The sequence below is a fragment of the Psychromonas sp. SP041 genome, from assembly GCF_000470315.2.
In the GTDB taxonomy this organism is placed as follows: domain Bacteria; phylum Pseudomonadota; class Gammaproteobacteria; order Enterobacterales; family Psychromonadaceae; genus Psychromonas.
In genome coordinates this window covers 1-57671 of the sequence record NZ_CBRF02000014.1, presented here as the reverse complement: position 1 = coordinate 57671, position 57671 = coordinate 1, and the positions used below count along the sequence as shown (strand labels likewise).

Annotated in this window: 46 protein-coding genes and 1 pseudogene; 20 read left to right on the top strand and 27 right to left on the bottom strand. The window is 36.4% G+C overall.

All coding sequences use genetic code 11. The annotated features are described in order from the left end of the window. Window positions 1-870: 870 nt before the first annotated feature. Together SP041_RS09645 and SP041_RS09640 are read right to left on the bottom strand one after the other, a co-directional pair. Window positions 871-1218 (bottom strand): NirD/YgiW/YdeI family stress tolerance protein, encoded by a 348-nt coding sequence (locus SP041_RS09645; protein ID WP_025564653.1) that lies wholly within the window; start codon window positions 1216-1218, stop codon window positions 871-873. 191 nt (window positions 1219-1409) lie between these two features. Further along, entirely contained in the window at window positions 1410-1886 is a 477-nt protein-coding gene (locus SP041_RS09640; RefSeq protein ID WP_025564652.1) for an NYN domain-containing protein, read from the bottom strand. Between the two features lie 166 nt (window positions 1887-2052). Here SP041_RS09640 and SP041_RS09635 point away from each other — a divergent pair, with 166 nt between their 5' ends. Together SP041_RS09635 and SP041_RS09630 are read left to right on the top strand one after the other, a co-directional pair. Beyond that, window positions 2053-2439, top strand: a complete 387-nt coding sequence (locus SP041_RS09635; protein ID WP_025564651.1) for a SirB2 family protein — start codon at window positions 2053-2055, stop codon at window positions 2437-2439. Window positions 2440-2493: 54 nt separating this feature from the next. After that, window positions 2494-2724: pseudogene (locus SP041_RS09630) on the top strand (SelT/SelW/SelH family protein); the annotation flags it as partial. Between the two features lie 51 nt (window positions 2725-2775). On the opposite strand, the gene SP041_RS09625 reads toward SP041_RS09630, so the two are convergent. The 5 genes from SP041_RS09625 to SP041_RS09605 form a co-directional block, all read right to left on the bottom strand. Further along, the gene (locus tag SP041_RS09625) at window positions 2776-3561 is read right to left on the bottom strand and encodes a siderophore-interacting protein (RefSeq protein ID WP_025564650.1); all 786 of its coding nucleotides are present in this window, start codon (window positions 3559-3561) and stop codon (window positions 2776-2778) included. 167 nt (window positions 3562-3728) lie between these two features. Continuing rightward, the gene (locus SP041_RS09620; protein WP_025564649.1) at window positions 3729-4565 is read right to left on the bottom strand and encodes an energy-coupling factor transporter transmembrane component T; all 837 of its coding nucleotides are present in this window, start codon (window positions 4563-4565) and stop codon (window positions 3729-3731) included. Beyond that, window positions 4562-6262: an ABC transporter ATP-binding protein gene (locus SP041_RS09615; protein WP_025564648.1), complete on the bottom strand. Its 1701-nt coding sequence runs from the start codon at window positions 6260-6262 to the stop codon at window positions 4562-4564. Before SP041_RS09615 ends, SP041_RS09620 begins: the two co-directional genes overlap by 4 nt. A 6-nt stretch (window positions 6263-6268) precedes the next feature. After that, on the bottom strand, window positions 6269-6817 hold the full coding sequence (locus SP041_RS09610; RefSeq protein ID WP_025564647.1) for an ECF-type riboflavin transporter substrate-binding protein: 549 nt from the start codon (window positions 6815-6817) through the stop codon (window positions 6269-6271). 763 nt (window positions 6818-7580) lie between these two features. Beyond that, window positions 7581-8867, bottom strand: coding sequence for a DEAD/DEAH box helicase (locus SP041_RS09605; protein ID WP_025565325.1), 1287 nt, complete (start codon window positions 8865-8867; stop codon window positions 7581-7583). Window positions 8868-9078: 211 nt separating this feature from the next. Between SP041_RS09605 and SP041_RS09600 the strand changes: the two genes are divergently transcribed. Continuing rightward, the gene (locus SP041_RS09600; RefSeq protein WP_025565324.1) at window positions 9079-10671 is read left to right on the top strand and encodes an ABC-F family ATPase; all 1593 of its coding nucleotides are present in this window, start codon (window positions 9079-9081) and stop codon (window positions 10669-10671) included. 172 nt (window positions 10672-10843) lie between these two features. Here the strand turns inward: SP041_RS09600 and SP041_RS21055 are convergent, their stop codons facing one another. From SP041_RS21055 to cobT, 10 genes are all read right to left on the bottom strand, one after another. Beyond that, a complete protein-coding gene (locus tag SP041_RS21055) occupies window positions 10844-11044 on the bottom strand; it encodes a hypothetical protein (protein ID WP_025565323.1) in 201 nt (66 codons plus the stop codon). 453 nt (window positions 11045-11497) lie between these two features. Then, entirely contained in the window at window positions 11498-12688 is a 1191-nt protein-coding gene (gene chrA, locus SP041_RS09590; RefSeq protein WP_025565321.1) for a chromate efflux transporter, read from the bottom strand. 1038 nt (window positions 12689-13726) lie between these two features. After that, window positions 13727-14863: a hypothetical protein gene (locus tag SP041_RS09585; RefSeq protein WP_025563443.1), complete on the bottom strand. Its 1137-nt coding sequence runs from the start codon at window positions 14861-14863 to the stop codon at window positions 13727-13729. Between the two features lie 246 nt (window positions 14864-15109). After that, window positions 15110-16336 carry a type II secretion system F family protein gene (locus SP041_RS09580; RefSeq protein WP_025563444.1) on the bottom strand — a complete coding sequence of 409 codons (1227 nt, stop codon included), beginning with the start codon at window positions 16334-16336 and terminating at the stop codon, window positions 15110-15112. Window positions 16337-16569: 233 nt separating this feature from the next. Then, window positions 16570-18255: a type IV-A pilus assembly ATPase PilB gene (gene pilB / locus SP041_RS09575; RefSeq protein ID WP_025563445.1), complete on the bottom strand. Its 1686-nt coding sequence runs from the start codon at window positions 18253-18255 to the stop codon at window positions 16570-16572. A 6-nt stretch (window positions 18256-18261) separates the two neighbouring features. Beyond that, on the bottom strand, window positions 18262-18675 hold the full coding sequence (locus SP041_RS09570) for a prepilin-type N-terminal cleavage/methylation domain-containing protein (RefSeq protein ID WP_025563446.1): 414 nt from the start codon (window positions 18673-18675) through the stop codon (window positions 18262-18264). 696 nt (window positions 18676-19371) lie between these two features. Further along, complete coding sequence (gene nhaD, locus SP041_RS09565; protein ID WP_240791445.1) at window positions 19372-20787, bottom strand: sodium:proton antiporter NhaD; 1416 nt, start codon at window positions 20785-20787, stop codon at window positions 19372-19374. A gap of 465 nt (window positions 20788-21252) precedes the next feature. Next, the gene (locus SP041_RS09560) at window positions 21253-22053 is read right to left on the bottom strand and encodes a histidine phosphatase family protein (RefSeq protein WP_025563447.1); all 801 of its coding nucleotides are present in this window, start codon (window positions 22051-22053) and stop codon (window positions 21253-21255) included. Between the two features lie 65 nt (window positions 22054-22118). Beyond that, entirely contained in the window at window positions 22119-22958 is an 840-nt protein-coding gene (locus SP041_RS09555; RefSeq protein ID WP_025563448.1) for an adenosylcobinamide-GDP ribazoletransferase, read from the bottom strand. A 104-nt stretch (window positions 22959-23062) separates the two neighbouring features. Beyond that, on the bottom strand, window positions 23063-24115 hold the full coding sequence (cobT, locus tag SP041_RS09550) for a nicotinate-nucleotide--dimethylbenzimidazole phosphoribosyltransferase (protein ID WP_240791444.1): 1053 nt from the start codon (window positions 24113-24115) through the stop codon (window positions 23063-23065). A gap of 657 nt (window positions 24116-24772) precedes the next feature. Between cobT and srmB the strand changes: the two genes are divergently transcribed. Beyond that, window positions 24773-26134: an ATP-dependent RNA helicase SrmB gene (gene srmB, locus SP041_RS09545; RefSeq protein WP_025563450.1), complete on the top strand. Its 1362-nt coding sequence runs from the start codon at window positions 24773-24775 to the stop codon at window positions 26132-26134. A gap of 172 nt (window positions 26135-26306) precedes the next feature. Continuing rightward, on the top strand, window positions 26307-27863 hold the full coding sequence (locus SP041_RS09540) for a hypothetical protein (protein ID WP_025563451.1): 1557 nt from the start codon (window positions 26307-26309) through the stop codon (window positions 27861-27863). Between the two features lie 657 nt (window positions 27864-28520). Here SP041_RS09540 and dacB read toward each other — a convergent pair. Further along, window positions 28521-29972 (bottom strand): D-alanyl-D-alanine carboxypeptidase/D-alanyl-D-alanine-endopeptidase, encoded by a 1452-nt coding sequence (gene dacB / locus SP041_RS09535; protein ID WP_137297665.1) that lies wholly within the window; start codon window positions 29970-29972, stop codon window positions 28521-28523. Between the two features lie 161 nt (window positions 29973-30133). Between dacB and pyrB the strand changes: the two genes are divergently transcribed. The 3 genes from pyrB (at window position 30134) to rraA (ending at window position 32157) form a co-directional block, all read left to right on the top strand. Beyond that, window positions 30134-31069, top strand: coding sequence for an aspartate carbamoyltransferase (gene pyrB, locus SP041_RS09530; protein ID WP_025563453.1), 936 nt, complete (start codon window positions 30134-30136; stop codon window positions 31067-31069). Window positions 31070-31078: 9 nt separating this feature from the next. Then, window positions 31079-31534 (top strand): aspartate carbamoyltransferase regulatory subunit, encoded by a 456-nt coding sequence (gene pyrI / locus SP041_RS09525; protein ID WP_025563454.1) that lies wholly within the window; start codon window positions 31079-31081, stop codon window positions 31532-31534. A gap of 107 nt (window positions 31535-31641) precedes the next feature. Continuing rightward, window positions 31642-32157, top strand: coding sequence for a ribonuclease E activity regulator RraA (rraA, locus tag SP041_RS09520; RefSeq protein ID WP_025563455.1), 516 nt, complete (start codon window positions 31642-31644; stop codon window positions 32155-32157). Window positions 32158-32434: 277 nt separating this feature from the next. Here the strand turns inward: rraA and SP041_RS09515 are convergent, their stop codons facing one another. Continuing rightward, window positions 32435-32668, bottom strand: a complete 234-nt coding sequence (locus SP041_RS09515; RefSeq protein WP_025563456.1) for a cell division protein ZapB — start codon at window positions 32666-32668, stop codon at window positions 32435-32437. Window positions 32669-32842: 174 nt separating this feature from the next. Here SP041_RS09515 and SP041_RS09510 point away from each other — a divergent pair, with 174 nt between their 5' ends. Continuing rightward, window positions 32843-33064: a DUF1653 domain-containing protein gene (locus tag SP041_RS09510; protein WP_025563457.1), complete on the top strand. Its 222-nt coding sequence runs from the start codon at window positions 32843-32845 to the stop codon at window positions 33062-33064. 90 nt (window positions 33065-33154) lie between these two features. Here the strand turns inward: SP041_RS09510 and cysE are convergent, their stop codons facing one another. Together cysE and SP041_RS09500 are read right to left on the bottom strand one after the other, a co-directional pair. Continuing rightward, window positions 33155-33934, bottom strand: coding sequence for a serine O-acetyltransferase (cysE, locus tag SP041_RS09505; protein ID WP_025563458.1), 780 nt, complete (start codon window positions 33932-33934; stop codon window positions 33155-33157). A 51-nt stretch (window positions 33935-33985) separates the two neighbouring features. Then, window positions 33986-34906, bottom strand: coding sequence for a cation diffusion facilitator family transporter (locus SP041_RS09500; protein ID WP_025563459.1), 921 nt, complete (start codon window positions 34904-34906; stop codon window positions 33986-33988). A gap of 481 nt (window positions 34907-35387) precedes the next feature. Between SP041_RS09500 and SP041_RS09495 the strand changes: the two genes are divergently transcribed. From SP041_RS09495 to SP041_RS09485, 3 genes are all read left to right on the top strand, one after another. After that, complete coding sequence (locus tag SP041_RS09495; RefSeq protein ID WP_025563460.1) at window positions 35388-36095, top strand: response regulator; 708 nt, start codon at window positions 35388-35390, stop codon at window positions 36093-36095. A 355-nt stretch (window positions 36096-36450) separates the two neighbouring features. Beyond that, complete coding sequence (gene trmL / locus SP041_RS09490; RefSeq protein ID WP_025563461.1) at window positions 36451-36915, top strand: tRNA (uridine(34)/cytosine(34)/5-carboxymethylaminomethyluridine(34)-2'-O)-methyltransferase TrmL; 465 nt, start codon at window positions 36451-36453, stop codon at window positions 36913-36915. 148 nt (window positions 36916-37063) lie between these two features. After that, window positions 37064-37255 (top strand): DUF3185 family protein, encoded by a 192-nt coding sequence (locus SP041_RS09485; protein WP_025563462.1) that lies wholly within the window; start codon window positions 37064-37066, stop codon window positions 37253-37255. 123 nt (window positions 37256-37378) lie between these two features. Here SP041_RS09485 and recJ read toward each other — a convergent pair whose 3' ends face one another. From recJ to xerD, 3 genes are all read right to left on the bottom strand, one after another. After that, the gene (recJ, locus tag SP041_RS09480; protein ID WP_025563463.1) at window positions 37379-39109 is read right to left on the bottom strand and encodes a single-stranded-DNA-specific exonuclease RecJ; all 1731 of its coding nucleotides are present in this window, start codon (window positions 39107-39109) and stop codon (window positions 37379-37381) included. A 69-nt stretch (window positions 39110-39178) separates the two neighbouring features. After that, the gene (dsbC, locus tag SP041_RS09475) at window positions 39179-39931 is read right to left on the bottom strand and encodes a bifunctional protein-disulfide isomerase/oxidoreductase DsbC (protein ID WP_051368472.1); all 753 of its coding nucleotides are present in this window, start codon (window positions 39929-39931) and stop codon (window positions 39179-39181) included. A gap of 494 nt (window positions 39932-40425) precedes the next feature. Further along, on the bottom strand, window positions 40426-41322 hold the full coding sequence (gene xerD / locus SP041_RS09470) for a site-specific tyrosine recombinase XerD (RefSeq protein ID WP_025565095.1): 897 nt from the start codon (window positions 41320-41322) through the stop codon (window positions 40426-40428). Window positions 41323-41379: 57 nt separating this feature from the next. Between xerD and fldB the strand changes: the two genes are divergently transcribed. The 4 genes from fldB to rlmA all read left to right on the top strand — a co-directional run bounded on the left by fldB (window position 41380) and on the right by rlmA (window position 46774). After that, entirely contained in the window at window positions 41380-41898 is a 519-nt protein-coding gene (gene fldB / locus SP041_RS09465; protein ID WP_025565094.1) for a flavodoxin FldB, read from the top strand. A 649-nt stretch (window positions 41899-42547) separates the two neighbouring features. Next, window positions 42548-44833 carry a formate C-acetyltransferase gene (gene pflB, locus SP041_RS09460; RefSeq protein WP_025565093.1) on the top strand — a complete coding sequence of 762 codons (2286 nt, stop codon included), beginning with the start codon at window positions 42548-42550 and terminating at the stop codon, window positions 44831-44833. 224 nt (window positions 44834-45057) lie between these two features. After that, window positions 45058-45798 (top strand): pyruvate formate lyase 1-activating protein, encoded by a 741-nt coding sequence (gene pflA, locus SP041_RS09455; protein WP_025565092.1) that lies wholly within the window; start codon window positions 45058-45060, stop codon window positions 45796-45798. Between the two features lie 160 nt (window positions 45799-45958). Further along, entirely contained in the window at window positions 45959-46774 is an 816-nt protein-coding gene (gene rlmA / locus SP041_RS09450; protein WP_025565091.1) for a 23S rRNA (guanine(745)-N(1))-methyltransferase, read from the top strand. Between the two features lie 38 nt (window positions 46775-46812). Here the strand turns inward: rlmA and yfbV are convergent, their stop codons facing one another. Next, window positions 46813-47262, bottom strand: a complete 450-nt coding sequence (gene yfbV, locus SP041_RS09445; protein WP_025565090.1) for a terminus macrodomain insulation protein YfbV — start codon at window positions 47260-47262, stop codon at window positions 46813-46815. Window positions 47263-47614: 352 nt separating this feature from the next. Here yfbV and SP041_RS09440 point away from each other — a divergent pair, with 352 nt between their 5' ends. From SP041_RS09440 to SP041_RS09430, 3 genes are all read left to right on the top strand, one after another. Beyond that, window positions 47615-48814, top strand: coding sequence for an acetate kinase (locus SP041_RS09440; protein ID WP_025565089.1), 1200 nt, complete (start codon window positions 47615-47617; stop codon window positions 48812-48814). Between the two features lie 60 nt (window positions 48815-48874). Further along, window positions 48875-51040, top strand: a complete 2166-nt coding sequence (gene pta / locus SP041_RS09435; RefSeq protein ID WP_025565088.1) for a phosphate acetyltransferase — start codon at window positions 48875-48877, stop codon at window positions 51038-51040. A 229-nt stretch (window positions 51041-51269) separates the two neighbouring features. Continuing rightward, entirely contained in the window at window positions 51270-51860 is a 591-nt protein-coding gene (locus SP041_RS09430) for a hypothetical protein (RefSeq protein WP_025565087.1), read from the top strand. A 358-nt stretch (window positions 51861-52218) separates the two neighbouring features. Here the strand turns inward: SP041_RS09430 and SP041_RS09425 are convergent, their stop codons facing one another. Both SP041_RS09425 and SP041_RS09420 read right to left on the bottom strand, forming a co-directional pair. Beyond that, window positions 52219-53157 (bottom strand): class I SAM-dependent methyltransferase, encoded by a 939-nt coding sequence (locus SP041_RS09425; protein ID WP_037049564.1) that lies wholly within the window; start codon window positions 53155-53157, stop codon window positions 52219-52221. Between the two features lies 1 nt (window position 53158). Further along, window positions 53159-54343, bottom strand: coding sequence for an AI-2E family transporter (locus SP041_RS09420; protein ID WP_025565085.1), 1185 nt, complete (start codon window positions 54341-54343; stop codon window positions 53159-53161). Window positions 54344-54729: 386 nt separating this feature from the next. Here SP041_RS09420 and adhE point away from each other — a divergent pair, with 386 nt between their 5' ends. Continuing rightward, window positions 54730-57405 (top strand): bifunctional acetaldehyde-CoA/alcohol dehydrogenase, encoded by a 2676-nt coding sequence (gene adhE / locus SP041_RS09415; RefSeq protein ID WP_025565084.1) that lies wholly within the window; start codon window positions 54730-54732, stop codon window positions 57403-57405. The last annotated feature ends 266 nt before the right edge of the window (window positions 57406-57671 follow it).

The following is a 57671-nucleotide window of genomic DNA, read 5'->3' as shown; positions in this document are numbered from 1 at the left end:
TAAATTCTTTAATCAACAGAATAAAACACTTTATATTCATAAATAAGCATATTTTCATTAATTGAAAGTAGTAATTAACTATAAAATGAAACAGTTTTTCTAATTCTTTTCAGATAACCTTTTATTTTTAAAATGACACAAGCAAGCTAATATCAATCATTGTTCAGCTTTGCTGACTACTCCAGCTTATTCTTCTAAATTTGACAAACCAAAGAGCTACTTATGTTAATTTATGCTCTAAGTTTAACTCTTGGGTGCGATGTTTAGATTACAGATTTAATATGTATCCGTTGCCATTCAGAGCGCAACATTCAGCAAATGATGAAGAGAAAAAATGCTAGGCATATAGTGAAAGATCTAACAGGTTAAATCGACATTTTCTAACAACAAAGGTGTTTACTTCGTTGCTTGCCCTGTGGGTCGTTAGCTTGAAAATCCACTCCACGTTGCCACTTTCGATAAGGGCTCGCGATCGTTATCATGTTGTTTCATGTTGCGCCTTGATTTGGAGCCCAAACTAACGATAACAAGGCACTTTGAACGGTCATCGGTATAACAGTGAATCCAAAATAACAATATAATAATGTGCTCTGAATAACTAAAAATGCCGCTTTAATAAAGCGGCATTTTTCTTTTAAACTTATTAAAGCTTATAGCAATCACACTAATTAATTGATCTATTTTATTGGTTAAAATGATTTATTTTTTCATTGTAAATTTAGTAAAGGGAACTATTAAGAATTAATATTTTTTAGTTAATTCTCCAACAGACGATTAACGAAGTTAATCTTAGAAAGGCCTCAATTTACGCCTTAAACTAAATCATTTTTTCTGCGCAAAATTTAGATCACTTATTTAATGTAATCGGTATTATTTAAGAAGCTCTAAATGTTCAACATCAATCTTAGTTTCCGACCAATCACTATCCACTTCACCGGTAATACGGATTTTGTCTTCAGGTGTCACGGTAATATGACGGAAATCTTTACCCTCTATTTCAACCATTACTTCGCCGGTTTCATCTCTGAATAAATAGTGTTCTGAAGACGTTTGTTTAATTAACTTACCTTGTAACGCAACTTTACTATCATCAGCTAATTCAATAGCTTCTTTAACGCTCAAGGTTTGTATTGAGGTAGCGCCTGGACCAACAAATGCTGCAAAAGCGCTAAGAGAAAATAAACTAGTGAATAGAACTACGATTAAACCTTTAAACATAAATATCCTCATTCTTTAAAAGAAATAAAAAGTGAAAGTAGTCTTTAATCTCATTGACTTTATTAACTAATAAGTATTACTAAAACAATAGCTTAAACATAAAGTGACCGTTGATTAAAGCGCTCATTATTTATGACTAATGGAATTAATGATCGTTCAAGTTTAATTTAAAGGTTGAAGTTCGAACCAGCTCAATTTAATAACAGTTCTCTTTCAATAGGGTTAAATACGCTACAAGCATCTATTAATGCTTTTGCCGTTAACTTAGGCACACCGTAAGCTTCTGTGGTAACATGATAAACGTCTTTTACTTTATCCAATAAAATAGCAAAATCACCATCACCCGTTAGTAAAATAATCGTATCGACTGAAGGTGCAACTTCCATCACATCAATCGTAATACCCACATCCCAATCGCCCTTTGCTGTACCATCACTACGTTGAATAAAAGGTTTAAGTTTTACATCAAACCCAACGTATTTTAAAACCTCTTGAAACTTTTGTTGTTGGTTATCACCGCGATCAATTGCATAAGCATAAGCACAAACGATCTCACCTTGAGCTTCTATTTTTTGCCATAACTTACGGTAGTTAAATTGTTTCCCATAAGCCTGACGCGTGGTGTAATAAATGTTTTGAACGTCAGCAAAAATAGCAATTTTTTTCATTGAAGATGACCTAGGTTCGATAAGTTAATGAATAGAATATGAGGCTTTTCAATCTTTTCAGCAAGCTTATTGTTTGATTAAATAAAAAGACGAGACCGTTAATTGAAATTAACATTCTTGAATAAAACACGTAAAGTACATTACCCTCTTATTTTGGATAATTTTCATGGAAAATTTTTACCTACCCATTAAACACCTACACATCACATTAGTCACTTTTAGTGTGTTATTTTTTATTATTCGTGCTGCTTTAATGTTTATCCATAAACCAATCCACCAACAAAAATGGGCTAAAATGTTAGCAAGGATTGTTGATACCTTCTTATTAATCTCAGCTATTATGCTCTGCTTTATCATTCATCAATCACCACTAGTTGATAACTGGTTAACTGAAAAAGTATTCTGCCTTATAGCCTATATTATTTTGGCTTACATTACCCTTTATCGCGCGTCGACTTTACCAACACAATTATTAAGTACCATTTTCGCTATAGGCTGGGTATTAATTGCAGTGAAAATAGCAATACTGAAACAAACCATTTTATTAGGCTAAGAGGATACTCATATGAATAAAATAGACATTAAATATTGTTAAAAATGTCGTTGGTCATTACGCGCTAGCTGGATGGTTCAAGAGATACTAAGTACTTTTGAAGAGGAAGTTGATGAACTCTCATTATTACGGGGAACAGGCGGTATTTTTGAAATTACAGCGAATAGCCAACTTATTTGGTCACGTAAAGAAATGAGGGGATTTCCTGAAATAGCCGAACTTAAAAAATTGGTGAGAGATATTGTCGCACCAGATAGAAACGTAGGCTGTATCGATAAAAAGTAGCAGTAATAACATCTATTGCGTTATTACTGCCTAAAAAGTGGTTAATAAAAGTTAGTTCGCCTCGGCATCTTCTCTTTTAATCACTTTATGCCCATCTTCGGTTACACCTGATTTCCAATAACTACTGATATAGATATTGTCTTTCTCAACTTCTTTTTCATTACGGAAATAACCACGTAATGCACGCATATCGTCAAATTCACAAGCAACCCAAACCGACACTTTCCCCGGTAACCAAGGTAATACTTGCACTTGTTCAATAAGTGATTCACTCTCTAACAACCACATAACCTGAATATTTTCAGGCGCATCAATTGATCGAATATCATCACGTTCAATGACTTTGATTACCGCATACCCTTTGGCGTCTTTAGGTAAATTACGAATTTTTGCAGATAGCGCAGGTAACGCCGTCATATCTGCCACCGCAAAGAACCAATCGGCATCGCTATTAATATCAAGAATAAGCCCAGGGCCACCAACATAAATATTATCGCCAACCAGCGCATTCATCGCCCAACGCGCAGCAAACCCACAGCCAGAGTCGGACGTTTCATGGCGAACAAAATCCACATCAATCGTACATTCGCTTCGAGAAAATTCAGCAATGGTATAAGTACGCATAACAGGTCGTTCACCTTCTGCAAGCATACTTGGATCCGTGCTTCCCTGTGCACTAAAAAGCAGCTTTATATAACTTCCTTCACAGTGTTCAGGGAAGTCTTTAAACTCATCAGCATGAAGCGTCACTCGTTGCATATTGGCTGATATTTTTTCTGTTTTAATAACAGTCGCTTTTTTAGGTTGAGGTTTAGCCTTAGGTTGGGATTTTGACATTTTTTTACTTAATACCATTTCAACACTCGATAATAGTTTTCATTTAGATTTAAACTTAGATTATCATTATAAAGAAAAGTTTGGCAACCCAATAAGATCTTATTTTACAGCTAAATAGAGACAGCTATTAGATGGATTGAATTGCTTCACTTATAAGATAAGGTGTATTAGAAAGGATACCAAAACAACTGCGTTTCAAAGAGTCGTTTAAAAATAGCTAATGAGACGCAAACCAAAATACTGAACAAACACAGCCAATCCTTTGTGGCTAAAGGCTTCAAACTATACCAAGTACGTGATTTATGGCGACCAAAACCACGTAATATCATCGCATTTGATATCTCTTCCGTTCTATCCAAACTAGTAAAAATTAATGGCCCTAAAATATTGGTTAGATTTTTTAAACGAGAAAATAAAGACGCTTTCTTAGAGAGTTCAATACCACGTGCTTGCTGGGCATGCATAATATTAACGTAATCTTTTTTAATTTCCGGTAAATAACGTAATGTTAAGCTCACCGCATACGCTATTTTATAAGGGACACCTAAACGGTTAAGGCTCGCCGAAAATTCAGTAGGATGTGTCGTAAATACAAACACTAAAGCAATCGGAAACATGCTGAAATATTTTAAGGTGATCGTCACTAAATAAAAAAGTGTTTCTTGGGTAATAGAGTAAAAGCCAAGCGGTAATAACACCGTCTCAGTTCCCATGAACTCCGTCCCCTGTTGAGGGGCTAATAAAAACATGAACAACGCATTGAGTGACAACACACTCGCAGTAGCAATCAACAATGCTCGATAAGCTTTAATCGGCACTTTAGTCATGTTAAGCAGTAATAAACCTAAACAAACTAACGCAATAATAAGACGTAAATCAAAGGTAGTTAGTACCACTGTTACCCAAGCCATAAAAAGAACAAACTTAGTGATTCCATTTAATTTATGAAGCACTGACCCTGTATCAATATAACTTATCCCAAATGATATTTTTTCTGCTTTCACGCAATGTTTCTCGCTTGTTCTGTTTGAATGAAATACTGCATAAAAGCACTGGTATTATTAATGTCTAAACTTACTGCTAACTCATATAAGCTGGTTGTAGTCAGGTTGGCTTTTGCTAATAAATCAGGTTGACTGAACACCTCTGTCATCGGCGCATCTGCAATTAATTTACTGTCTGATAACACAATAGAACGTGTTGTATATTCTAAAACCAAATGCATATCATGAGAAATAATCACCACTGTAATGCCTAAATTAGCATTCAGTTCTTTAATGAAATTCAACATAGCAGTATAGCTGCGATAGTCCTGCCCTGCCGTGGGTTCATCTAAAATCAATAATTCAGGCTCTAACACCAGAATAGAAGCGATAGTGACACGTTTTTTCTGTCCGTAACTTAATGCATCAATGGGCCAATTACGGTATTTTTTTAGTCCACAAAGGGTTAGCACATGTATTACTTTTTCATGAATAATCTTTTCATCGATACCTCGATTACGCAGACCAAAAGCCACTTCATCAAATATCATATGATGTGAAATCATGTGATTGGGGTTTTGCATCACCACACCAACACGTTGGCTACGCTCGAAAATACTCAACTTAGCAAGGTCTTGACCATTAAGTAATATATTACCTACATCAGGCTCAACAACCCCCATAATGAGCTTGGTTAAGGTCGACTTACCTGAACCATTTTTACCTAAGATTGAAACAAACTCACCTTTGTTAACCGAAAAACTAACATCATCAACGGCATTAACTTCTCCGTTATAAGAGTAAGTTAATCCAGATAACGTTAATAACGTCGTTTTTTTTGCCGGTTGAGCGTCTATATGCGAAGCATTAAACCAGCCCAGGACATTCTTTTCATACTGCTCTAAAAATAATGAGTTCAGACTAGCGGGTTTATCAGAAGACTTAACAACACAACCTGCAGACTTTAATGCGGATAAATAAAGTGGTTCACGTATTCCATGAGTTTTAAGTAGTGAAGAAGCTAATAGTTCATCAGGTGCCATATCAGCAACAATTTCACCTTCAGCCATTAAAATAATGCGGTCAACATCACGATGTAAAACATCTTCTAAACGATGCTCAATGATAATAATAGTTTTACCTGCATCACGATGTAACTGGTCGATAATCTCAATCGTTTTTTTACTGGTTTTAGGATCGAGTGCTGCCAAGGGTTCATCAAAAAGTAAAATATCAACATCGTCGACTAGAATCCCAGCTAATGAAACACGTTGCTTTTGTCCGCCAGAGAGTTCCTGTGGAGATCTATCTAACATCGACTCTAGTTCAACCATCTGTGCAGTTGATTTTACGACGGGATACATTTCGGCTGTTGGCGTACATTGATTTTCCAATGCAAAGGCAATATCTTCACCTACCGTCAACCCAACAAATTGACTGTCAGTATCCTGTAATACGGTGCCAACTAATTCCGTATAATGTTGCATTTCGAAAAGACTAGTATCTTTACCTGCGACAGTAAGCAGGCCTGAACACTGTCCATTTATCGCATGCGGAATAAGGCCATTCAAACAACGACCTATAGTTGACTTACCACTACCGCTTGCACCGATAATGACAATTTTTTCACCTTTTTCTATTTTCAGGTTAATATTTTTAAGCGTTGGTTTGTCCAACGATTTATATTGAAAAGAAAAATCTGAAAATTCAATCTGCATTACTGATTATTCCTCGCTTAGATGGCTACTTTGTTGATTGCGCTTAGCTGCAGATTTCAAAATAAAGTAACCCACCACAGCGATTAACAGAGTATTACCCGAAGCCACGAATATGAGCTGCGTAAAGACTTTAGCAAAGGGTTCTGCATATAAAATCGTGTCTAAGAACGCAGAACAACCATAACCAACGACATTACCAACAAGCGCAAGCACAACAAACAGCGCAAAATCTTTCATATCAAATAGACCAGATTGAATTCTTTGGTTAGTTAACTTTGGGAATAAACCAATCACCAAACCAACAATCCCTGAGCCCAAAACCCAAGTAAACCAAACGCCCCAACCTGCAAATAGGTCAGTCACCCAGTGACCAATAAAACCGACTAAAAAGCCTACAAGCGGACCAAATAAAACAGAGAATAGCGCAAGAATGGCCATCGCAGGTTTTAACGTCGTATTAGCAAATACAGGTATACCAAACATAGGTAGCCCACCAATGCCGTAAAGGGCAGCCCCAACAGCAATTACAACAACAGTTTTAGTGGATAATTTCATGTATACCTCATTAATTAAGTTAATCGCCGCTGATTATACGGGTAATGAAAAACAATAAGAAGTCTAAGGGTCTGGATGTCTAGAAATAAAAACGGTTAATCACTCTGTATTAAAAGGATCTTTAAACAGGTTTGAGGTTGGTTCATCTGCGCTCGTCGAATCATTTAATCTATCAAAAACAAAAAGCTCTTATTATCACTCCAGTAATCCTCTACTGAACAAATAATAAGGGCTTAAATTACGCTAAATTTTTGCGTAACTAAAAATCCAATCTTCTAACTGCCTACATAGAAAAAGTCTTAGACAGCCACTCATTGAAACCAACAATATCAATAAGTTAATAAAAACGATAATCAATGTGGCTGCAACAAATCCCTCCGTCTCGTTTTTCTGAATCAATAAGTGCCTTTAGCAAGGTTAGGCATGGATGCCGTTGCTAGCGAACTTCGCGACATGGACGTCGCGTATGAGCGGTGCGTTAAGAAGGTAGTTATTTATTCAGATTAAAAAACTAATCGGAGGTCAGTCTTTTTGCTTACTTTTTCTTCTGACAAGAAAAAGTAAAGTCGCCGACAGGGCGAAAATACTGCAAATAACAATCAAAATGATACGACGAGCGCAGACGAGCCAATATAAAAGCAACCAACGAAACTTCCACAGCAGATACAAAAAAGCCCCTATTATCACTCCAGTAATCATCTACTGAACAAATAATAAGGGCTTAAATTACGCTAAATTTTTGCGTAACTAAAAATCCAATCTTCTAACCGCCTACAAAATTATTTCTTGGGCCGTTTTGTTTCTTAGCACTGCCCGTTCTTGCGCCAGAACGAACACCGTCTTTATGAGGTACTTTTGGTAATTTTGGTTTTTTAACTTGTTTCTCGTGTGTACCTAATACAGAAGGCTGTAATGGTTCACCTGGTTCAAAACCTGCAAATATTTTGCGTGGAATAACCTTTTTAATAAGACGTTCAATATCTTTTAATAATTTGAACTCTTCTTGGCAAACTAATGATACCGCTAAACCTTCATTACCAGCACGGCCAGTACGGCCGATACGATGTACATAGTCTTCACTTACATTAGGTAAGTCAAAGTTAACTACGTTAGGCAATTGGTCAATATCAATACCACGAGCAGCAATATCAGTGGCTACTAATACTTGGATTTGGCTATCTTTAAATTGTGCTAATGCTTTAGTACGAGCGCCTTGGCTTTTATTACCATGGATAGCTGCACTACGAATACCACGCGCATCTAAATTTTTAACCAGACGGTTTGCACCGTGTTTAGTTTTTACAAACACTAAAACTTGACGCCATTTGTTATCAAGAATTAACTGACTCAATAACGCGGTCTTTTTAGTTTTATCTACTTCATATAAAGCCTGTTCGATTTTTTCAACCGTTGTATTACGCGGGCTTACTGAAATCTCAACAGGGTTATTAACTAAGCCTTTTGCTAATGAACGAATTTCATCAGAAAAAGTCGCTGAGAATAATAAGTTTTGACGCTTAGCGGGTAACGCTTTAAGGATCTTTTTAATATCATGAATAAAGCCCATATCTAACATACGGTCAGCTTCATCTAAAATTAACACTTCTAATTGTTGAAAACGTACTGCATTTTGCTGATATAAGTCTAATAAACGACCCGGCGTTGCCACTAAAATATCTATACCGCCACGTAACATTTGCATTTGCGGGTTAATTTTTACACCGCCGTATACCACCATGCTGCGTAATGGCATGTTTTGGCCATATTTTTGTACGCTTGCTTGCACTTGAGCCGCTAGCTCACGTGTTGGCGTTAGTATTAGTGCGCGAACTTGATTCGGCTTAGCACGTTCACCTTTTTCTAGCATTGCTAATAATGGCAATGTAAACCCAGCAGTTTTCCCTGTACCTGTTTGTGCAGCAGCCATGACATCTTTACCTGCTAATACAGCAGGAATAGCTTGCTCTTGGATTGGGGAAGGCGTTTCGTAGCCAGCATTTTTCACTGCTTCTACTAACGATGCGGGTAAACCTAGGGAATCAAAACTCATATTAAATCTCATTAAAGTACGGCACTTGCCATTAGACGCGTAGCTTACCTTAAGCGTCGCGATCAAGCTATGTGTTAGTTTTATTGCGACACAACTTTCCTTTATAAAAATGATGCATGAATTTCATACAATTCAAAGGTGATTAACCTCACGGTATCTGTATAATACCCATCTTTAAAAAAGCAATACTCAAACAATTTAGGAATAAGCCGTGTTAAGTACAAATAACATCACCATGCAATTTGGTGCGAAACCACTTTTTGAAAACATCTCTGTTAAATTTGGTACTGGGAACCGTTACGGTTTAATCGGTGCAAATGGTTGTGGTAAGTCAACTTTCATGAAAATCTTAACGGGTGATCTAGAGCCTAGCGCAGGTAATGTAACCAGAGATCCTAACGAACGTATTGCTAAACTACACCAAGACCAGTTTGCTTTTGAAGAACACACAGTACTCGATACGGTATTGATGGGCCACAAAGAGATGTGGGAAGTCATGAACGAGCGTAATCGTATTTACTCATTACCTGAAATGACTGAAGCTGAAGGAATGCATGTTGGCGATTTAGAAAATCAATTCGCTGAAATGGATGGTTACACTGCCGATTCACGTGCAGGGGAAATATTACTAAGCGTTGGTATTCCACTTGATCAACATTACGGCCCAATGTCAGACATCGCACCAGGTTGGAAACTACGTGTATTACTAGCACAAGTACTTTTCTCTAATCCAGATATCATGTTACTCGATGAGCCAACCAATAACTTGGACATCGATACTATTCGTTGGTTAGAAACTGAATTAAAAGCACGCCAATGTACTATGGTAATCATTTCGCATGACCGTCATTTCTTAAATTCAGTCTGTTCGCACATGGCAGATATCGATTATGGCGAGCTGCGTCTTTTCCCTGGTAACTACGACGAGTACATGACCGCGGCAACACAAACTCGCGAACGTTTGTTATCTGAAAATGCGAAGAAAAAAGCACAACTATCTGAGTTACAAGACTTTGTAAGCCGTTTCTCTGCAAACGCATCAAAAGCTAAGCAAGCAACATCACGTGCGAAACAGATGGATAAGATTGAACTCGCAGAAGTTAAAGCATCTAGCCGTGTTAATCCTTACATCGTATTCAAGCAAGAGAAGAAACTGTTCCGTAATGCACTAGAAACGATTGATATGACAAAAAGCTTTGAAAATACATTATTCAAAGACTTAAACCTGATGGTTGAAGTGGGCGAACGCGTCGCTATCATCGGTCAAAATGGCGTAGGTAAAACAACCTTATTACGCACATTAATGGGTGAAATTGAATTATCTTCTGGTCAATACAAATGGTCTGAAAATGCACATTTAGGGTATTACGCACAGGATCATTCATCTGATTTTGAAAAAGATCAAAACCTAATGGATTGGATGGGCCAATGGATGCACGAAGGTGATGACGAACAAGCCGTTCGTGGTACGTTAGGGCGTTTATTATTTGGTGCAAATGACATTACTAAGTCTGTAAAAATCATCTCTGGTGGTGAGCAAGGACGTATGCTGTTTGGTAAGTTGATGATGAATAAACCAAACATCTTATTAATGGATGAACCAACCAATCACTTGGATATGGAATCAATTGAATCATTAAACTTAGCCTTAGAAAACTACGAAGGCACGTTGTTATTCGTCAGTCATGACCGTGAATTTGTATCTTCACTAGCAACACGCATCATCGAAATCAAAAAAGATAAAGTAGTTGATTTCCACGGTACTTATGAAGAATACCTAAAATCTCAAGGCGTTGCTGAATAAGCTAATCGCTGAATAAACGAATAGTTTAATAACCGACCAAAACATCGCTCTATGAATTAAAAAATTAGAGCGATGTTTTATTTTTAACACTTACCTTCAAAAGAATAATACACAAAACCCTTCGGTCTAAAGCTAACATCCCAACATGTCATCGCCTTTTGCTATTGATGATCTAATCAAGAATAAAAACCAACACACAACCCCCTACAGGCTGAAGCCAGCGCCCGAGGTCAAAGGCTCGAGCATTATTAATGTTTAATTGTTTTGATTTTGGTTTTTGGTTTGGCTTTAGTTTGATTTTGGTTTGATTTTGGTTTGATTTTGGTTTGGGTTTGGGTTTGGGTTTGGGTTTGGGTTTGGGTTTGGGGCGCATGCTTCAGCTTGCCGGGGTTTTGGTGTTAAGGTTAAATTTTATGTTATTAATTCTCTAATCCAAAACAAAGAACTACACACAACCGCTGCAGGCTGAAGCCAGCGCCCCGAGGTCAAAATATTTTTATTATTGGCTTTCTAGCTAAAAATAAAAATCAACACATAAAACCCTGCAGGCTAAAGCCAGCGCCCCAAGGTCAGTAATCTTCTTATTATTAACTCTAATCCAAAATAAAAATCAACACACAAAACCCTGCAGGCTAAGCCAGCGCCCCGAGTTCAGTAACCTTTTTATTATTAACTCTAATCCAAAATAAAAATCAACACACAAAACCCCTGCAGGCTAAAGCCAGCGCCCCAAGCTCCAAAGGTCAAAGGTCAAAGGTCAAAGGTCAAAAACCTCATTATTCGATGATATAGATTAAGAGGTTTAGTTTTTCAAACTAGCTACGAGTTATACCCATATCAACTTTAATAAAACACCAATAACAGCAAACAAAATGACAAGCCACATAATCGGTAATCTTTGACGTTTTAATAAGTAGATACCGATTAATACCACCGCCATATCAATACTATTAAAAATAGCACTAACAAACACCGGTTGGTAAAGAGCACTCATTAATAACCCGACCACAGCAGCATTAACACCATTCATCGCAGCGGCTAAACTTGGTATTTTTGAAAGTCTTTGCCAATTTTTTAAGCAGCTTAATAACAATAAAAAACCTGGTAAAAATACTGCAATGGTAGCGATCAATGCACCTACAATAGGCTCGCTAGGTAAAATTAAATAGCCAATGTAAGTGGCTAAACTAAACATAGGACCAGGTACTGCTTGAGCAATAGCATAACCCGTTAAAAACTGATCAGCGGTAACTTGTCCTTCCACAATATTCTGTAAAAGCGGTAATACCACATGCCCTCCTCCAAACACTAAACTACCTGCTTGAAAGAAATCAGAAAATACAGAAAAACTAGCTGATATTGCGGGATAGAAAAAGTTCAACAAAGGCAATACAAACAATAACAACAAAAATAAGACTAATGGCTTGTAGTTAATCAACGTACAAACATTACAAATTAGACAATGCTTTTTCTTTTTAGTCGTATCCTCTTTATTTTCTTTTAAGAAAAACACACCTATCACTGCAGCAAAAATTAGGACTAAAATTTGTTCGATAACACCAGGGGAAATAAGTAATGTGCAAGCGGTTATTAAACATAAAAGAATACGGGGAGTATCTTTGCAGAAATTTTTATACATTAATAAAATGGCATCAAAAACGATCACTACCGCTAATAATTTAAGTCCATGTATTACTGATTGAAAAATATCATTACTCGCCAACTCACCAGCGCTAATCACCAGCAACAACATGATGGTGACAGATGGAATGGTAAAGCCTAAGAATGCGCTAAAAGCCCCTTTTAAGCCTAATCTGTGATAACCAATAGCAAAACCTACTTGGCTAGATCCCGGTCCTGGTAAAAATTGACTTAATGCAACGTATTCAGCATATTGTCGTTCACTTAACCACGCTAAACGTTGTACAAAGGTTTCTCTAAAGTAACCAATATGCGCAGCGGGCCCACCAAAACTAATACAGCCTAATACGAAGAAGGTTTTGAAGATTTCCCACATAAAATATTCCAATCCAAACACAAATAATGATTAAGCAACAATGCCGCTTCCACTAATATTAATTAAGAGAAACAATTCAAAGTACAAAGCGACATTTATAATGAGTAAAACAGAGTAAAATACAGAAAGATTGTGACAGTGAGATGACACTCCAAAGTGTCAAACGCCCTCACGATGAACGAAGTTAGAATGCTTAAGTTTGTTGGAACACATGGCGTGCTAGTGCCATGAGCATAAGAGTTCTATGAGTCGCTTTTTAGTTTGTTGGTGTTGAGATTAACTTTTAACCTATTGATTCTCTAGTCCAAAACAAAGATCAACACACAAAATCCTGCAGGCTAAAGCCAGCGCCCCAAGGTCAAAAGTTCGATCATTATTAATGTTTAATTGTTTTGGTTTTATTTTGGTTTGGTTTAGCTTGGGGGCGCATGCTTCAGCTTGCAGATCTTTTTTGTGTTGAAGTTAATTTTTATGTTATTGACTCGTAAATCCAAAATGAAGAGCAACACATAAAACTCTGCAGGCTAAAGCCAGCGCACCGAGGTTAACAACTCTTTGATATTGATTCTCTAGTCCAAAACAAAGATCAACACACAAAATCCTGCAGGCTAAAGCCAGCGACCCAAGGTCAAAAGTTCGAGCATTATTAATGTTTAATTGTTTTGGTTTTTGGTTTGGTTTGGGGGCGTATGGCGAATTAGGTGAAGCCTAGTGTTATGAGCGGAGGAGCTCTGCGAGTCCTTTTTTTAGCTTGCAGGGGTGTTGGTGTTGAGGTTAAATTTTATACTATTGATTCTCTAATCCAAAAACAAAAAACAAAATCAACACACAAAATCCTGCAGGCTAAAGCCAGCGCCCCAAGGTCAGTAACCTTCTTATTATTGACTCTAATCCAAAACAAAAAATAACAAAAAATCTCTGCAGGCTAAAGCCAGCGACCCGAGGTCAAGGCATGGAGAGTTTCTATTTTTGACCAATTAATAGTACAAAGATTAATAGATGGTAGTTTCCATCATTTATTAGTTATCAAGAGACTACTTATAGAGAAGGTAATGATAGATGCAGATACTGTAGATCATTGCTCCACAATTGTAAGAACTTTCGTGATTTATCTTTATTAGTTAAACACTTAGCAAATAAAATAATATTTGCACCGGCTAAGTCATGGTTTTTATTAATTGAATACTTATCTAAAAAGTCTTGTCGAAAAAGCTTGATGGGAATTGCGACGTTCTTAGCATCGGCGACATTCAACCATAATAGTTCTTTATCTGCATTATTAATGGCTCCCCAATACATTCTAGGGGACAAATTTTCTAACACTTCAGCATCAGAGAAATTTACAAATAAATTCTTCGCTCGCCATTTATGTTTCTCGCTAGTGTGAACCCACACATTAGAAGACGCTAAGGAACTGTTATTTAATAAGCTCTTTAGTAGTTTAGGTAAGGTTTGTTTAATCGACTTATTTGAGTTTTCACTTATTAGAGCTGTTGATTTAGAATCAGTTAATCCGTTATTATTTTCTGTTTTATCTTTATTAACCGTGTTTTTTTGAGACTCAATAACATGAGTATTTTTAGCTCTTATATTTTTATTTACAGCTGAAAAATCAATAAAAAAACCTTCATCTGAATTTTCTACAGACTTAGTTATTTCAATAACACTTTGTTTAATATTTTGTTTAAGGTTTTCTTCAACTATTTTATTATCTTTAACTTCTATTCGTTGCTTAATACTTTCATCAATAAGGGCTTCACCATTAGGTTCGCTCGTGACTGAAACTTCTTCATTCAAATCATTGTTCAAATCACTACTCAAATCAACTGAAGCTTTCTTAGTGACTTTACTTAATTCGGAGCAATTAGGAAGGTGATGACGAGAGCCAAAACAAGCTTGCTTGCCATCTTTAGAAGCTCTTCTGAAATAAGCAATTTGTAAACATTCAGGGCAAAATAATGAATGTCGATACTGTGCAATTTGTTGTGCTGTAAAATGCTTAAACTCAAAAATGGAGAAGGTTATTTGCTGATGCTCTCTAGTCGTAGTATTTAACTTAGGGGATATACTGCTCTTAATATCAGACTTTATGATTGAGGGGAGTTTCTGTAATTTTGATTTAATATCAAGAGTAGGAATAGAGTCATCATCAGGAATATAAATAGCATCTAACATAACTTACACCTCTATATAACCGAACTGTCCCATGACAATAAATAAAGTATACAGTGTCTAACCTTTAGTTTTTAGTTTTTAAATTTAACTTAAGCAATAAAAAAGCGATAACATTATTATGCTATCGCTTTCATTTTATCTATAAAATAATTTATCACATTAGCTTTATAACCCTGTTCTTACTTATACTCTTATTGCTTATGCTGTCATTGCTTATAAAGAGCAGCGTTATAATAAATGAATATATTAACCAATAACACTACCAAGTTCGAATATAGGTAAATACATAGCCACAATCAGACCACCAACTACAACACCTAGCACTACCATTATCATTGGCTCTAATAAGCTGGTTAATGCATCAACGGCATCATCAACTTGGCTTTCATATATATCGGCGACTTTACTTAACATGCCATCTAAATCACCAGACTCTTCACCAATCATTACCATTTGTGACACCATATCAGGAAAAGCACCTGTTGTTTTCATCGCAACATTAATTTGCATCCCACTAATGACTTCTGTACGCATATTGTTAACAGCACTTCTATAGACATAGTTACCCGATGCTCCAGCAGCAGAAAGCAAGGCATCAACTAATGGAATACCTGCTGAAGAAGTTGTAGAGAGTGTACGAGCAAAACGAGCAACAGCCGCTTTATCTAAAATAGTGCTAATAACAGGAATTTTAAGAATAAATTTATCAGTGTTATCCCTGACTTTTTCACTCCCTCGATGCGCTCTTTTAAATAAAAATACAGCAACCATCGCTCCGCCGATTATCATATACCAATACAATTGAACGATATCAGAAATCCCTAAAACAAATAATGTAAACGCAGGTAACTCGGCACCAAATCCAGTGAATATATCTTGGAATTGTGGGATAACAAATAATAGTAATAACAAAGTTACAAGAAATGCTACCGTAACGACTGCTGCAGGGTAAAACATTGCTTTTTTTATTTTTGATTTTAGCGCTTCTGATTTTTCTTTGTAAGTTGCAATACGATCATAAATAGTATCTAACGCACCTGATTGTTCACCCGCTTCCACTAAGTCACAATATAAGGTATCAAATTGTCTTGGATAAGAACGTAGCGTTTGAGAAAGCGGTGTTCCCGTTGACACTTCATTAGCAATTGACGTCATTAATTTTCGAAGAGAGGGTTTTTCATTACTTTTAGCAATTAATTCAAGACTTTGTACTAAAGCAACCCCCGCACTTAACATAGTCGCTATTTGGCGAGAAACAACGGCAATATCCATTGGTTGTACTTTGTCACCAAATGAAAATAATGACTTTGGTTTCTTTTTAGTCCGCGTAACACTCACACCTTGCTTACGTAACTCTGCCTTTATCTCATTAATCGTTTCACCCTGTAATTCTCCAGAGACTTTACCTCCTTTGCGGTTAATACCATGCCAAGTAAAAGTGTGTAGTTCAGGTGAAGATTGTTTAATGGCCATGAAATTCTCTTTAGATAGTTTTTGATGGGCTTTCTATAGATGAATACTGAATACAAGTATTATTTAGATAAGCTCTGTTTATTAAGTTATCTTTAGTTAAGCGTTATAGCAAGGTCTACACTTAAAAGTCTATGGTTAAAGATCTACATTCAAAGTTATAGCTAAGGCTTAATAATTAAGATTTAATATAGCTTAAATTTAAAACTTAAGTAAAACAATGCTGATAAAGAATATTAAGTAATACGTGTTACTTCTTGTAAGCTAGTAACACCATTTAAAGCTTGTTTAATCGCTGATTGCCTTAAGGTATGCATACCTTCATTTATTGCAGCATCTGAAATTTGCATGGCATTACCATTATCTAAAATAATCCGTCCGAGCTGATCAGACATTTCCATCACTTCATAAATACCAACACGTCCTTTATAACCGTCAGTGCACTTATCACAACCAACAGGCTGACATAAATCACTTTTCTGAGATAACTGCTCGCTTGTAAAGCCAATAGCGGCTAATTCTGAATCAGGCATTTGTAAAGGTGCTTTGCATACTTCACATAAACGTCTTCCCAATCGCTGTGCAATAATCAATGAGACAGATGAGGCAATATTGAATGCAGGCACACCCATGTTTAATAAGCGGGTGAGTGTTTCAGCTGCAGAATTAGTATGTAAGGTTGATAAGACTAAGTGCCCTGTTTGTGCGGCTTTAATACCAATTTCAGCGGTTTCTAAATCACGAATTTCACCTACCATCACGATATCTGGATCTTGACGTAGGAATGAACGTAATGCTGAAGCAAAGGTTAAGCCTGCTTTATTGTTGATCTGTACTTGGTTTACACCGGTTAAATTAATCTCAACTGGGTCTTCCGCTGTTGAAATATTACGCTCAACGGTATTTAAAATATTTAACCCGGTATAAAGCGATACAGTTTTACCACTCCCTGTTGGACCTGTAATTAAAATCATACCTTGCGGTTTAGCAAGTGCAGCGAGATACTTTTCTTTTTGCTCGTCGGTATAACCTAATTTATCTATATTTAATGCGGCGGCTGAGCTGTCTAAAATACGCATTACAATTTTTTCGCCCCACATAGTCGGGAGCGTACTCACGCGTAAATCAATATTACGTTTATTAGACACTTTAAGTTTGATACGACCATCTTGTGGTAAACGACGTTCTGCAATATCTAACTTAGACATCACCTTTAAACGTGCAGAAAAACGGTTGGCTAAATTAACAGGAGGAGAGGCAACTTCTTTTAAGATTCCATCAATACGAAAGCGAATGCGGAATTTTTTTTCATAAGGTTCAAAATGTAAATCTGAGGCGCCTTTTTTGACGGCATCAATCAACACGCTGTTAATATATTTTACAATCGGCGTATCATCGTCTGCATTTTGTGACTCATCTAAACGAGAATCCGATTCATCAACTTCAATATCATCGATATTGCCCATATCACCAAGTGCACTAACATCATCCTCTAAAATAAAGTCTATTGCTTTATTAAGTCGAGTTTCTTCAATGAGTAATGCTTCAGTATGCATGCCAAAGCTAAAACCAAAATCTTCTAAGGCGGCAACATTGGTAGGATCAGACATGGCAATATACAAGGTTTTATGTTGCACATAAACAGGCAAGGCATGATGTTTCTCTATTAGTTTTTGGTTAATGAATTTTTCAGGGATATCGGTTAGATCTAAGGATTCATTATCTAATAGAGGAATACCATATTCAGCTTCACAGAACTCAGCTAAGGCAACACTATCAATGAAATTATTTTCAACCAGATAGGAAGTTAAAGCTTTTTGTTCTGAAGTTGCTGATGAGATTATTTTTTTTAATTGGCTTTCATCAAGTAAACCATGAGCGGCAAGGCTAGAAGCCAAACCGCTAAGATTATTAAGTATCATTAAGAGTTAACACAAATCATCATTACTACATTCAAATTCCCATGTAACCTGCCCTGTACTTTCTAGTGTCGGTGTACCTTTATATGTAGCACTACCCAAACCTTCACCTGAAACAGCAGTTGCAGTAATGACGCCTTCTGAAGCAGTTGCCACACTTTGTACAAAACCGTATGCAGTAATGGCTTCTAATTTGAAAGTAGAGCCGTCATTTCCATCACCACAAAATTCAACATCACCTAACTCCATAGCACATAACTCAACTTGAGTTTTAGCGCCAGTTACAGCTTGTACAACTTCAGTAAATTTAGCTTTAGCTGTATAACTTTGATAAGCAGGTAATGCTACCGCTGCAAGAATACCGATAATCGCGATTACGATTAGTAGTTCGATTAATGTAAAACCCTGTTGAATCTTTTTCATATTTATTTCCTTAGCTTTGTTTGGCATTTTTACTTATTAATAAGGTCAATAATGGCAAACAATAATTGGTTTTTAATTTATATGTACAAACAATCCCTATTCGTATCTTTCGGAAATACTCACAAAAATTATTATGATATAAATTGAGTTTGAAAGTTTAATTCCAGTAATGTTATTTATTACTCTATTAAAGGTAGTTTTTTTTAGGTGAAAAAACAAACTTTAATTTAATAAAAAACAATATTGAACCAAAAAAACTAACATATTACTAACTATTACTAACTATTACTTATATATCCTTTAAATAACTATTTAAAATGAATACAAAGTTCTAGGTTTTAATTCTAATTCAGTAAAGCAAACCCTTTACTTTTTTATAGCAGATAATTTATACCAAACAATCAATATTGAAGTAAAGATTAATTACCTCTAATTGTATATAAACGCATAAAACATTTAGCATTAATTTGCATAATAACCTAACTGATCGATTATTGACAATTAACATCAACAAAAAAATAAATCAAAACAAAGTAAACAAATCAAGTAGCTATATTAAAATAAGCTAAATAAACTAAACAGCTAGCGACATAAAAATTAAATGGTTACTTTGTTCCATTATTAGCAAGTCCTACTTTCATACGCATGTTTAAGTATTTCACTTTAACTAAAAACACTACTTCACTAACATGTTACCTAGCCAAAATAAGCCGCATTAAACCAAAGGTGCGTATAAATACTGGCTATATAACCTAGCGCAATCACTGGTGCCCATTTTAAATGCGCACCAAAAGTATAAATACCGCGAGCTTGTCCCATTAATGCCACACCAGCAGCACTACCAATCGACAGCATACTGCCACCGACACCAGCCGTTAAGGTCACTAATAACCATTGTCCTGTGTCCATGTCAGGTTCCATACTCAATACCGCAAACATAACCGGAATATTATCAACAATCGCTGATAACACACCGACAGTAATATTGGCATAAGTGGCATCCCAGTTGCTATACATTGCTTCTGAAATCATGCCTAGATAACCAATAAAGCCTAAACCACCGACACACAGCACAACACCGTAAAAGAACAACAGCGTATCCCACTCGGCTTTTGCCACTTTGTTAAATATATCAAAAGGCGCACCATCGCCTAAACCACGTAAACGCTCGTGTTCTTTTTTATCAACCGTATGTGCCATCGCAAACTGATAGTGATTTTTTTGTGTTTTACGTAAGAAGAATGCGAAGAATTGCAGAACACCCAGTCCTGTCATCATGCCTAATACTGGCGGCATACCTAAGAATGAATGACCAGCAACGGCAAAGAAAATAGTAATTAAGAATAAAATGACAATGCGTTTTGCACCACGTCTCATTGCCACCACTTCTCCATCACCTTTTGCAACATCTTTAGAGATAAAGAAGCTCATGATGATAGCAGGCACTAAGTAGTTAACTGCAGAAGGCACTAGTAATGCAAAGAAAGTAGTGAACTCAACCATGCCTTTTTGCCAAACCATTAATGTTGTGATGTCGCCAAATGGGCTGAATGCGCCACCAGCATTAGCAGCCACCACTATATTGATACAAGAAAGGGCGATGAATTTTTTATTTTCCCCACCTACTTTCATGACAATGGCACACATTAATAAGGCAGTGGTTAAGTTGTCGGCGATTGGGGAAATAAAGAAAGCTAATATGCCGGTTAACCAAAAAATCAAACGTAAAGTGAAACCTTTATTCACCATCCAAGCACGTAGTGCATCGAACAATTGACGTTCTTCCATCGCATTGATGTAAGTCATCGCTACCAATAAGAAGAAGAATAGCTCTGCATACTCTAATAAATTATGGCGGAAAGCCGCTTCTGCATCATGACTCATACCATGTTGAGAATAATAGTAACCGATCATTCCCCAAATAATACCTGCCGCAACTAATACTGGTTTTGATTTACGTAGATGAATAACATCCTCTAACATCACTAAACAGTAAGCAAAAGCGAAAAATAAAATAGCGGCGTAACCAATTCCATGTGAGGTTAAGTCGATTGTTTCCCCTGAACTAGCCAATACACGAGTAGAGAATAAAAGCGTAAAAAGGGTCAGCATGACACTTAATACTTTAGACTGCTTAAACATTACATCTTCCTTAAAGTAACTAATAGATTGAAGCAAAAAAAATCCGCCCGATTCTAGCATAAACAGACACTTTCAACGTACCGTTAAAAAAGTGCTAAATGTGAAAACTTTGAAGGCTGAAGCAATAAGACATAAAATGGCTAAAAAATAGCTAAAGGATAAAAGACGTTAGAAGTTTATTAATGAAAGGTTTGTTCACTATCATTTCATTTATTCTTTTATTAAGTATTTTATTAATGCTTTCATTAACAACGAGCGTGTTAATACCGATTAATATTCGACGTCACAACACCATAATAGGCAGATTAGCGTTAATAAATAAAAACTCATTACAGCGGTAAACAAGCAGTATTAATAGATAAGCGTTAGCAGTTATGGTCTGAATTCAAGAAATGAGGATGACAATGACAATGAGTGTAAAATAGTTAAAGTCATCTACAGTAAATGGTTAATGCCTACACAACGCGATAACTCAACTTGTGCAGGAACAAGTTCAATACAGGACACACTCATTTTATCAATTTTCAAAGATAAAGAGTGTTGTAATGGAATGTGTAAAAATGCAGATAATATAGAACGGATAACACCTGCATGACAAATAATGATAATAGTTTTTGATTGTTGCTCTTGGTTGGCTTGGTTAAGATCGTTTAATTTATTTAGGCTATTTAAGTTATCTGAGTTATTTAAGCTATCTAAGCTATTTACTTGATTTAACCCGTTTAACTTAGTTTGCAACTCATCCCATGCTTGAATAACTCTTCGATCAAAATCACGTGCACTTTCCCCATTTTTAAACGTGTAATCCAGCAGATTATCACTCCAATCTTGTATTGCTTGCTGTCCAAGACCTTGCCACGTTAAACCTTCCCAATCACCAAAGTTAATTTCTTGAAAGGCTTCGTTTATTTGTAATTCAATTGGATTGGTAAATGCGCTTTGTGAGTACTCACTGACCTTTAACTCTTTCTCAGGGTAAAACTCTAAATTTAACTTTAAACCTTCAGCTAACGCTAAACAACGCGTTAATGGACTACTAATAATTAAAGGCTTTTCATTTACTTTTAACTTCTCCATTACGTTAGCTTCAACATAATACGTTAGTTTTAATAAATCGTTATCAAAGGAGTCAGCCACAGCACAATCTAATTGCCCATAACAAATATCAGAAGACACATTCACATCACCATGACGTACTAAGTAAATTTTATGTTTTGTTAATGGTTTATTATCCATTTTCAATTCCATTGCTATTAGAGAACGCTACAAACATTAAGCTAAATTGGTGCTATAAATTGGGACTATAAATTGGCACTGAATAGCGCCAAGCAAGTTAATAAAATGAGTAATTCATTTAGTTGTTGTAAAAAGCCTAAACAGTCTCCGGTATACCCTTCAATTTTTTTATGGAAGTAAGATTTGCATAACAACGTACTTATCGTCGTGACTATAACAATAACTAATATAGATATCACTGGCATCCAAAGTAATGACAACAAGCTAAACAACGAAGCACCTAATAAATACGGCAGAGGTAATTGATGCGATGATTGTGTCGATTTACTGGTTTCATCCTCTCTTGCATATTCACTATATTGGATCAAACATAACGCACTAAAGCGACTCACAACAGCTGCGCTAAAAAGGACACCAAAGAAATGGAGTAAACCAAATTCATAAAATTGATTAAGCAGGCTAAGTTGAATCAGCACAGTGACTTTAAGCGCAAACAATATAATCAAACCAATCACACCATAAGTGCCTATTTGGCTATCTTTCATAATACTTAAACATTGCTTTTTGTTATAGCCACCACCGAAACCATCGCAACAGTCTGCCAAACCATCTTCATGAAAAGCGCCGGTTAATAATAAACCCACTAGCAACATAAAAATGATACTAATCGTATGATCAAACACACTTAGGCTTACACAATAAACAGCAAAACAAATAAGCGCATACAAAGCACCGACAAATGGAAAGTATGCATTCCCTAAATGAAATGGATAAGCTTTGAAGTTAATAGATTTCGGCACAGGACAGCGGGAAAAAAACGATAGCGCATAACAGCACAAAACCCATTGCTTAAATAGCGGTTTAGATAGGACTTTATACCTCTGCTTATTTAACTCTTCTGACATTAAATTCTCTTTTAATTATCTCTGTTCATTATTTCTGCTAATTGCATGCCGCTATTTACTATAAGAACGTATTAGCAAATTTTTTTCATTATTAGATTTATTAACTACTGACTATCAGAAACACCCGCATCAGCAAAAGAAGCCATTTCATTTAAGAAAGTTAATGCGGACACTAATAGAGGATAAGCCACCGCAACACCAGAACCTTCACCTAAGCGCATACCTAGTTTTAATATAGGCGTTGCACTCATAGAGGTTAATAATAATTGATGTGCTTGTTCGTCTGATTGATGGCAAAACTGTGTGTACTGCAAAAAGTCATCATGCATTTCACTCGCAACCAATGCAGCGCTGGAAGCAATAAAGCCATCTACCAATACCAACATCGACAATTCTGCCGCTTTTAACATTGCCCCTACCATCATCGCAATTTCAAAGCCCCCTACAGTTTGTAATATAGTTAAAGGTTCTGCCTCTGTTAGTTGATATTTTGCAATCGCATCATCGATTACTTGCGCTTTTAATGAAACCGTTTTCTGATCAATCCCAGTACCTTTACCTGCGCATTCTTGTCCTGTTAAGTTTAGAATAGCAGCCATTATCGCAGCAGCTGAAGTGGTATTAGCAATGCCCATTTCGCCAAAACCAATCACGTTACAACCAAGTTGGTGCTGTTGTTTTACAATATCAGCGCCTTTATTAATAGCCGCTACACATTGCTCTTTTGTCATCGCTGGCTGCTGTGCAAAATTTTCAGTGCCTAATGCAATCGGGGAATTAACAAAGTGTTGATGCTGAATATGATCAAAACTGGCTTTCACACCGGCATTGACAATTTTTAAGTGAATACCGTGCTGCTTTGATAAACAATTAATAGCCGCCCCGCCCTGTAAAAAGTTTAATACCATTTGCTCTGTCACGACTTGCCGAAATAAACTCACTCCTTGTTCAGCAACCCCATGGTCAGCCGCAAAGATAATAACGCTCGGTTCAATAAAAACAGGCTCTAATGTTTGTTGTAATAAACCCACTTTAAATGCAATCGATTCCAATAACCCTAAACTACCTTGAGGCTTAGTTTTAAGGTCGATTTTGTCTTGAAGTGCATTTACAAATTGTGATGTCACTTTATCTAGCGGAGCAATAATATCAAACACAGAATATCCTTCGTATAATTCAAAATTTATAGCTTATTTTATCAATAAGCATCAGTAAAATAAGACACAGTAATCGTTTAACTTATTTATTCTGTTCAAACACAAAAATAAATAGAGTCAGCCAATGACGTTAACGCCTTAAGCCAAAGTGGAGATACAATACACGTTTATCAGATGTATTTTTAAAACAACGTTCATTTTATATAAATAACCTCAGTTCTGGACAAGCAAAACGGTACAACGCCGCTATTTTAGAGAATGTCTGCGTTAAATTATCTCTCAATAACCTGTTATTGCTTTAATAATTCACCTTGAATGACGCAAAACTAACAGCACTATATAGTTAGTCAGTGTCAAAATGTAACTTATGATTTAAATATAATTCCATTTTAATTGACCAAAATTGAGGATAAATAGCTTTCTATCCGCATCCCATTATTTGATAACGGGCAGATTCAGCCTTGAAGTGCATACCCATTATTCCAAATGAATAAACAAAAATCAGCTGCTTTGACACCCTCCTACGCTTTTTTATCTCTACATTTAATAAACTAACTTTTAGTTTGAATATTAAATACGTTAATTGATAGACAATTCACCCTAAATGCAATCTTTGCTCTATAATGTGCTCTTTGTTTTATTGTATTGGAAAATTTCATGTCATTTGAGTCGCTTGAGCTGGATCAGCATTTATTAAACGCCGTTGCTAAAATGGGACACACACGCCCAACTAGCATTCAAAAAATGGTCATCCCACCAGCAATGGATGAACGAGATATCATGGCAAGCGCCCCTACTGGCACAGGTAAAACACTCGCATTTTTATTACCCGCAGTTCAACGTTTAATTGATTACCCTCGTCGTAAAGGCGGTTCTGCTCGTATTTTAGTATTAACACCAACACGTGAATTAGCAGTACAAATAAGCGAAGTGGCAGAGCAATTAGTTGAAGGCACCAAATTGATCGTCGGTAATATCATCGGTGGTATTTCTTACGAAGCCCAAGAAGATATTATTATGGGCTCGGTAGATATTGTGATTGCAACACCAGGTCGTTTAATGGAATACATTGATGCTGAAGCATTTGACTGTCGTGAAGTGGAATGTTTAGTACTTGATGAAGCAGACAGAATGTTAGACATGGGTTTTGTAGCAGAAATGGACCGCATTGCAGGTGAAGCTCGCTGGCGTAAAATGACCGCTTTGTTTTCGGCAACATTAGAAGGTAAAGGATTACGCGAATTTGCTCGTGATGTATTAAAAAATCCAGTTAAATTAGATGCAGAAGTGACACGCAGAGAAAGCGGTAAAATATTACAATATATTCATCTAGCTGATAATCCTGAGCATAAGTTACAGTTACTTGCTGCGATTTTAGAACAAGCACCTGAACACGAAGAACAAGTAAATAAGATGATTGTGTTTGTTAAAACACGCGATCGTCTTGCGCAATTAGTCGCTCAATTAGCAGAGTTAAATATCCGTTGTAACTATCTACGTGGTGAAATGGATCAAGAAAAACGTAACTTATCTTTGCGTCAATTTAAAGAAGGTAGCATTAACATTTTGATTGCGACTGACGTTGCAGCTCGTGGTATTGATGTGCCAGATATAACGCATGTAATTAACTATGACATGCCACGTAGTGCCGATGTTTATGTTCATCGTATTGGTCGTACTGCACGTGGTGGTAAAAAAGGCACTGCTGTTTCTATTATCGAAGCACATGACATTGATATTTTGGCGAAAGTTGAGCGTTATACAGACCAAATATTAAAGCGTCGTGTCATTAAAGATTTACGCCCACAAAATAAAGAAGCGAAAGTTAGTTTACGTAAAACTAAAAAACCAATGACTAAAAAGGGTAAAGCTCGCGAAGAAGAAGTGAAGCGTCTACAAAAAGAAAAGCGTCAAAAGAAAAAGTTAGAAATGGGTAAACAACGCCACCGTACTATTAAAGCAAAAGGTAAACCTAGCTGGGCTGGTAAAAACAAACCTGAATCTGACAAATCAGAATAAGAAAGTTATTTTACTTCTTTCTCTATCATTCAAGCAGTTAACTTCTATTTAAAGTGAGAAGTTGATTGCTTGATAACCACAAATAGTACTTTCGAGGACTACACACAAGTATTAACACACTGCTATACTAAGCACATATATTTTTCTCAGCAGAAGCTGCCTAAGGTCAATTATGCGTTTTTCGTCCTCTTTTTTACTGATAACACCGCTTATTCTTGTTTTATCTGCATGTAGTTCAACTAACTCAACAAGCTCTACCACTCAAATAAAAGAAAAAATAATCGCGCCGACACCTGAAATCGCCCATAAAGCGTATTCAAATATATTAGATGGAAACTTTAGAGGGCAACTAAGCTATAAAAACAATAAACCTTACTTTCAATCTTGTGATGATCCGCAGCAATATCAAGTTATAACAGAAACTGCATTAAATGATGTTTATAATAAAATTGATGAAAATAAAGGTGAGACGGTTTATATCGAGTTCACAGGGCAAATTGTTTTTCCTAAGAGTAAAAAATCTAAAACATCAGTACTCGTCAGCCTTGATCGTCTAGATCATATGGCATCAACCAAAACCTCGTTACAATGTGCAAAAGCCACCGATACCTTTAGTTTTAAAGCGAAAGGTAATGATCCTTATTGGCGTATCAACATCCACGACAACAAGCTTTTTATTGCAACTAAAGCGAGTAATCAATCATATACGGTGACCAAATCAACAATACAATCAACAAGACAACGTGAATTAACGGCCGTTAAATCTGATGGTCAAAGACTATCTTTAAAAATAGAACCGGGAGCGTGTTACGTCCCTGAGAATAAAGAATATTGGGGCTACATTACAATAGTAGAAAGCGTTCATGGTAAATTCAGTGGCTGTGGAGAGTTGGGAAAATTAACAAGTGATCAATCATTTACAGGTGAATACTTAAGTCAGTCTAAACAACTGCCAGAGCAAGACGTTAACTTATCGTTAAATGCTAACCATACTTTAGAATATCAACAAGGTAATCAATTAACGAAGACAGTTAAAACTGGTTTTTGGAAAAGTAATACTCCCGATACAGTCATTGCTATGTTTACTAAGCAAGATGGTAAAAGGATACAACAGGAAATAGTCTTTAAACGTAAAGAGTTAAGCCTTTCTAGCCAAGAAATTAACCAATACAATGTACTTACTAAACTAGATGAAACATTAACTTTCAATAAAATGAATGGTAAGCAAGTTTCAGGGGAAGGAGATGAAATTCAAATTAAGCGTCAATTTACTGCTCAGTTTATTAATCCCATCAATAGTATTGACTTAGAAGTACAAAAAGCAGTGCGCAACTACTTTAAAATTCATAGAACCGATCCTAAAAATACACGTTTTAATTCAGTGAGGTTCGATTTAAATGGCGATGGTAAAGACGAAGCAATTGTTCTTTTAGATTGGTGCTCAAGTAATGGTTGTGAAATGTTAGTATTTGAATCGAAAGATAAAGGGTTAATATTCTCAAGTCGAGTATCTCGCGTACAAGCACCTATTTTGGTCGCTGAAACTCAACACTTCTCTTGGCAAGACTTGTTTGTCGCTAAAGACAATAATTGGCTACAACTAGATTTTGACGGCTTAAGTTACCCACTTAAAATAAGTGCTGCAAAAAGTATTGAACGTCCAACAGAGTCAAGCGGCGTGGTATTATTTAGCGAAGGTAGGCCAACAACTTGGTTTTCTATTAAGTAGCATAGTTAGTTTAAGTGAAAGGCTTTATTAATATTGATAAAGTCTTTTAAAATGCGAATAACGATCAACACATAAAATCCTGCAGGCTAAAGCCAGCGCCCCAAGGTCAAAACCTTTGATGATTAGTTCTTTAATTCAAACCAAAAAGCAACGCACGAAATCCTGCAAGCTAAAGCATGCGCCCCAAGGTCAAAACCTTTGATTGTTGGTTCTTTAGTTTAATACAAAAACCAACACACAGAACCCTGCAAGCTGAAGCATGCGCTTCGAGGTCAAAACCTTTGATTATTGGCTCTTTAATTCAAACTAAAAACAACACAAAAAATCCTGCAGGCTAAAGCCAGCGCCCCAAGGTCAAAACCTTTAATTGTTGGTTCTTTAGTTCAAGCTAAAATAACACACAAAATCCTGCAAGCTGAAGCATGCGCCCCAAGGTCAAAACCTTTGATGATTGGTTCTTTAATTCAATACAAAAAACCACACACACAAAATCCTGCAAGCTGAAGCATACGACACAAGGTCAAAACCTTTAATTATTGGCTCTTTAATTCTAACTAAAAACAACACAAAAAATCCTGCAGGCTGAAGCATGCGTCCCAAAGTCAAAGGAACGGGCTGAAACCTGCAAAATATTACTTTTCCACCATTAAGAGCCGCTTAATTAAATATTCTATTAAAGAATGCTTTTTCAAATAAATAGATAGACGCTTTTTTATCGCGAGGAATTTTTGCATTAAACGGTCTATAATTTAGATTATAACCATTAACCATTAATACAAAGAGCTTGTCGCCACTGTCACTTTTAACAATACCAACCAAGTTGCCAACGCCTTTCAACGATCCGGTTTTTGCAATCACTTTACCCTTTAATTCTGGATCATTAACGCCTCGATGATACCTTAATGTGCCATCAACACCTGAAATGGCTAAGGTATCAATGAGCCCTAATTTTTTATCCTGTTTATAAACAAACTGCATCACCGACATAAATATTTCAGGGCTCATTAAGTTATGACGAGACAAGCCAGATCCATCCCCAATGTAACCATTTTCAAGATTGACTCCGTTCTTTTTTAAAATTGCTCTCATGGCTTTAGCACCATTACGATAATTACCCGGTTGTTGGTAATAATCCGCACCAATCGTTTTAAATAAACTATCTGCAATTAAATTGTCAGAGTGTTTCATCATTCTTTTTAATAATACATTCAGTGAAACTGAACGATGGGACGCAAAAACAGATTGCAGTGGAGATCTTTCAATAGTCGCATTAGGATCGCTCTTAACTGTTCCCATTAAATTAATACCAACTTGCTTCAATTCAGCGGTAACAATTTTTTGTGCGTATAAGCTAGGATCATTCACTGAAAATGCAAGAGGGAAAGCAGTTTTACGCGGTACTATACAGCCCCATAAATGATATTTATTATGGCTATCTCGCGTAATTTCTAAATCACAGAACTGTTCTTTTCGTTCTTCTTTAGTAACAATAGACACATCACTTGTTACATTAATCGGATCATAAGCAGGAATAAACAATGTCGCTTTTTCAGCATCGTCAGCCCCTAAACTTAAGTTGCCTCGTACGCAGTTTTTATTAATGATAATCGCATTTGCTGGCGAGGTATAACAAACACCTAAATCATTCCAAGGTTGGCCATTACTCCATTGATACCCATTAAAACGGCTATTATCTAATAATAAGTTCCCTTCAATCTTATTAATGCCCAACTCTTTTATATCTTGTAATAATTTTCTAATATGTTGACGAGTCAGTGTCGGGTCGCCCATAAAACGTAAATTTAAATCCCCTTTATAAATACCATTTTTAAGTAATGTTTTATCTCCCTCAATAACTGTTTTATAACGAAAGTGACTGCCCAATTGCAACTTAGCCGTGGTAGCGGTTAATAACTTTTGCACACTGGCAGGCGTTCTTAGTGTTTCCTGTTGAAAACTAGCAATTTCTTTTTTGGAATTTGCATCAACGACTAAATAGGATACCTGTGTACCTTTAGGTAATAACGATTGTAAATCTTGCCATTGCTCGGCCAAAACATTGCTACAAAACACACTACTAATAAGAAAAAAACTTACTTTTAACATCATAAACCACCCAACTAAGAAACCAATTTCGAGAATAACCTTTATGCTTACTCCATGCGATGAAAATTTAAAACATTAATAACAACAAAAATAATAGTTAATGATATAATTTTTGCCATTATCTGCTTCACTTTTAACTGCCCTGACAATATGAGTGTGAAAAAATGAATAATCCGTTATACCAAAAAAACATTATCTCCATTGCTGATTTATCACGTACTGATCTAGAACTCATCTTACAAACTGCCCACTCTTTAAAGCAAACACCACAACCTGAATTGTTAAAAAACAAAGTTGTCGCTAGTTGTTTCTTTGAAGCATCAACACGTACTCGCTTGTCTTTTGAAACAGCAGTACAGCGTTTAGGCGGCAGTGTGATTGGTTTTGATAGTGGCGGTAACACCTCATTAGCACAAAAAGGTGAAACGTTAGCAGATTCAGTTAAAGTCATCGCCTCTTATGCCGATGCTTTTTTTATGCGCCACCCTCAGGAAGGTGCAGCACGTTTAGCGTCTGAATTTACTTCAATACCAGTGATTAATGGTGGTGACGGTTCAAACCAACACCCGACTCAAACCTTATTAGATTTATTTACTATTTATGAAACACAGGCAAGGTTAGATAACCTCAATATTGCTTTTGTGGGGGATTTAAAATATGGACGTACTGTGCATTCTTTAGCACAGGCACTGTCTTTATTTAATTGTAATTTCTATTTTATTTCGCCAGAAGCATTAGCAATGCCAGATTATATTCTTGAAGAATTAAAAGAGCGTAATATTAACTTCTCTTTACATAGCAGTATTGAAGATGTGGTTGATGACCTGGATATTCTTTATATGACACGGGTTCAAAAAGAACGTTTTGACGAAACTGAATATCAACACATGAAATCAGCTTTCTTACTAAATGCCGATATGCTTGATAATGTAAGAGATAACTTAAAAGTATTACACCCATTACCACGTATAGATGAAATCAATATAGATGTTGATGAAACGCCTTACGCTTATTATTTTCAACAAGCGCAAAATGGTGTTTTTGCTCGCCAAGCATTACTCGCTTTGTTATTAACTAATCATTTTCAAGCAAACGCTTAAGGTTTTATCATGCAAAAGAAATTACAAGTAGAAGCGATTGAACAAGGTTCAGTGATTGACCATATCCCAGCACAACAAGGGGTGAAAATATTAAAGTTCTTTAAATTTACTCAAACGAAAGAAAAGATCACCATCGGGTTAAACCTTGCCACTCATAATGGTGAAAGCAAAGATCTGATTAAAATTGAAAATACTTTTTTTAATGATCAACAAGCGAATCAATTAGCTTTATTTGCGCCGAATGCAACGATTAATCAAATTAAAGATTTCAAAGTCGTTAACAAATTCCAAGTGCAACTTCCTAGTTCATTTATTGGTGTATTGGCTTGTCCTAACAGTAATTGTATTAGTCATAATGAACCTGTTCAAACCCGTTTTTATGTCCACCAGAAAAATACATTAAAGTTAAAATGTCATTACTGTGAAAAATCTTTTGAACGTGGTACTTTTGACGAATTAGACTAAGATTCAACATTAAGCTTAGTTTCAACAAATATCAGAGAATAAGATTGAATTAGAGTCTGTTACGTTTATACTAAATTTAACTTCATCAATAAAAAGTGAGCATTTATATGCAATACAATACTTCTGTTTTATGTGATATCTACGCAGATACAATTGACGTAGTAGAACCACTATTAACTAACTTTGGTGGGCGAAACTCCTTTGCAGGAGAGGTCGTTACTGTTAAATGTTTTGAATCGGTAGGATTGATTTATAAAGCATTAGAAGAGAATGGTGCAGGCAAAGTATTATTGATTGATGGCGGTGGCTCATTACGTCGCGCTTTAATTAATGCACATATCGCAGACTTAGCAGTAGAAAATTGCTGGGAAGGTATTGTCGTGAATGGCTGTGTACGTGAAGTAGATGCGCTGGAAGAACTGGATATTGGCATTCAAGCGATTACTGCAATTCCTGTCGGTGCAGATGATGATGAAGTGGGTGAAATAAACGCAGCGGTGAATTTTGCTGGCGTGACTTTCCTACCTGAAGATTTTTTATATGCTGACAGTACTGGTATTATTATTTCCCCTGAGCCATTAGTGCTTGATGACGAAGATGCTGAAGAAGAAGAGGTTTTTTAAACACACCTTTAACTTTAGTTAATGCTAACTTAGTAAAAATTGAAATTAGCAGCTATTTAAGTTTAGCAAACCTTAGTTTGGCAAATGATAGATACAAAAAAGCCCAATTAAATATTGGGCTTTTTGTTAATTAGCGATTTATTATTGAGCGGATCATTATTTAATTAAATTTACTGATGACTCAACTAAATATTACTTGTCTTTCAACTAGATTCTTATCTTTTCAATTAGCAATAGGTAAACACAAAGCTAAACAATAAATGCTAATCGCAAATTATTACTCTGCGTTTTCTTCTGCTTGTTCGATTTTACCAACCAATGCACTTAAACGATCTTGCCATTGTTGATGTTCTGCATTTAAGCGATCGTTATCAGATTGTAACTGTTCAGTTTTACCTGATAGGCTAGCTTTATCTTCTTTAAGCTCTTCAATTTCCATTTGCAACAGTGCAATAGTCTCTACAGCTTGGTTAATTTTATTTTCTAATTTTTCTAATAGCTCAAATGTCATTTCAAGACCCTTAATACAAAGTAAATGGTTAACTGGAATGCAATGAGAATAAGCATTCCACGATGCTTATTCAACCTTTGTTTTAATTTTTATGAAAAAAAGATGTAAATCGTCTTTAAAGTCGCGTTATGTTAGTCTGATTCCGATTAATTAAAATAATTTAAAAGGAAAAATATGTCTACACAACTACAAATAGGTAAGTACCAACATTACAAAGGCAGCTTTTATCAAGTCGAAGACATTGCTATTCATAGTGAAACAGAAGAAAAAATGGTGGTTTATCGTCCTTTATACGGAGAAGGGCTTTTATGGGTAAGACCGCTTGCTATGTTTTTAGAACAAGTAGAAATTGAAGGAAAAAGCCAACCTCGTTTTGCTTATGTTGACTTAGAATAAAAATAAGTTTTAAAGTATTAATCCCTAGAATAGTCACTATTCTAGGGATTATGATCTAAAGGGCTAAGGAGCGCTTTAGATCATAAAATTTCAAATGTTTTGTTCCATCGATAAAGATGGCATATCGCATGATGGCCTGCCAACAATCTTAGCTGGAACGCCTGCAACGGTTGTATGTGCAGGAACCGTTTCTAAAACCACACTACCGGCTCCTATTTTTGCTCCAACACCAATCTCAATGTTACCCAATACTTTTGCACCTGCACCAATCATCACACCTTGACGGATCTTTGGATGACGATCTCCACTGTCTTTGCCCGTACCGCCTAAAGTAACACCTTGTAATATTGATACATTATCTTCAATCACAGCGGTTTCGCCAACAACAACACCCGTTGCATGATCAAACATAATACCTTTACCAATAGTTGCTGCGGGGTGAACATCGACCCCAAAAATAACAGAGCTACGATTTTGTAAATATAATGCTAGCGCTACGCGATTTTTGTTCCATAACCAATGAGCAACACGGTGAATTTGAATTGCGTGAAAACCTTTCAAATATAGAAGAGGAATAGAGTACTCTTCAACAGCTGGGTCTCTATCTTGTACCGCTAGAATATCTGCCATTGCACTTTCTATGATACTTGGGTCGTCAGCAAACGCTTCGTCAATCACTTCACGTACTAAAATGCCAGGCATTGTACGGCTATCTAAACGGTTAGCTAATTGGTAACTTAATGCTGATGATAAATCTTTATGATTTAAAATAGTCGAATGGAAAAAACTGGCTAAAATCGGTTCACCTGCAGAACTAGCCCAAGCCTCTTCTCTAATTTTATCCCAGAGATCTTTTACCTTACATTCCATTCTTTTATCCTTAACTATCAAATCTATGTCCTATCGACCTTTTATTGGGCGCTATATTTCTATCTCATGAGTCGATTTATTATTAGGTACGACTGAAATAGGATCTAAATGAATCAATATATCGGCTCCCGGAAATGCCGTTTCAAGAGCAAGTTCTAGTTCGTCAGCCTTTTCATGCGCATCGAATAAGCTTTGCTCATCGTCTAACTCTAAATGTAATTGTATAAATTTAATATAACTTGAATAACGTGTTCTTAAATCATGAACGCCGCGAACCCCTTTCACTTTATAGGCAAGCTTAAGGATCAATTCTTGATCTTCTTGAGGTAGCTGTTTATCCATTAAAGCATCAATCGATTGAGTCCCTATCTCCCATGCACCTTGCAAGATATAAAGGCTCACTGCAATAGCAAAAACACCATCGGCCCAATCCCAACCATACCCAGCTAGCACAATCGCTAATAGTACAGCCCCATTAAGAATAATGTCTGTTCGATAATGTAAAGCATCTGCTTTAATCGCCATGCTATTAGTTTTGATCACGACATAACGTTGAAATAAGACGAGTGCAATAGTAACAACCAATGAAAAGAGCATCACAGAAACACCTAAACTACTGGCGTTAATTTGATGGTTGTTCACCACGGCAGAAATACCATTAATCATCAAAAATACAGATGAACCAGAAATAAAGGCTGCTTGTGCTAATCCCGCTAAACTTTCCGCCTTACCATGTCCAAAACGATGTTCTTTATCAGCAGGTTGTAAGGCAATTTTTATTGCAAAGAGATTAATAATAGAAGTGGTTACATCCATTAATGAATCAGTCAAAGCCGCTAAAATACTTGATGAACCCGTCATGATCCAAGCAATTAATTTAACAATAATCAATAAGGAAGCTGCAATAATGGCAGCTTGACCAGCTCGTTTAACTAAATAAGCATATTCTTCGGAAGGTGCTGATTGATTCACAATAATATAACTCTGAAAATTGTTGGACGATCATTATACCCGTTATCATTTCAGATAGAAAACACCACCTATATTAGTCACTTTACATTTAAAACGTAAAGATAGAATATTTTATTTTTCATATATATCATAAAGTTAGAAGCTAAAATATTCAACAATTCATCTATCCGTAAGACCAGTTAACCCACTCTATTTCAAAATACGCAATACAAGTAATCACATTATTTACTCTGTTAAGTATATATACAGTCCTTTTATCCGACCAATCAATCAATTACGCACAATATATAAAACATAAATACTCATTAGCACAAAAAATACCTCTTTATGGGGTATAATTGACAAATAAGGACTACATTTAAGTCGAATAAACGATATAGGCATAAAAATAAAGACGACACATTGAAATAAAATAAATTTAAATAAGATGTGAAGTAAAAAATTGCCATTTACAGCAGCCAATTTTACAAAGGCTTATACGATGAAAAATCTACTATTAATTGATGATGACAAAGAGCTAGTCTCCTTTTTGGAGAAGTTTCTAACGTCAGCAGGGTTTAAAACAGAAGTCGCTTTCGATGGTGAAGAAGGTCTATCTAAAATTCTAAGTAAAGATTATAACCTGATCTTATTAGATATAAAGATGCCTCGTATGGATGGCTTTGAAGTATTGAGATTACTACGCCAAAAAAATGATACTCCAGTGTTAATGTTGACCATTGAAAATAGCGAACAAGATATACTACTCGCTTTAGAAATGGGCGCAGATGATTACATATCAAAACCTTTTAGCGAGCAAGAGCTGCTTAAACATGTCCAAGCGGTTTTACGTTATACCGAACATAAAACAGGCAATACAGATGATAAAATAAGCTATCAAGATATTGAATTATTTCCCACACAACAGCAAATCACCTGCCAAGGTTTTACTATTGAATTAACTTCGACTGAATTGTTATTATTAGAGAAGTTTCTCACTCACCCAGGCGATCTATTAACCAGATCAGATCTTAGTGAACAGATTTTAGGGAAAAAATTAATCCCATCAGATCGTAGTATTGATATGCATTTAAGTAATTTACGTCGTAAAATCCCCATTCGTTTAGATGGTCAACTTCGTGTTAAAAATGTCCGTGGCCAAGGTTATGTATGGTTGGGTGAACAAGAAGCAATAAAAAAAAGTAGTTAAGTGGTCTGTTTATCAAAGCATAAAGAGCACTAAAACATAAAGGCTACTATTACATAAATAGCATAATCATTTTATAACTATAAATAGCCAAAGGAGCATTAATTGATGCTCCTTTTTTGATCAGACCATTATATTAAGAATACTCTTTAAATGTTATGCAGAGAAACAATTCAACTTAAGAGGTCATTAATTAAGGTGCAGGCTCTTTAACAGTATTTATAAGCGAGCAATATTTATAAGTTAACAGTGAATTTTTTAGACGAAAAAATAGATCAGTTATTTATTATGATTGGTATAAAATAAGCGCTTATCGATTTTAGTGATATGACATTAACCACAAAAGTAGAGTTTATAAATGATTGAAGTTGCATTGTACGAACCAGAGATCCCACCTAATACGGGTAATATCATCCGCCTATGTGCGAATACAGGCTGTATATTGCATTTGATTGAACCACTTGGGTTTGACTTAGATGAAAAAAAAGTAAGACGTGCTGGGTTAGATTATCGTGAAATGACCAATGTTTTCATACATAAAGACTTTGATAGCTTTCTAAAAGTAGTTGAAGGTAAGCGTCTACTAGCTTGTACAACTAAGACAACCACCTATCACCATAATGCAAACTTTCAAGAGGGCGATGTATTACTATTTGGTCCTGAAACACGTGGTTTACCAGCAACAATATTAGATGCATTACCATTAGAACAAAAATTACGTATTCCAATGAGAGTCGATAGTCGCTCAATGAACTTATCTAATGCAGTTTCTGTATTTGTGTATGAAGCTTGGCGCCAGTTAGATTTCCCGGGTGCAGTATAAATAAACGGGTATAACTCTCATTTATTAATATGGATGTACTTTTACCGACAAGATTAATTAATAGAATTTATTTTATTGTTATCATAATGCTATTAACGGTTTATGCACTTCAGCGTTGGCCCTAAATTTATAAATGATCGGAGTTTGAATGAATAACAAAGTAATGGGGTTAGTACTGATCGTTTTCGGTATTATATTATTTATATGGGGTTATGACGTCTATAGTTCGCAAGAGATCGAAGCGAGTAGCTCTATTCCGCCACTTCGAGCATGGGTTGGTATGGTCGTGGGTGCAATTAACGTTTTTGTTGGCGTTTTAAAGCTGAAATCAAAAGCCTAACCCTTCATAACGAATCCAAAAGTTAATACTTAGTTAAACAGCAATAAATCAAGGCGATCATAAAAATGTTGTAATAAAGATACCGCAATAAGAAGGAGAGCTATCGATGCTCTCCTTTAATATTTATCTTGGTTCTAACATTTGTACTAATAACTGCACGGTTCTTTGCCCTCTAAACTCATTAACATCTAAGCTATAAACACAAAATACTTCTTTAACAGACAAATCAGGCCATGCCTCTGGGTCAATATTAAATGCAATCGCATCAATTAACTTATCGCCCTGCTGTAATACCATTTTTAAATGTTTCAGCCCCACAATTCGCTGCTGTTTTAACTCAAACATACCGTCAAAAATAGGCGCAGGAAAGCCTTGTCCCCACGGACCAGCATCGCGTAACTCTTGTGCGATACTTAAATCAAATTGATCAGAAGCTAATTGCCCGTCTGACAAGATCACATTTTGCAGCAGGTGATCTTCAACCTGTTCTTTTAAAATAGCGTTTAAAGTGTCGTTAAATAAATCAAAATCTTTTTCTAATAAACTTAATCCAGCAGCCATTGCATGACCACCAAATTTCAAAATAACACCAGGTATTTTTTTATCGACTAAGTCCAGCATATCTCGAATATGTACGCCAGGAATAGAACGAGCAGATCCTTTAATTTCACCATCATTCGCACGGGCAAAAGCAAAGGTTGGGCGGTAATATTTTTCTTTAATACGAGAAGCAACTAAGCCAATCACACCTTGATGCCAGTCTGCTTCAAATAAACATAACGCCAATGGTAAATTATCTTGGTCTATAGACAGTTTTTGTAAGCTCACCATCGCCTCTTGTTGCATGCTTTGCTCTATTTCTCGACGAGATAAATTAAGCGCATCAAGTTCTGTTGCCAATGTATTGGCACGTAAATGATCTTCACACAGTAATAATTCAACACCATGACTCATTTCATCCAAGCGCCCTGCTGCATTTAACCTTGGCCCCAATGAAAACCCTAAATCGGTTGCCACTAGTTGTTGTTGATTACGTTTAGCAACTTGAATCAACGCACTAATTCCAGGACGACAAAACCCTGCTCTAATACGAGCGAGTCCTTGATGTACCAGTGTTCGATTATTTGAATCTAACTTAACGACATCAGCGACCGTACCCAATGCAACAATATCTAAAAAATTGGCTAAATTAGGCGCTGGAAAGTGTGTAAAACAACCCTTTTCTTGCATTAACGATTTGAGAGACAACATCACATAAAATGCGACGCCTACGCCCGCTAAATTTTTACTTGGGAAGTCACATCCAATTTGGTTCGGGTTAACAATCGCATCGGCAATAGGGGTTTCGTCTCCCGGTAAATGGTGATCAGTCACCAACACTGAAATGCCCAACTTTTTAGCATGGGCAACACCACTGATACTAGAAATACCATTATCGACTGTCATTAATAAGCTGGCCCCCTGCTGTGCAGCAAGGTCAACAATTTCAGGACTTAATCCATAACCGTAATCAAATCTATTCGGGATTAAATAATCTATATTTTGAAAGCCCAATGCCTTTAATGAAAGGACGCTTAAGGCAGTGCTCGTCGCACCGTCGGCATCAAAATCACCAATAATAATTATTTTTTGGCGAGTTAGGTAAGCTTGATACAACAATTCACAAGCATCACTCATTCCCTTTAATTGATTCGCATGAATCAATGTTTTGGTACTGTTATCTAATTCGCTATCAGCTTTAATGCCTCGACTAGCGTAGAGTTGAGTTAATAATGGAGAGCACGATAACGACAGTAAACTACTATCATGTTGAAGACGTTGCTGTACTTGTGTTTTTGTTGTTTCTGAAGACATAAAAAAACTGCACGATAAGGGATTATCAATGCAGTTTATTATGAATGGAGCAATAGCTGAAGTATTACTCTATTTTTTTTGCTCTATTGCTTGCAGTAAATTATTAGCAGGCAAGTAACCAGGCATCATTGTACCGTCTTCTAAGAACAACGTTGGTGTTCCCGTAATCCCTAAAGCAACACCTAAGTTATATTGGTCAATAACATTATTGTCACAGGTAACTGGTTTAATGCTACGACGTTTTTTTGCTTCATCCATTGCTGCTTTTTGATCATCCGCACACCACACTGACACCATAGTACGGTAAGCATTTGAATTAACGCCGCCACGAGGGAACGCTAAGTAACGAATTGTAATGCCTAACTTATTATAATCAGGAATTTCAGAGTGTAACTTCTGACAATAAGCACAACTTGTATCAGAGAAAACTGTCACGACGTGTTTTTCATTTTCTGCTTTGTAGACGATCATGTCTTTTTCAAAGTCTTTGATTTTTGCAAAATGTTCAGCAGTGTTAGCTTTGCGTATTTCAGCAACCTTTGTACTGGTTAGATTGTTCATACTATTATCTAAATCGAAAATATCGCCATTTAATAAATATTGACCATTTTCACTAATGTAATAAATAGCACCTTGACTAACTATTTCATATAAACCTTTTACAGGTGATTCACTAATAGAGTCGACGTCGACTTTTAATGATTCTAATTTTTTAATTAATGATTCATTTATTTCGTTTGATACAGCAGCAAAACTGCTTGAGCTAATCAGTAACCCGACTATTAATGCGCTTACACTTTTTTTAACGTTCAATATGGACATGATGACCCCTGTGAGAAATTAAATTATTGACGATTGATTATGCCTATATTAACGCATAAAGTGAATGCTAATTGCCCATATTAGCTATATCTCAGATAACATTTACTTAACATCTAAGACAATACTCTGTGATAAATCATTTCTAACATACTTTCTATTAATTTATTAACTAAATTTAAATAGATAATACAAAAATAATCATAAAACAATTCTTTATTGATTACTGACAACTAAACCCGTTACCGTTCAAGGTGCTTTGTTCAGTCGTTAGCTTGAACTCCAAATCAAGGCATAACATGATGACAATGGCGAGTCCTTATCAAAGGTTGCAACGAGAGTTGGTTTTCAAGCTAACGCCCAGAGGGCAACTTGTGAAGTAAACACCTTCGTGGTTAGAAAATGTCAATTTAACCCGCCAAATCTTCCTCTTTTTGCCTAATCCCCATTCACTTCAACGCTTGCTGAGTTTTGCACCTTGATGGGTATCGGATATGTTACGCACGAGGATGATGTTCACTGTGCAATGCTTTTAATCTATCTTTAGCGATATGAGTATAAATTTGCGTGGTCGATAAATCACTGTGACCTAATAACATTTGTACGACACGTAAGTCTGCTCCGTAGTTCAATAAATGAGTGGCAAAGGCATGGCGTAGAACATGTGGCGATAACGACTCTTTATCAATACCTGCTAGCTGAGCGTAAAACTTAATACGATGCCAAAAAGTTTGTCTCACCATTTGAGAACCGCGACGGCTCGGAAATAACACATCACTACTTTGACCGGACAATAAAACAGAGCGCATTTCTTCAATATAACGCTCTAACCAATACACAGACTCTTCACCTAAAGGCACTAATCTAGTTTTATTACCTTTCCCCGTGACACGTATCACGCCTTGTTGTAAGTTTATTTCTTCCATGGTTAATCCCACCAGCTCAGAAACACGTAATCCCGTTGCATATAGGACTTCTAACATGGCTTTATCTCTAAACTGTACAGGATCGTTTAATTCCGGAGCAGATAACAAAGCATCAACTTCAGATTCAGATAATGATTTAGGTAACGGTTTAATGACTTTAGGGCTTTCTAATTTTGCACTAGGATCGTCAATGCGTATTTTTTCGCGACATAAGTATTGATAGTAACGACGAACCGCACTCATCAAACGTGCAGTAGAGGTGTTTTTATAATCAATTTCGCCCTGTAAACGAGATTCAAAGTAATCACTTAACTGTCTCTCGCTCGCATCACTCAACATCACGTCTTTTGTTTGTAAATAAATTTCTACTAAACTCAAGTCATGGCGGTAAGAATCTAAGGTGTTCTTGGATAATCCTCTCTCTAACCAAAGAGAATCTAAAAATTGTTCGATGCTTAATACTTCCATTCCAACGGCCTTAACGGTAAATTAGCGCCTCTTTTATTTTTCTTCAAAAGGTCACATATGAAAATCGGTTTATTTTATGGTTCTAGCACTTGTTATACAGAAATCGCTGCAGAAAAGATTCAAGCAGAGCTAGGGGAATCATTAGTTGACCTATTTAACATAAAAGATGATGGTTTAAGCAAGATAAATGATTACGATATTGTCATTTTAGGTATATCAACGTGGGATTTTGGCGAGCTACAAGAAGATTGGGGCAAGTTATGGGATCAAATTGATGGGCTGAGCGTTAATGGTAAAATCGTTGCCATTTTCGGATTAGGCGATCAAGACGGTTATAGCGAATGGTTTGTTGATGCAGTCGGTATGTTGCATGAAAAACTATTGCCGCAACAGCCTAATTTCATTGGTTACTGGCCAACTGAAGGTTATAACTTTGATGCCTCTAAAGCACTCTCTGAAGACGGCGAATATTTTGTTGGATTAGCTTTAGATGAAGATACGCAATATGAGTTAAGCGACCAGCGTATAAGTGATTGGTGCTTACAAATCTTAGAAGAAATGCAAACGTTACTCTAACGCATAAAAACCTAACTCAAATCCCCCACCTTCAAGTTAAACGCTTGAAGGTGATGGCATCTTAAAAGACTATCTTATTTTGGTCTCAATCACTTCTTTTCGCAGTGTTTTTCCTAACCATCACTTTTGACAGTCCCTTTTAACAATGCTTTTTCTAACAGCTATTTTCTAAATTGTTGTTTCCTCCCCCTCACTTTCTAGGTTATTGCTTTCGAATTTAGAACGATAAAATCGACTTCAAATTAGTTTCAAAAAAAACCAACTTCATTTCATCACTTATGGCATAAATAAGTGCCTTAAAAGAACAAATTCGAATAAAACTGTAATTAAATTACAAGTAATCGAACAAGTTGATGTGAATCAATTTTTGTACATGAGCATTTGTTAAACTAAGTACTAATTCATCACGGGGTAACTTCTAAGATGCAAGTAGACAATCGTACTAACAAGCTTTTAGCTTATCAAATAACAAGCAAGCCTCAGAACATTGCTGACAATAAAATAAGCAACGCTTTTTTATCTGACTCTTATCTTGCGACCAATACAAGCCTGTTTATTGTCTTGTTATTTATGGCCTACTTTTTAAACCCTCAACAGAATACGCATTTTAACATTATTTTTTAATCACTAACGGTAAAGGTAAATCTTTATGACTAATTTAAACGAAGCATTTGTATCAGCATGGGAAGGTTTTGCAGGTGACGCTTGGAAAACTGACGTTAACGTTCGCGAGTTTATACAACAAAATTACACACCATTTGATGGTGATGAAAGCTTCCTAGCGGATGCAACACCTGCAACAGATACGTTGTGGGAAAAAGTAATGGAAGGCATCAAGCTAGAGAATGCAACACATGCTCCTGTAGATTTTGATACAGACGTTGTTTCTACTATTACTGCACATGATGCAGGTTATATTAACCAAGACTTAGAAACGATTGTTGGCCTACAAACTGAAAAACCATTAAAACGTGCGCTTATCCCTAACGGTGGTATTCGTATGATTGAAGGTTCTTGTAAAGTGTACGGTAAAGAACTAGATGCCGGTATCAAGCAAACTTATTCTGAATTCCGTAAAACACATAACCAAGGCGTATTTGATGTTTACACTGGCGATATTCTTAAATGTCGTAAATCAGGTGTATTAACAGGATTACCTGATGCATATGGTCGTGGTCGTATCATTGGTGATTACCGTCGTGTTGCTTTATACGGTATCGATTACCTAATGACTGAAAAAGCGGCTCAACATAAAAGCTTAGAAGCTGAACTGATCGCAGGTACTTCATTAGAAGACACAATGAAATTGCGTGAAGAGATTTTTGAGCAGTATCGTGCGCTTGCGCAAATGAAAGAGATGGCCGCTAAATACGGTTCTGATATTTCAGGTCCAGCAATGAATGCTAAAGAAGCAATCCAATGGACTTACTTTGGTTACCTAGCAGCAATAAAATCTCAAAATGGCGCAGCAATGTCATTTGGTCGTACTGCGACGTTCCTAGACATTTACATTGAAAAAGACCTAAAAGCAGGCGTCATTACTGAAACTGAAGCGCAAGAGCTAATCGATCATCTTGTAATGAAACTACGTATGGTACGTTTCCTACGTACACCTGAATACGATGACCTATTCTCTGGCGACCCAATTTGGGCAACAGAATCAATCGGTGGTATGGGTGTTGATGGTCGTACATTGGTAACTAAAAACTGTTTCCGATTCTTACATACTCAATACACAATGGGTCCTTCTCCAGAACCAAACATTACTGTGTTATGGTCTGAAGCATTACCAATTAACTTCAAAAAATACTGTGCAAAAGTGTCTATTGATACGTCATCTATCCAGTACGAAAATGATGATTTAATGCGTACTGACTTTGATAATGATGATTACGCTATCGCATGTTGTGTCTCTCCGATGATTGTTGGTAAACAAATGCAATTCTTCGGTGCACGTGCAAACTTAGCAAAAACATTGTTGTACTCCATCAATGGTGGTGTTGATGAAAAATCTAAAATGCAAGTGGGCCCTAAAACATTACCAGCGATCACCTCTGAAATTTTAGATTACGACGAAGTTTACTCAAACCTTGATCACTTCATGGATTGGTTGGCAGAGCAATACGTCACAGCACTTAACTGTATTCACTACATGCACGACAAATACAGCTACGAAGCGTCATTAATGGCACTTCATGACCGTGACGTTGAACGTACTATGGCGTGTGGTATTGCGGGTCTTTCAATTGCAGCCGATTCTTTAGCAGCGATTAAATACGCAAAAGTTAAACCAATTCGTGATGAAGATGGTATTGCAACAGACTTTGAAATTGAAGGTGATTACCCTAAATTTGGTAATAATGACCCTCGTGTTGATGATATTGCTTGTGAACTTGTTGAAACGTTCATGAAAAAAATAAAATCTCGTCCAATGTACCGTAACGCACGTGCAACACAGTCAATTCTTACTATTACATCTAATGTTGTATACGGTAAGAAAACAGGTAACACACCTGACGGCCGTCGCTCTGGCGCTCCTTTTGCTCCGGGTGCAAACCCAATGCACGGACGTGATGAGAAAGGTGCAGTTGCATCATTAACATCGGTCTCTAAACTACCGTTTGCTTACGCACAAGATGGTATTTCTTATACCTTCTCAATCGTACCAAACGCATTAGGTAAAACAGACGATTCACAAAAATCTAACCTTGCAGGTTTAATGGATGGTTACTTTAAGCACACACCTGAAATTGAAGGTGGTCAACACTTAAACGTAAACGTAATGAACCGTGAAATGTTATTGGATGCAATGGAATACCCTGATAAATATCCTCAGCTAACCATTCGTGTATCAGGTTATGCAGTGCGATTTAATTCATTAACAGCAGAACAAAAACAAGATGTGATCACGCGTACTTTTACAGCTAAACTGTAAGAGTCACGATAAGAAGATTAACTTTTGGTTAGCCTGTTATAATTAAAAAGGTTTCATTCTTCGGAATGAAACCTTTACTTTTATGAAGCACTTTCTTTTTATCAAAACAACAGTGATTATCTATAAAGATTTATCTGGAAATAATCATCTATATTAACTTTGAACTCTCTCGATGATAAACAGTTAGAGTTAATACAAATAATTATTTTTCATGAGGTTATAAAATGTCAGTGACTGGACGAGTACACTCGGTAGAAACCTGCGGCACCGTTGATGGGCCAGGGATCCGCTTTATCATCTTTTTACAGGGATGTTTAATGCGCTGTCAGTATTGCCATAACCGTGACACGTGGGACACAGAAGCCGGTAAAGAGATGACCGTTGAAGAGTTAATGAAAGAGCTGCTTCAATATCGTCATTATATGGAAGCTTCAGGTGGTGGCATTACTATTTCAGGTGGCGAAGCGATGCTTCAACCTGAATTTGTTTTAGCGATGTTTAAAGCGTGTCGCTTAGAAGGCATTCACACTTGTTTAGACACTAACGGCTTTGTTCGTAAAATAGATGAGACAACCAAAGAAATTCTTAATCATACTGATTTAGTATTATTAGATATCAAGCAAATGGATAATAAAAAACATATCGATTTAACCCACGTTAGTAATAAATACACGTTAGAATTTGCTAAATATTTAGCGGAGCACGATCAAGCAGTATACCTACGATATGTTGTCGTACCAGGGATTACAGACAGTCTGAAAGATGCACATTCGCTGGGTCAATTTATTCAACCGATGAAAAATATCGAAAAAATAGAAATGCTGCCTTACCATGAGTTAGGTAGACATAAATGGATTGAAATGGGTGAAATTTACCCTTTAGAAGGCGTGCATGCCCCCACCAGAGAAACAATGGTTGCCGTACAAGATGTACTCTTACAATATCATCATAGTGTTATTTTTTAACTTTTAAGTTTAATTACAACTTAAGGTTTATCTTAGACAAAACATTATTTATGACGGGTATTTTTTAACTCCTCGTCATAAATAGTCGTAATTCCTGATTAAGGCAGTGTAAACTGTCTTTCTCTTGATACTCACTTTCTATTTTAAAGCAGTAAACTCTATGACGCCTTTCATTTGTCCGCTATGCCAAAGCACATTCATGCAAACTAATAACACTCAAATTTGCCAAAATAACCATCACTTTGATATTGCAAAGGAAGGTTATCTGAATTTATTACCTGTACAGTCTAAAAGCTCTAAAAACCCAGGTGATAATCAAGAGATGATGATGGCAAGACGTGCTTTTCTGAATACCAGCGGTTATTTACCACTCGCGGAAAAAGTAGCGCAAATAAGCCAGCAATATTTAAAGGGTGTGGAAAACGCGCAAATTTTAGATTTAGGCTGTGGCGAAGGTTATTACACGAATATTATTCATCAACTACTTCCACAACATAATATCTGTGGCATTGATATATCTAAAGTGGCTATCCGTTACGCGGCTAAACGCTATAAAAAGATCCACTTTTGTGTCGCTAGTGCTTATCAAGTCCCGCTTATAGATGAAAGTGTTGATCTAATGACGCGTATTTATGCGCCTTCAAAAGCACAAGAGTTATTACGTTTAATCAGCAAAAAAGGGTATTTAATAACAGTGACCCCTGCTCCTCGACATTTGTATCAACTACGTGAAGCGATTTACGATAATGTGAATGACCATGCTCAAGAGAATGAAGCAGTAACAGGGTTTACAAAAGTAGAGCAAATAAGACTCAATTATGAGCTAATGATTGACCAAACTCAGCAATTAAAAGATCTGATCAACATGACTCCCTTTGCTTGGAAGTTTACGCCTGAAAAGCTAGCCGATTTGCTTAGCTTATCTCAATGGAAGATAGAGTGTGATTTCAATATTGAAATCTTTCAAAAAGATTAAATCGACTTATTAAATTAACTCATTAACGCATTAACGCATTAAATCAGTTCATTATTATATAAAAAATTATCGCCTCCTTTTCTAAACCCTTTATTTAACAACTTAGCAAGATCGATAAACCGAGGTTTGTCGATCATTACTTGCTGACCTAACTGTTTACCATTTAAGACTTCCGCAATTTCAACATACCAAGTAAATAATTGTGGTGAAAGTATTTGTTGAGATCGCTTACCAAGCCATAAAAGACAATGCACTGGTAACCCAATCAAAAATAAAATAAAAGTAGCCGTACTCGCCCAAGAAAAATAAAGGGGGAAAATAATATAAAGTGATGCGACTAATACAATAAAAATTGGGAAAAGTTTAATTAATAACTGTGTATAACAAATCATTTTACTGTCTACAAATAACGAATATAGGCAGTTTTGTTTAGGCCATGTTTTTAAATATTGATCGCCTTTTTTTAATAAATCAAAAAACGTAAACAATTAAATTCTCCTCTGAAAACTTCAATAAAATCGACATACAGATAATAGTTAGTTTAATCCAAAAAATATATTTGTATTAAACTTGATTTGAAATAACTTTTTATTCAATTGCCATTTGTAATTTTATTACATAAATGTAAGATAAAAACTATAATTTAATGTGTGTAATGTAACTAAGCAACATAAATAAGCCGAAGTAACTAAATCAAATTAACTAGATAAAAGTAACTAGACCAAAGTAACTAGGCAAAGCAAAGAAGCATTACTTAAATTGTCTCTAATTATTATACCTTAGCTTAATATCGAACCTTGTTTGATATTTTTTGTTTATTTTTACTGACTGGAATCTTACATGAGCAATAAATTAGTCCTTGTACTCAACTGTGGTAGCTCTTCGCTTAAATTCGCTGTCATCGATGCCAATAATGGTGATGAAGTCATCAGTGGTTTAGCTGAATGTTTTAACCTTCCAGATGCTCGCATCAAATGGAAGTTCAACGAAAAAAAAGAATCAACAAGTCTTCCTGAATATAGCGCTCACTCTGCAGCAATTACCTTTATTGTAGAAGAAATAATCAAAAAGGTTGAGGGTCTTGAGGCTCAATTTATTGCGGTAGGTCACCGCATCGTTCATGGCGGAGAAAAATTCACTGAGTCAGTCATTATTGATGAAGCGGTTTTAGAAGGCATTGAAGAATGTTCATCACTTGCACCGCTTCATAACCCTGCCCATGTTTTAGGCATTAAAGCGGCACAAAAAGCCTTCCCAACGTTAACTCAAGTTGCTGTATTTGACACAGCTTACCACCAAACGATGCCAGCTAAAGCTTTCTTATATGCGTTGCCATACAACCTGTATAAAGAAAAAGGCATTCGTCGTTACGGCATGCACGGTACAAGCCATTTATTTGTGACTAATGAAGCGGCAAAAGCATTAAATAAACCCGTTGAAGAAACAAACATTATCTCAGCTCATTTAGGTAACGGTGCATCGGTTACTGCCATTAAAAACGGACAATCAGTTGATACTAGTATGGGCATGACACCTCTTGCAGGTTTAGTGATGGGGACACGTTGTGGTGACCTTGATCCAAGCATTATTGAGCACCTTATTGAACGTGAAGGTTACAGCTTAAAAGGTGTAATGGACATGTTACAAAAACAAAGTGGTTTATTAGGTATCTCTGGTCTTTCAAGCGATTTTCGTGATATCGAACAGAACTACGAAAAAGGACATGAAGGTGCTATATTAGCAGTTGATATGTTCGCTTACCGCTTAGCAAAATATATCGCTTCTTATGCTGTACCACTTGGACGCATTGATGCGATTGTATTCACTGGCGGTATTGGTGAAAACTCTGTACGTATTCGTACAAAAGTGTTGGATAATTTAGCTATATTTGGTTATCAAATAGATGCAGACAAAAATAAAACTGCAATATTAGGCGGAGCTGGCATCATTACTGCTGATAACTCACCCATCGCAATGGTTATTCCAACTAACGAAGAATGGGTTATTGCGCAAGATTCAGCTAAACTTGTCTCTGCATAATTTACATTAATTTTAAGGGAGTATTAACTCCCTCTTTATGATCTATTAAAAGGAATAGTCATGGCTCGTACAATAATGCTAATACCAATCGGTTCTGGTGTCGGTGTCACTTCGGTAAGTCTTGGAATGATCCGCGCGATGGAACGCCAAGGTGTTGCCGTTAATTTCTACAAACCAATCGCACAACCTCGTCAAGGTGATCTTGGAACAGAGCGTTCTACGACAACACTACGTAACTCAAGTAATATTCTTCCCCCAGAACCTTTTGCAATGAAATATGCAGAAAACCTGATTTCATCTGGGCGCACTTCAGAATTACTTGAAAATATCGTAGAACGTTTTCGTGAAGGCACTAAAGATAGTGACGTTATTATCGTTGAAGGTTTAGTACCGACCGATAAGCATCAATTTGCTAATAACATCAACTACAGTATCGCTAAAGCACTGAGTGCAGAAATGGTATTTGTAACGCATCCAAGTAACGATACTTCGCAACAACTTAAAGAGCGCATGGAAATTGCAGTTTCTTCATTTGGCGGCAAAGAAAACAAACGCATTGCGGGTTGTATTATCAATAAAGTAGGCGCGCCTATTGATGAAAATGATAAAACAGGCGTTGATATCACTGAAGTATTTGATATTCCAGAAGCAAGCCTTAATAACAACCTGGAAGTGCTACAGATGTTTAGCAAAAGTCCGCTACCTATCTTAGGTTGTATCCCATGGAGTGCTGACTTAATTGCACCTCGTGTTAAAGACTTAGCCGTTCATTTAGAAGCAAAAATTCTAAATAAAGGTGACCTAGAAAATCGTCGTCTACATTCAGTAACATTCTGTGCTCGTTCAATTCCAAATATGGTTGAGCATTTTAAAGCAGGTTCAATGTTAGTCACTTCTGGCGACCGTAGTGATGTAATCATCGCAACGTGTCTAGCCGTAATGAATGGCATGAAGATCGGCTGTTTACTACTAACAGGCGATTACATGCCTGAAGAAGAAGTATTAAAACTGTGTAGAAGTGCAATGGATTCAGGCTTACCTGTATTACTTATAAAAAGTAATACTTGGCAGACTGCACAACGCTTACAAAACTTTAATATGGAAATTCCAGTAGATGACCTTGAGCGTATTGAAAAAGTACAAGAATATATTGCGAGTCATATCGATAAGCATTGGTTAAATACATTAACTGAAGATTCTTCATTATCTCGTCGTTTATCGCCACCAGCATTCCGTTACCACTTAACTGAATTAGCACGTAAAGCAAACCAACGTATTGTATTACCTGAAGGTGAAGAGCCACGTACAATTCAAGCTGCGGTTATTTGTGCGCAACGTGGTATCGCAAAACCTGTTCTACTAGGTAACCCTGAAGAAATTCATCGCATAGCAACACAACAAGGCATTGTCATCACTGATGAAGTTGAAATTGTTAACCCTATCGATGTAATCGAGCAATACGTAGCGCCTATGGTTGCATTACGTAAAGGTAAAGGCCTAACGGAAGTCGTTGCACGTGAGCAATTACAAGATCCTGTTGTATTAGGTACGATGATGTTAGCTGAAAGCGAAGTAGCTGGTCTAGTATCTGGTGCCGTGCATACAACAGCAAATACTATTCGTCCTGCATTACAGTTGATTAAAACGGCACCAGGCGCAAGCTTAGTATCTTCGATCTTCTTCATGTTATTACCAGACCAAGTATTAGTTTACGGTGACTGTGCAATCAACCCAGACCCAACAGCAGACCAACTAGCAGATATCGCAATTCAATCTGCAGACTCTGCGATTGCTTTTGGTATCGACCCTAAAGTAGCGATGATCAGTTACTCTACCGGTAATTCTGGTGCAGGTTCTGATGTTGAGAAAGTACGTGAAGCAACTAAAATTGCTCAAGAGCGTCGTCCTGACTTATTAATCGATGGTCCATTACAATACGATGCCGCTGTTATGGAAAATGTTGCAAAAAGTAAAGCGCCAGATTCTAAAGTAGCAGGTCAAGCAACGGTATTCATATTCCCTGATTTGAATACAGGTAATACAACATACAAAGCAGTACAACGTAGTGCTAACTTGATCAGTATCGGTCCGATGCTACAAGGTATGCGTAAACCAGTTAATGACTTGTCACGTGGTGCATTAGTAGATGATATTGTGTACACCATCGCATTAACAGCAATTCAAGCAACGCAAGCTAATGAAAAAGCGGCTTTAGCTGCAGAATAATTTTATTAATAAGCAGCGCCAGCACATTTAGATGAAGTGTTAAGTTCTGTAATAAAAGCCCCATTTACCTTTATTAAATAAAATGAAGGTAAATGGGGCTTTTTTATAACCTAATCACAGTAATTGACATTAAAAATAGTAATTTTTGATTTAAAACACTGATAAGCTGCACCCAATACATTTAAAAAATGAATCCCAAAAAAAACAATATTTATGATGGAGAGACACTGTGAAATATTTTTTATTAACGAGTTTGATATTATTAAGCTTTTTTACACAAGCAAAACAAGCAAATAGTGATTTTGGTTATAGCATGGTCATTCCAGATACTTGGTCGCCACTAACAGGACCTGAAATTAAAGAAAATCCAGAGTTATTTAACTTTGATAACGTCGATTCGGTCCCTGATTCATTATTACAACAAATCATTCCGTTGATTAGATCTGGAAAAATGGATTTTTATTTTTTACCTGATAACACCAATAATTTTGCAGACAATATCAATGTAATGAAGCAGATTGGAGAAGTGGCAACAACACCAGCAAAAATAAAAGAAACTTGTGCTGCATTCCCTGTTGAATTAAGCAAAGTTTTTCAACGAGATATCAAGCTTTATACCTGTGAAAAAGCACAAGTATCAGGCATGGATGCTCTGTATATAAAGTTTGATGGTGCATTAACAGATACAACGACGATGCAATATCATATTAAAAAATCAGAAAATGTATTTTTAATTTTTACAGCGACAGTTAAAAACAGCAGTTTTGACGATGCAGAAGCTGATATTCACCAGGCGGTTAGCACAATTAAGTTAAAGTAAGCTATAAGCTAATTGATGAAACTAATTTACCAATTTCATTTATCAAACGAAAGCCTAAAATTGAGTCGTTTAAATGAATTGGCTTATTGAAGTTATCAATAATGAGACGAATGAAGAGCTCATTATATTGGTTATAAGTTTAATGGCTATAAGTTCATTGGGTAACACAGAGTATTAAAATTAAACAATAAAAATGAAAAAGGAGCTATTTAAGCTCTTTTTTTAATTTTATTTTCAATCCTAAACAGACTATGTTTATAAGCTACCACTACCTAAAACCAATCTAAGTAATTATCTAGTCATTTATTTATCCAGATTGGTATAATTACATCGTACAACTCTTGAGGGATAAGCTCTATTATTCTGATATCTCCACTAGGACGCATTTTAAGCCTTTATCTAAGTTAATATTCGTATATTCAATAGGTGGCTTAATAACATCGATCACTTTCGCTTCAGGGCAATGTTCAGCTAACGCATCATAAATAAATTGAAAATCAAGATCTGGGCTGTTTAAGCACAATAAAGCCTGCCCACCTTTATTAAGTAACTCAGGTAAACGACGCATAATTTTTGGATAGTCACGTTGAATATTAACGCTACCCTTTTGTAAAGAAGGTGGATCAGCAATGATAATATCGTAAGGCCCTAAACGTTTTACTTTTCCCCAAGACTTAAACAAATCGTGGCCAAGGTATTTCACCTTATCTAAATCATGTCCGTTTAATCGATGGTTATCACGCCCTACTGCTAAAGCCGCTTTACTCATATCTAAATTCACAACCTGTTCAGCCCCACCCGCTAATGCAGCCGCAGAGAAAGCACAAGTATAGGAAAATAGGTTTAAAACACGCTTTCCTTCACTGTTATCTCTTAACCAAGTGCGTCCATTTTTCATATCTAAGAAAATGCCATAATTTTGGTTTTTACCTAAACTAATTTTATAAGATAATCCGTTCTCACAAGCAACATAATCACTGATAGCGTCGCCATATAACACTTCTGTAGGCGCTAAATCTCGACAACGAAATTGCACTTGAATACTCGCGACAATAAACCCTTTTTTAGTCATTTCTGCTAATAGAAATTGACTCAAATCGGCTAACCATTGCGGGCTCTCTTCCTTATAAAGGATCACTAAAATAACAGGCGACAACCAATCGATATTAACATGTTGATATTCAGGGTAACAAAACCCTCGACCATGAAATAAACGCGCCATTTCTTTATCTTGTTGTGCATCGTTGTTCGATACCGCTTTAGGAAAATGCATTTTTTCTAACAATGGTGCAAACATATTATTTTTCTTCTTTGGTAGTAGAATTAACTAAAGGTGCTAATGTGGTTTCTGATTCAGACTCTGAGTCGAGATCAGGTGTATTTTCAACAGGTAAATCAAATGAATTAGCGCAGGTTTCACCTTCTGTCGGGTTTGCCTCACAAGCTATTTCCAATGCTTCGACTTCTTCGTCAGAACTTAATAAAATAGAAAACCAACGTCCATCTTCGCTATTTTCTAAGGCTATTTTTAAAATCATAGTGAGTGGTACAGATAACAACATCCCAACCATACCTAACAACCATCCCCAGAAAATTAACGAGAGGAAGACGACCAGTGTTGATAAGCCTAAACTGCGGCCCATGAAACGAGGCTCTACCACGTTACCCATGATCATATTAACGCTGACAAATAGGCCTACTACAACGGAGGCATAACCAGCTCCCAACTGTAAAAAGGTTAAAATAACGGCAGGAACGGCCGCGATGATTGAACCAATATTAGGAATGTAATTTAATATGAAAGCGAGTAATGCCCATAACACATAGAATTGCACCCCCATTCCCCACAACACAGTACCAATAATGATGCCCGTAGCCAGACTGACAATGGTTTTGATCGCCATGTATTGATTTACCATGGTTAAAAAATGGTCTAAACGTTTTTCTGTTTGCGCTGAATCATCAAAAGCCATGTGTAATTTTTTCGGAAAGACTTTACCTTCAGCAAGCATAAACACCACGGTTAACAGCAGTAGGAATATATTACCTAATACACTGCTGAAGCCAGATAAGGTTGTTGTCACTAAATTCATTACCTTAGCGGGGTCAAAATAACCACGAACCTCATCCATTGAAATCACAATATCATGGTTTTCTAACCACCCTATCAGCCATGTAATTTGCTCTGATAGCTGCGCTTCATAAGTAGGAATCGCTTTTCTAAAGTCATTTACAGCAGCGCCGATCACCCCGCCCAAAATAATGAACAAAGAAAAGATAGTAAAAATAACCAAGGTAATTGCTACCCCTCTCGGTACTTTCTTTCCTTCGAGATAATTAATTGCAGGATTACATATAATCGCGACAAATAAAGAAAGTAAAAAAGGAACAACAATCGGTGCAGCTACTTTTATACCTGCTAGTGAAATAACTAAAGCAGAAAAATATAAAGCTGTACGTGCCGCGGTGGATGTATTAACCATTTTGCACTTTCCTTAATGGGATTATGTTCTAAATAACGTAATTAAATCGAAGTATAAAGGATAGTGAATGATTAATAAAAATTACTTAACCCTATATTTTAACCAACTGATATATAAGCATATTATAATACTATTTAAATATTTATTATTATTTTAATAATGGATTTTATAATAAATATCCACTTATTAGCGCTTATTCACCAAAAGAGACATAGATCACAAAATAAACAACACTAAGCATCACGATAAAGTGATCCTGATCAATATGACAATCTCAGATCTTCCTATAATCAAGTTGAAAGTTATTTACTAAGTCTGTTTTTAAACACACCGTTTTAATAAAGAACTTTTAAAATTTTTAAATTTATTAAACTTTGGAGAAATATATGACAGTAACTAATGTCGCAGAACTAAATGCAATGGTGGCTCGTGTAAAAGCGGCACAAAAAGAATTTGCAAACTACTCTCAGGAGCAAGTTGATAAAATATTCCGCGCCGCATCATTAGCCGCTTCTACAGCACGTATTGAACTTGCTAAAATGGCAGCAACTGAATCTGGTATGGGTATTATGGAAGATAAAGTGATTAAAAATCATTTTGCTTCTGAATTTATTTACAACAAATACAAAGACGAACTTACTTGTGGTGTCATTGAACGTAATGAAGAAGGCGGTACGATAACCATCGCTGAGCCACTAGGGATTGTTTGTGCCATCGTTCCAACGACTAACCCAACCTCTACCGCTATTTTTAAAGCACTAATCTGCCTTAAAACACGTAACGGTTGTATCTTCTCTCCACATCCACGTGCTAAGAATGCAACTAACTTCGCCGCTAAGATTGTATTAGAGGCAGCAGTTAAAGCAGGTGCGCCAGAGAATATTATTGGTTGGATTGATGAGCCTTCAGTTGAGCTTTCAAACAAACTAATGAAACATGACGATGTTAACATGATCCTTGCAACTGGTGGTCCAGGCATGGTTAAAGCAGCTTACTCTTCAGGTAAACCTGCAATCGGCGTAGGTGCTGGTAACACGCCTGTTGTTATCGATGAAACAGCCGATATCAAACGAGCAGTCTCTTCAATCTTAATGTCTAAAACATTCGATAACGGTGTTATTTGTGCATCAGAGCAAGCCGCGATTGTTGTTGAATCAATTTACGACGAAGTAAAAGCACGCTTTGCAAAATACGGTGCAGCGGTGTTAAACCAAGCTGATGCAGACAAAGTGCGTAAAGTGATGATCATCGATGGTGCGCTTAACGCTAAAATCGTAGGTCAACCTGCATACAAAATTGCAGCATTAGCAGGTGTTAAAGTACCAACGTCTACTAAAATCCTAATCGGTGAAGGCTTAGAAGCATCTTGGGATGATGAGTTTGCACATGAAAAACTATCTCCAACATTAGGCTTATTCAAAGCCAAAAACTTTGAAGATGCAGTACGTCAAGCAGGTATTGTATTAGACATAGGTGGTGTGGGCCATACGTCAGTACTTTACACAGACCAAGACGCGAACGCTGATCGTATCGCTTACTTTGGCGACAAAATGAAAACAGCACGTATTCTGATTAATACACCAGCTTCTCATGGCGGTATCGGTGACCTTTACAACTTCGAACTTGCACCTTCTTTAACACTAGGTTGTGGTTCATGGGGTGGTAATGCCATTTCAGAAAACGTAGGTCCTAAACACCTTATCAATAAAAAGATAATTGCGAAGAGAGCTGAAAATATGTTGTGGCATAAATTACCAAAATCAATCTACTTCCGTCGCGGCTGTTTACCCGTTGCGATGACTGACCTTGAAGGTAAAAAACGTGCATTAATCGTAACAGACCGTTTCCTATTCAATAACGGCTACATTGATGATTTACGTAACATCTTAAAAGAAAAAGGCATGGAAGTTGAAGTGTTCCATGAAGTAGAAGCAGACCCAACATTGGCAGTCGTAAAAGCAGGTGCTGCAGCTTGTCTGAGCTACCAACCCGATGTGATATTAGCAGTGGGTGGCGGTTCACCAATGGACGCAGCAAAAATCATGTGGGTTATGTACGAACATCCAGAAACTGATTTTGAAGACTTATCAATGCGCTTCATGGATATCCGTAAACGTATCTACAAGTTCCCTAAAATGGGTTCAAAAGCAGAACTTGTTTGTATCACAACAACATCTGGTACAGGATCTGAAGTAACACCATTTGCCGTGGTAACTGATGAAAAAACAGGTCAAAAATACCCGTTAGCAGATTACGAATTAACACCAAACATGGCGATTATTGATGCGAACTTAGTCATGGATATGCCTAAATCATTATGTGCATTTGGTGGTTATGACGCAGTGACTCACGCAATGGAAGCTTATGTTTCTGTATTAGCGAATGAGTACTCAGATGGCCATGCACTACAAGCGCTTAAAATGCTGAAAGAGTACTTACCAAGTTCATATAAAAACGGTAAGAAAGATCCTATCGCACGTGAGAAAGTACACAATGCAGCAACGATTGCAGGTATGTCATTCGCCAATGCATTCTTAGGAGTTTGTCACTCAATGGCGCATAAACTAGGTGCTGAATTCCATGTACCTCATGGTTTAGCAAACGCGTTATTGATTTCAAATACGATTCGTTACAATGCAACCAATAACCCAACTAAACAAACTGCATTCTCACAATACGATCGCCCTAAAGCACGTGCTCGTTATGCTGAAATAGCAGCGCACTTAGGTTTCACTACAGGTAACACTGAAGACAAACTTAACGCGCTATTAAACTGGTTAGAGGAATTAAAAGTTGCACTTGATATTCCATTATCTATCCAAGCGGCAGGTGTTAACGAAGCAGAATTCATGGCAAAAGTAGATGAACTAGCAGAACATGCATTTGATGACCAATGTACTGGTGCAAACCCACGTTACCCATTGATTGCAGAGCTTAAAGAAGTATTAATCGCTTCTTACTACGGTACTGCTTACGCTGACGTAATGGATGCTCCAGAAGTTGAAGTTGCAGTAAAAGAAGAGAAAAAAGTAATTAAGAAAGTTAAAGAATTAGTTAAATAATTAGTTAAATAGCTCTCTTTAAAAAAATGATTACTAAGCCTGCTTTATGCATAATACCGATCGGTTAAGGATCTAAGAAGAAAACTTGAACGATCTTGCAGATAGAACATAATCCCCACTCTTATTTAAGGTTGGGGATTTTTTTTGTTTAATCAAGAAATGGAATTGGTGTATGAATCATTTGAAAATAAAGATGCTTACGACAATGTATTAACAGCGATTGATTCTAAATGGATTGAAGAAGCATTATTTTGTACTCAAAAAGC

Excerpts from the sequence above, each read along its gene's own strand:
- SP041_RS09645 (WP_025564653.1), bottom strand. The coding sequence starts at position 1,218 with ATGTTTAAAGGTTTAATCGTAGTTCTATTCACTAGTTTATTTTCTCTT.
- SP041_RS09640 (WP_025564652.1), bottom strand. The coding sequence starts at position 1,886 with ATGAAAAAAATTGCTATTTTTGCTGACGTTCAAAACATTTATTACACC.
- SP041_RS09635 (WP_025564651.1), top strand. The coding sequence starts at position 2,053 with ATGGAAAATTTTTACCTACCCATTAAACACCTACACATCACATTAGTC.
- SP041_RS09625 (WP_025564650.1), bottom strand. The coding sequence starts at position 3,561 with ATGTCAAAATCCCAACCTAAGGCTAAACCTCAACCTAAAAAAGCGACT.
- SP041_RS09615 (WP_025564648.1), bottom strand. The coding sequence starts at position 6,262 with ATGCAGATTGAATTTTCAGATTTTTCTTTTCAATATAAATCGTTGGAC.
- SP041_RS09610 (WP_025564647.1), bottom strand. The coding sequence starts at position 6,817 with ATGAAATTATCCACTAAAACTGTTGTTGTAATTGCTGTTGGGGCTGCC.
- SP041_RS09605 (WP_025565325.1), bottom strand. The coding sequence starts at position 8,867 with ATGAGTTTTGATTCCCTAGGTTTACCCGCATCGTTAGTAGAAGCAGTG.
- SP041_RS21055 (WP_025565323.1), bottom strand. The coding sequence starts at position 11,044 with ATGCGCCCCAAACCCAAACCCAAACCCAAACCCAAACCCAAACCCAAA.
- chrA (WP_025565321.1), bottom strand. The coding sequence starts at position 12,688 with ATGTGGGAAATCTTCAAAACCTTCTTCGTATTAGGCTGTATTAGTTTT.
- SP041_RS09585 (WP_025563443.1), bottom strand. The coding sequence starts at position 14,863 with ATGTTAGATGCTATTTATATTCCTGATGATGACTCTATTCCTACTCTT.
- SP041_RS09580 (WP_025563444.1), bottom strand. The coding sequence starts at position 16,336 with ATGGCCATTAAACAATCTTCACCTGAACTACACACTTTTACTTGGCAT.
- pilB (WP_025563445.1), bottom strand. The coding sequence starts at position 18,255 with ATGATACTTAATAATCTTAGCGGTTTGGCTTCTAGCCTTGCCGCTCAT.
- SP041_RS09570 (WP_025563446.1), bottom strand. The coding sequence starts at position 18,675 with ATGAAAAAGATTCAACAGGGTTTTACATTAATCGAACTACTAATCGTA.
- nhaD (WP_240791445.1), bottom strand. The coding sequence starts at position 20,787 with ATGCTGACCCTTTTTACGCTTTTATTCTCTACTCGTGTATTGGCTAGT.
- SP041_RS09560 (WP_025563447.1), bottom strand. The coding sequence starts at position 22,053 with ATGGATAATAAACCATTAACAAAACATAAAATTTACTTAGTACGTCAT.
- SP041_RS09555 (WP_025563448.1), bottom strand. The coding sequence starts at position 22,958 with ATGTCAGAAGAGTTAAATAAGCAGAGGTATAAAGTCCTATCTAAACCG.
- srmB (WP_025563450.1), top strand. The coding sequence starts at position 24,773 with ATGTCATTTGAGTCGCTTGAGCTGGATCAGCATTTATTAAACGCCGTT.
- SP041_RS09540 (WP_025563451.1), top strand. The coding sequence starts at position 26,307 with ATGCGTTTTTCGTCCTCTTTTTTACTGATAACACCGCTTATTCTTGTT.
- dacB (WP_137297665.1), bottom strand. The coding sequence starts at position 29,972 with ATGATGTTAAAAGTAAGTTTTTTTCTTATTAGTAGTGTGTTTTGTAGC.
- pyrB (WP_025563453.1), top strand. The coding sequence starts at position 30,134 with ATGAATAATCCGTTATACCAAAAAAACATTATCTCCATTGCTGATTTA.
- pyrI (WP_025563454.1), top strand. The coding sequence starts at position 31,079 with ATGCAAAAGAAATTACAAGTAGAAGCGATTGAACAAGGTTCAGTGATT.
- rraA (WP_025563455.1), top strand. The coding sequence starts at position 31,642 with ATGCAATACAATACTTCTGTTTTATGTGATATCTACGCAGATACAATT.
- SP041_RS09515 (WP_025563456.1), bottom strand. The coding sequence starts at position 32,668 with ATGACATTTGAGCTATTAGAAAAATTAGAAAATAAAATTAACCAAGCT.
- SP041_RS09510 (WP_025563457.1), top strand. The coding sequence starts at position 32,843 with ATGTCTACACAACTACAAATAGGTAAGTACCAACATTACAAAGGCAGC.
- cysE (WP_025563458.1), bottom strand. The coding sequence starts at position 33,934 with ATGGAATGTAAGGTAAAAGATCTCTGGGATAAAATTAGAGAAGAGGCT.
- SP041_RS09495 (WP_025563460.1), top strand. The coding sequence starts at position 35,388 with ATGAAAAATCTACTATTAATTGATGATGACAAAGAGCTAGTCTCCTTT.
- trmL (WP_025563461.1), top strand. The coding sequence starts at position 36,451 with ATGATTGAAGTTGCATTGTACGAACCAGAGATCCCACCTAATACGGGT.
- SP041_RS09485 (WP_025563462.1), top strand. The coding sequence starts at position 37,064 with ATGAATAACAAAGTAATGGGGTTAGTACTGATCGTTTTCGGTATTATA.
- recJ (WP_025563463.1), bottom strand. The coding sequence starts at position 39,109 with ATGTCTTCAGAAACAACAAAAACACAAGTACAGCAACGTCTTCAACAT.
- dsbC (WP_051368472.1), bottom strand. The coding sequence starts at position 39,931 with ATGTCCATATTGAACGTTAAAAAAAGTGTAAGCGCATTAATAGTCGGG.
- xerD (WP_025565095.1), bottom strand. The coding sequence starts at position 41,322 with ATGGAAGTATTAAGCATCGAACAATTTTTAGATTCTCTTTGGTTAGAG.
- fldB (WP_025565094.1), top strand. The coding sequence starts at position 41,380 with ATGAAAATCGGTTTATTTTATGGTTCTAGCACTTGTTATACAGAAATC.
- pflB (WP_025565093.1), top strand. The coding sequence starts at position 42,548 with ATGACTAATTTAAACGAAGCATTTGTATCAGCATGGGAAGGTTTTGCA.
- pflA (WP_025565092.1), top strand. The coding sequence starts at position 45,058 with ATGTCAGTGACTGGACGAGTACACTCGGTAGAAACCTGCGGCACCGTT.
- rlmA (WP_025565091.1), top strand. The coding sequence starts at position 45,959 with ATGACGCCTTTCATTTGTCCGCTATGCCAAAGCACATTCATGCAAACT.
- SP041_RS09440 (WP_025565089.1), top strand. The coding sequence starts at position 47,615 with ATGAGCAATAAATTAGTCCTTGTACTCAACTGTGGTAGCTCTTCGCTT.
- pta (WP_025565088.1), top strand. The coding sequence starts at position 48,875 with ATGGCTCGTACAATAATGCTAATACCAATCGGTTCTGGTGTCGGTGTC.
- SP041_RS09425 (WP_037049564.1), bottom strand. The coding sequence starts at position 53,157 with ATGTTTGCACCATTGTTAGAAAAAATGCATTTTCCTAAAGCGGTATCG.
- SP041_RS09420 (WP_025565085.1), bottom strand. The coding sequence starts at position 54,343 with ATGGTTAATACATCCACCGCGGCACGTACAGCTTTATATTTTTCTGCT.
- adhE (WP_025565084.1), top strand. The coding sequence starts at position 54,730 with ATGACAGTAACTAATGTCGCAGAACTAAATGCAATGGTGGCTCGTGTA.